Here is a 57671-nt window from a genome sequence, read left to right on the forward strand (position 1 = left end):
ACTGCAATCAAGGCTATTCCGGATGTTGACAAGGAGTTGGTAGATGTAACTGTTTCTGCTGCTAAGTGTTGTGCAGCCGATTATATTGAAGTGGCTATCCTGGACGGAGGAAAACAGATTGCAACAGCTAAGGGCGTTGCCGGTAAGGCATTGCGCCTGGCAGTGAAGAGTCCGAAGTTATGGAGTCCCGAAAATCCGGTTCTTTACGATATGAAGGTTCTTTGTTTCAGCAATGGTAAGAAGATTGACGAAGTTTCATCATATACCGCGATGCGTAAGATTTCAACAAAAAGAGATGCAAACGGCATTATGCGTATGCAATTGAACAACAAAGATTATTTCCAATATGGTCCGCTTGACCAGGGTTGGTGGCCCGATGGTCTGTATACAGCTCCAACAGACGAAGCATTGTTGTATGATATCAAAAAGACTAAGGACTGGGGTTTCAATATGATTCGTAAGCACGTAAAGGTGGAGCCTGCACGTTGGTATTATCATTGTGATAAGGAAGGTATCCTGGTTTGGCAGGATATGCCTAGCGGCGATCACGGAAACCGTTGGGAACCTCATGTATATAATGGCGGAACCGATAAAAACAGAAGCAACGAATCCATCGCTAACTACTATCAGGAATGGAAAGAGATTATGGATCTGTGCATCTCGCATCCTTCGGTTGTAATGTGGGTGCCTTTTAATGAAGCCTGGGGTCAGTTTAAAACTGAAGAGGTGATTGCGTGGACTAAGAAGTATGATCCATCCCGCTTGGTTAATCCGGCCAGTGGAGGAAACCATCGTGCTTGCGGTGATGTATTGGATTTACACAATTATCCGGGACCGAATATGTTCTTGTTTGATGCTGTAAGAGTAAATGTATTGGGCGAGTACGGCGGAATCGGACTTCCATTGGAAGGTCACCTGTGGCAACAAGGCAAAAACTGGGGATATGTTCAGTTCAAGAACAGCGATGAGGTGACAGCCGAATACGTGAAGTTTGCCAATGAGTTGAAAGACATGGTTAAACGAGGATTTTCTGCTGCAGTTTATACCCAGACTACCGATGTAGAGGGCGAAGTGAACGGGTTGATGACCTACGATCGTAAAGTAATAAAAATTAACGAAAAGGCCGTTAAGGAGGCAAATCAGAGCGTGATTCGCATGCTTGAATAAACTATACTGATTGTTTGATATTTAAGTCGGATTTCAAAGATGTTGCAGAAATGTTAAATCTTTGAATTCCGACTTTTTTATGTCAAAAAATGTAATATGAATGTAATGATATGTTAAACATTAACTGCTATATTTGCAATGTATAATATGGCAATTTAACACATTTATCCTCAAACCATTTATGAAAAAGTATTGTTTTGTTCTATTAATGATGTTGTTCTTTACAACCCTATCGTATGCACAGGTTACAACATCTGCAATCTCAGGTAAAATTGTGGATGTACAAAAGCAGGCACTACCAGGTGCAACGGTAGTTGCCATTCACCTTCCTTCGGGAACTTATTACAGCGGTGTTTCAAACGTAGATGGCTATTATGCAATTATGGGTATGAAGCCCGGAGGCCCCTATCGGATTGAAACTCGTTACATCGGGTATGAAAAGTCGGATTTAGTAGGAATCAACCTCCCTTTGGGCGAGACTTTCATCTATAATCCGGTTATGAATGAATCTTCAATTGCACTTAATGAATTGGTAGTAGTAGCTGCGCCTGGTTTTAATACGCAACGAACAGGAGCTTCGGCCAACATCTCTTCGCAGCAATTGCAGCTGATGCCTTCAATTTCAAGAAGCGTAAGCGACTTTACAAGATTGGTCCCTCAGGCAGCCTCATCCAATGGAGGTACCTCTTTTTCCGGAACAAACAATCGTTACAATAGTTTTCAGGTAGACGGAGTGGTGAACAACGACGTGTTTGGTCTGGCAGGTACCGGAACCAACGGCGGACAGGCTGGTATTCAGCCCATATCTCTGGATGCTATTGAACAGATTCAGGTGGTTATTGCCCCGTACGACGTTCGCCAGAGTGGTTTTACCGGCGGAGGAATCAATGCGATCACCAAATCGGGAAGTAACGATTTCAAGGGAAGTGCTTATTTCTATGGTAATAACCAGGATTTTGTGGGTACCACTGCCGGAAAGAATGTGGAAAACAGGAAGAAGCTGGACAAGCAGACAGATATGCAGTTTGGTGTAAGTCTTGGTGGAGCACTTATCAAGAATAAACTATTCTTCTTTGTGAACGGCGAAATAACCGACAAAAGTTATCCTACCTCCTACAATGTAGGTGAAGGATCGAATGTTACCAAAGAGGAGGCCGATCAGGTGATGAACCACCTGATGTCAATCTCGGGCGGTTACAACGGAGGCGGATATGGTCCGATGGATGTTACCACTAAATCGTATAAGATACTCGAGCGTATCGACTGGAACATAAACGATAACAATAAGTTTACGCTCCGCCATAGTTATGTAAGCGGAAAACAGCTTAACTACTCGCTTTCGGCCAACGGATTACGCTTTAATGACAATGGTTATTATATGAACAGCAAGACACACACATTTGCTGCCGAATTGAATACGAAGCTTAACAACACGATGAATAACGAGTTGCGCGTAGGATATACACGTGTTCGTGATAACCGCGATTTCGGTTCTACTCCTTTCCCATATGTTAAGGTGAAACTTGATAATTTACGGTATATTGAAATGGGTACGGAGCGTTACTCAACAGCCAACCGCCTGGATCAGGATATTGTTACTTTAACCGATAACTTTAACCTGAGCTTTGGTTCGCATCAGCTTACCTTCGGAACACACAACGAACTGTTCATGTTGGAAAATCTTTTCATCCGCGAGAACTTTGGTTCCTATGTGTATAGTTCTTTAGCCGACTTCCTGTCTATCGGTTCCGCCAAAGAGGCAAAGCCGGAGGAATATAATTATTCATTTTCAAATGAAACAATTACCGGAAGTAAGAATTGGGCTCCCTCCTTCGGAGCCATGCAGCTGGGGTTATATGTGCAGGATAAATGGAATCTGACCGATAACTTTAACTTTACCTATGGTTTACGGGTTGATATACCGCTCTATTTGGATAAGCCCAGTATAAATGAAAAGTTTAATGCCTCCGAGATTGCAAAATCGCGTGATCTGGCTACAAACAAAATGCCGTCATCTACACCGTTATTTTCTCCCCGTGTAGGTTTCAGATGGGATATCAACAGAGATAATTCATTTCTGCTTCGAGGCGGGGCAGGTATCTTTACGGGAAGAATCCCGTTCGTATGGATTTCAAACTCTTTCGGAAATACCGGCGTAGAGTATATACGTACACGTTTGCAGACTGCCGATCTGAAAAATATTAATTTCAAATTTAGTCCGGATCCCTATAACCAGCCGTTGGGCAAGGCGATGACCAGTACTGAGGTAGACGTGGTGTCGAAAGATTTTAAATATCCGCAGTCATTCCGTGTAAACCTGGCTGTCGAAAAAATGCTTCCGTTTGATATCCGTGGAACCCTGGAAGGTATCTATACCAAGAAGATGAACGACATCTATTATCAGAATATCAATATCGAAGAGTCGGGCAAAATGTTGAATAATTTTAAGGATAAACGTCCCTTATACGGACCTTCTATTTCTGCCGATTATACATCTGTTATCCTGTTAAGCAATACCAACGAAGGTTATTCTTACAACGTAACAGGAAAGTTGGAGAAATCGTTCGACTTCGGATTAGACCTGATGGCTGCCTATACCTACGGTGTATCGAAAGGGGTGAACGACGGTACATCCAGTCAGGCCTACTCCAACTGGTCATACAATGAAAACTGGCGCGGATCCAATAACCCGGAGGTTTCTTATACCGATTTCGATCAGCCTCACCGTATTATCGCTTCGGCATCTTACAAGGTGGCCTACGGAAAGAACCTGGCCACTTCCATCGCTTTGTTTTACAGCGGAAACAGCGGCAGCCGCTATTCGTTGTGCTATAATGGCGATTTAAACAAGGATGGTGTAAAGGGAAATGATCTGATTTACGTTCCTACCAACTCGGAAATAGATGCCATGCTAATCAAACCTCTGACAAATCTGCCTGCCGATAAGCAACGGACCGACCTGAAGGCCTATATCAACAGCGAAGAAAGTGGCTTGAAAGATTTACAGGGTAAGTATGCCGAAAGAAACGGACTGATTACGCCATTCGAACATCATTTCGATTTACGCATCATGCAGGACTTCTATCTGATGGTAGGAGGTAGAAAGCATACTTTGCAAGTAAACCTGGATGTGTTGAATATCGGTAATTTGTTTAACAGAGCCTGGGGTACCGTAAATTCGCCGGGTTATTCCTATACGCCGATAAAGGTTGAAAGCATCGCTTCGGATGGTACACCTACCTTCTCGTTTACCAAACCAGCCAGCAATGCTTTGTACAACCAGAGCGATTATAATTCACGCTGGAGAGCTCAGCTGGGTGTAAGGTATATTTTCTAATTCACTCAGACCAAATAGGGTGTTAAACTGTTATATCTTGAAAAAGGCTGCTGCTCCATGTGGCGCCTTTTTCTTTTACCTGCTTTTATATTTAAAATTATGAGCCGATGAATAAGAATATGTTTGTTTTATTTCTGGCCCTATTCCTTACATGGAGTTTTTCTGCCTGTAAGACGACACGCCAGGAAAGATACGTTGTGGTTTTATCTATGGACGGCTTTCGGGACGATTATCCCGGAAGGGGACATACGCCTACGCTCGATTCGTTGGCCAAGGTTGGAGTCAGGGCCTCCTTTGTTCCCTGTTTCCCCAGTGTGACCTTTCCAAACCATTATAGTATGGCTACGGGTTTGCATCCCAATAACCATGGGTTGGTCAACAATTCGTTTTACGACAGTACCATGCAGAAAATGTACCGCATCAAGGATCGGGAGGCTGTATCCAATCCGGCTTTCTATGGCGGTGAGCCGGTATGGAACACTGCCGAGCGTCAGGGCGTGAAGGCAGCTACCTATTTTTGGGTTGGATCTGAAGCTCCTGTAGGAGGAAAGCACAATTCGATCTGGAAAGTGTTTGATAGTTCGGTGCCTTATAATGATAGAGCCGACTCTGTGGTTGCCTGGCTTTCGTTGCCCCAAGAGCAACGGCCTCATTTGGTGATGTGGTATATCGAAGAGCCCGATGCCATCGGTCATGATGCCACCCCCGATTCATCTGCGGTAATTGACAAAGTGGAAGAGCTTGATGCCGTTCTGGCCCGTTTCTTCTCCAAGGTTAATAAACTGGATATCGCACCTAAAATTGATTTTATCGTGACGTCCGATCACGGGATGGCAACCTTTGTTCCCGATAAATATGTAAATCTGGGAGATTATCTTCCCAGGGATAGTTTCAAATTTGTTTTCGACGGAGTGCCTACCGTTCTTTATCCAAAACCCGGATACACGGATACAGCTTACGAAATTTTGAAAAAGGTTCCGAACATCACTGTGTGGAAGAAAGAAGAGGTTCCGGCCCGTTATCAGTATGGCTCGAATGCCCGCATCGGAGATTTGATTGTATTACCGGATGTGGGATGTATGGTCCAGTTCCGTGACAAGGGTAACCCTTGGTTAGGAGGGGCACATGGATATGACAATTTTGATCCTACCATGCAGGCTATCTTTTATGCATCCGGGCCTTCCTTTAAAAAGAATGTAACACACCCGTCGCTTCCCAATATAAGTCTCTATCCGCTCATCTGCCGGCTGTTGAAAATTAAACCGGCTCCCAATGATGCGGATAGTGTGGACCTGGATGGATTGTTGAAGAAATAAAGCGGTTTCCCGGGTTATTGTTTGTCGCATTCAAGCAATAACCGGGTTACCTCCTCTTTTCCCCAGGATGGGTAGAAGGGTTTATCCTTTCGGGATTCGTACAACTCCTTCGCTTTTAGCAGCTCTTTGCAGAATTCGGGCGAAGTTTGTCCCATAAACTTTGCCATATCCCGGTTGAAGCGGGCCAGCAGGTAAACGGGTCTCGGATTGGACGGATCGATGGCGATGGCGGCTTTGTATGCTCCGATAAGTTCGCCGAAAAGAGCCGGACCGTTGTTCTCCGGATCGGCAGCGACCTGAGCATTAAGCGCAAACCCGGCAAGCGTCGAGACTTCCGACTTATCAGCATCCGGATAGTTGTTCAGCTTTTTTGCCAGCTCTTTTGCTTCCGTGATATAAGTCAGCTTTGTCTCTTTGTTTTCGTTTACAAAGGAAAGAATGATATCCACATAGCTTGTGTAATATACAGGCAGCCATTGATCCGTGAATTTCATGGAAATCCGCTCCATGGTATTTCGTGCGTTAACAAGGTCCTGGGGACTTTCGGCATCTTGCAGCGACGTGTATGCCCGGGTCATGATATCCGAAAACTCCGGTTGCGCATTCTGAGCGTTGATAAATCCGAAGCCGGACAGAGACAGAATCAGTAAAAACAATTTCATTTTTTTCATTTTTGTGGTGTATTAAAAGTTTGAAACATCGTATGCTGTATTACCGCTGAGGGTGATAAAAATACCGATCATAAAGAAACTGTTGCGCGAAGCGTTCACCGGGCTGCTTGCGAAGGCTCCGTCTTCTCCCCGCGAGCTGGAATACGTATAATTGTATACATTGTTTCTTCCCAGGATGTTGGAGGCAGAAGCATGAATAATCACCTTTTTGTTTAACAGAAAACTGATACTCAAATCCAGACTATTATAGGGTGAGGTTGTATGCTGCATGAATCCCTCTTCGTTGGGATTATGGTACGGTCGGCCGCTGGCGTAGCGGTCGGTTATGCCGATAGTGGACCGGATGGGCTGAACCCAGTATTTGAGTGCCAGCGACAGATTGTGCCTGGTGGCATATTGAGGCATAGCCTCTGCGGGATAGTCCCCGTATTTTCGTTTGGAATCATTATAGGAATAAGCCAGCATATACTCCAGGTTCTTAACCACCTCGCGGTCATTCAGGAAAAGATCAATTCCCCTGGCATAACCGTAGCCGTCGGATGTGTAGATGCTATTCAGGTTGGTTGCCAGGTTATGATATTTCTTATTATAGACCTCGAGGCGGAAGGTTTTTCCATTCGCTTCGTGATAGGCCCCGAGAATATACTGCCAGCAACGTTCGGCCGACAGGTGTTGATTCCGGAGCAGGAAACTGTTTTCGGGAAGCTGCTGATACAATCCGGCGATGGCCGACAGATAGAAGTCCTTCATCTTATACGTAAGCGACGCGCGGGGGAGAATCTGCCAGTGGTCGTTCAGGGATGTCTGTTCCACCCGTGCCGAAACATTTCCTTGCAAGCTGGTCGACAGGTTGAAGTCGTTTATTAGAAACAGCGAGTTGATGCTATGGCTAATCTCGCCCCCTGTCAGGATTGCCGGAGGATACATGTAAGACAACGAATCTCGCCGAAGCATGCTTTCGGCACCGGCGGTCAGCTTATATAGATTGCTGTAACGTTTTTCTGCTTTTATTTTCAGATGAATTTCGCTTTCCGTCTCCTTTAATGCATCGGAGGCAAGCCTGGCTCCATCCATTCGTTTCTTGTTGGACGAAATGGCAACGCCCGAAAAGAATTTGTAACCTTTTCCCAATGTCTTTCTAAAAGTACTGTTCAGGTACAGATTATCCTCCTCAAAATCCATTCGGCGATTGATCGGATTAAAGGCTTCGCTGGTATGCTGGGCAAACGAGGTGCGGTCGTACGCCAGATATGTTTTCCAGATCCCTTTATTTGCCAATGTTTTTCGGAACTGGCTCTCGCCTGAGATTCGTTGGTAGGGGTTGATCCAGTCATAGCTGTCCGGAAACAACTTGTTGTATGGTCCGATGTTCTGGTAATCGCCGTTGAAGGAGAGCGAAGAGTTTGCCCATGCTTTGGTGCCCCCTCCACCCATACCTACGGATAACAGGCTGACGCCGATTTTGGTAACCGGACTTTCGTCTTTTGTAGTTAGAGGGAGTACGCTGGACAAACTTTGGGAATAATCGGAAGAGAAGCCTCCCGACGAGAAGTTAATCCCTTCAAATAAGAATGGAGAGTACCTGCCCCGTGCGGCCGAGTTTTCGGGCGTATAGGTGTAGGGCGATAGTACGTGCATCTCGTCAATAAAGGTCTGCGCCTCACGACTGTCGCCGCCACGCACCATCAACTTACCGCTTTCGCCTGCGGCCTGCACTCCCGGCAATAAGGCAATGCCGTTGTAAATATCGCCCACAGCTCCGGCGGTTGTCGCGATGCTTACCGGCGACATCTCTTTCCATTTGGAACTTCCCTGTAACCGATAATTCCCTGCAGTAACAAATACCTCCTGTAATGCAACGTTTTGAGGATGCAACACCAGATGTACCCGGCCCATCCCGGATGCTTCACCCTTCATATACGCAGGGGTGTATCCTAACATCTGGGCGCACAGGGTGATTTCGCCCTTGGCTGTGGTTTTGAAATCAAACGAACCGTCCTCTCTGCTGCTTGTTCCCTCCAGCGTTTCCCGGATGTAAATATTCACGCTCATCATCGGCGCACCTTTATCGTCTACAACGATTCCGGCAACGGTGTACGTCTGCGCATACGAAATAGCTGTCTGAAGTAAGAAGACAGAAAGAAAAAAGAGCAATCGGCAATGTGTTTTCATTATCGCAATCCTATTTGATTTGGGAGCAAAGAAAAACTATGTTTGCTTCTAAATCAAATAGTTGGGATAAACAACTAGCTTTTGATCTGTTCGTCTAATTTATAGTACGATTGAACGTTCGACCCATTATTTTTATGCTGAATCAACTCATATCCTTGAATAAAGAGGTAGGATGTTAATGTAAAACTTTGTCTTTGATAAGCTTGTCAAATACGAGTAAAACGCCAGGTACCTGTGCAGGCTCTGATTGATACATCTTGATATCGAAAAATCTGACTTCGCCTATTTCATTCTTAGGTTCAATTTTTTCGTTCAATTGATAAATAAAGCAATCCTGCTCCATTATAATAGGGGGTTCTTCTCCATAAGCCGGAGCGGTAATATGACAATAATATTTCAATCGCTCAGCATTCAGCACAATATTCAGTTCTTCAAAGATTTCTCTTTGTAGAGTTTCTAAAGAGCTTTCTCCATCGTCAATTTTCCCACCAGGCAGATACCAGGCTTTTTTGTTTTTACTATAGGCTAAAAGGAGTTTGTCTCCTTTCACAACCACCAGTCCTGCTGTCGGCAATGCTTTATTTCCCATTAAAGTTAGATTTCGCTTTTATTAATCCACTTCCCAAAAGCAGGAGCTTTGTAGTTTTTCATTTTATCGATTAAATCATCAATGTCGTCACTTAAGATTAGCATTTCCTGATTAGCTTGTTTTAAAAAACCATTGTCTACCATTTTCTGTATAAGCGATAACAGTTCGTCGTAAAATCCATTGGTGTTAAGAATTGCAACCGGTTTTTATGCAATCCGAGCTGAGCCCATGTAAGCATTTCAAAAAATTCTTCGAGTGTTCCAAAACCTCCCGGAAGTGTAATGATTCCGTCCGAAAGCTCATCCATTTTTGTTTTCCGTTGATGCATTGTTTCAACTAAAATCAGTTCGGTTAAATTGTCGTGACCAATTTCAACTTTTTGCAGAAAGGTGGGCAACACTCCGATAGCTTTACCGTTATTGTCTAACACCCCGTTTGCAACAGCCCCCATTAAACCAACATTTGCACCACCATAAACGAGTTCAATATTTTGTTCTGCCAATGTTTTACCTAGGTTGTAGGCTTCTTGTTCATATATTTTTTCTGTTCCAAAACTGGAACCGCAGAATACACTAATTCTTTTCATTGTTTTAATTTATTATCAATTATGAGTTACATTCGTATTGTAAAAAGAATACGTCAGGATGCATTTCGTAAACAGGCAGCTTTTTACTTTTTAATGAGCAAAATTATTAAAATAAAACTTCGGTTCAAATAACATGAACTCAAAATCCAACTTCACTCCGCCTGCCCGCATTAAAAAAGTGAATGCAGATTTAGGCTCTATAGGTTGAAGATCAATCTAATGCAGGTAAACTTTATTAATCTGCTTTTATATTGTATTTTTGTAACGTATAACGTTATCTGTGTTATAAATGAATACTCAAATTTCGACTCGTCTGGGCAGATTAAAGGAAGTTGTAGATAAACCATACCCTTTTGTGTATGGTGGCTGGAAGTCGGCTGTCATAGTAGGACTCGCTGTTTTTTTGTTCTTATTCACCTTTGAACCTCTGGGCCTTAATCGATTTCCCGGGAATACGTTTTTTTATACGCTGGGCTTTGGACTTATAACCATTGCATGTCTGCTTTTTGATTATTGGTTGATTAACCAGTTCATGAAAAGAGTGAAGATCCTTTGGACTGTCTGGTGCGAGATTCTTTGGAATATCTTTTTCCTTTCTACGATTGCTATAGGAAACGGAATCTATAATGCTGTTGTGGGATTCTTCTTTTTCCACCAGGATATTTGGGGGGCTCTCCAATTATCCAATGCTTTTATCGTAACCTTTCCTGTCGGAATCTTGTTTGCTATAATATTTGCATTAAGTAGGAATGCCGGCATAAAAGTGATGCAGAGAGACAACAATACGGTGGATGCCGTGACCGGATCTCAAGCAAGAGAAAGCATGGATTTTATCTGTATCTCATCTGTAAATAAGAAAGATCCGGATGTGGTACTTACGGCAGATCGTATACTGTATATCGAATCCATGGGGAATTTGCTTAAAATCCATTACTTATCGGACGAAGCGAAAGTGACAACAAGAGTGGTGCGTAATACGTTGAAAAATCTGGCTGTACTGGAGCATCCGGATCTGTATCGTTGTCACCGGTCCTTTGTTTTGAATCGTAGGATGATAAATCAGATAAACGGCAACTCCAACGGTTATATGGTAAAACTTATGCATGTTGAGGATGAGATTCCGGTATCCAGAAAATACGCGGCCGACTTTATCCAGATGCAGAACGCTGACCGGACCAGTTATACCAGACAAGAAACTTGAAGTAGAAATAACAATGTAATAAATAGAAATTGAAATGATAAAGAATATTGTTTTTGATTTAGGAGGAGTTATAATGGACCTGGATACAGATCGGGCGGTAAGCCGGTTTGTTGAAATAGGGGTGAAAAACGCACCGGAATTGGTAAATGCCTATCAACAGAAAGGGGTTTTCCTGGAACTGGAGGAGGGATTGGCCGACCGGGAAACGTTTTGTAAAAAGTTAAGTGAGTATGCGGGTAAGGAAATATCCGATGAGGAGGCCCTGAATGCCTGGAGAGGTTTTATTACGGACATTCCCCAATATAAATTAGATTATATACTGGATTTGAGAAGCAAATATAAGTTGTACCTGCTAAGTAATACGAATCCTTTTATTTTAGAATGGGCCCGAACCTCGTCTTTTACGGAGGCTGGTCGACCCATTACTGCCTATTTTGATAAGATTTATGCCTCCTACGAGGTGGGAATTACAAAACCCAACAAAGAAATATTCGAATTCATGCTTAAAGATAGCGGAATGATTCCGTCGGAGACGTTGTTTATCGATGATGGCATTCGTAATGTGGAAATGGCTTCCAGTATGGGGATTGTTACATACTGTCCAGAGAATAAAGAGGATTGGCGTGCCGCAGTCGACTCTTTCTTAGTATAAGTATCCGGATAAAGGACCATATAAACCGATTGCTACGGAGAAGTATATCTTTCCCTTAAGCCTTTTATATTTTTCAATACGAGGACTTATTCGTTTGTCAGCTGTCTGCTTTGCGTTTGACAATTGTTGAATGCAAAGTAGACAGCTGTATAACTTGCATTCAACATATGACAAACGAATAGTTGTTCGTTATGAAACAAATAGTTGCTCGTATGCTAAGGGATAGTTGACTTAACAGATCGGGATAAAAGATAAAAGTTTTAGGGAGAAAGGATTATACGGTTGTATAAAATGAAAAGAGGGTACCCGTAAGGATACCCTCTTTGTTGTAGATGTAAGATTTTGGTAATGAAACAACATGTGAGGTTTTATGCTCTATTGTTGTTTATATTGCAAATCTAAAGCTATATTTTGGTTATTCCTAATTAAAAGGGAAAATAATAACTATTGTGTTGCAAAACATATGGATTTGTCCGATTCCGGGCATGTATATCCCTTTTATTGGAATGATTCACTCCAAATCATACAAAATGCCAGCGTTAATTTGGCTGGGTATGTCAAGGTAATTGCCGTTTGGAGGCAACACAAATTAAATGTGATTGTTTTTTTCTTCAAGATCGAGAAGAAATCTTTTCATTTCAGGACCATAAGCATAGCCTCCTACATTGCCATCTGCAAGTACCACCCGGTGACAAGGAACAATAATAAAGATCTGGTTCTTGCCATTGGCAGACCCTGCAGCCCGGTAGGCCTTGGTATTACCGGCTCTTTTTGCAAGTTCCTGATACGAGATCTGTTTGCCGTAAGGGATTAGTTGCAACTCTTCCCAAACACGCTGCTGAAAGGGAGTCCCCTCCTGTAGTAAAGGCAGATCAAAAGAGGTCCGTTTCCCTTCAAAATACTCTTCAAGTTGCCAGATGGTCTCTTGCAGAATCGGATTTACCGACTCTTCTCTTTCGGCGGATGGTTCGGCAACCCAGCGTGCCATGATCAAATGAGTCTCGGTGGCTCGTAACTCGATCCACCCGATGGGTGATTTTATGTAAGTAGCATAGACTTTCATTTTATATATCTTTTAGTAGTTTTGTAAGAATACCAACACCTTCGGATGCTCCGGCCCTGATTATATGCAGGTCACGACGGGACGTGTAAACATCCATCGGGTCAATTAAGAATACAGGCTGTCTTCTGCGTACATAATTCAGCAGACCGGCAGCCGGATAAACATTGAGAGAGGTCCCGATAATTACAAAGATGTCCGACTGTTCTGTCAGCTCAATAGCCGGTTCAATCATCGGAACAGCCTCTCCAAACCACACAATGTGGGGGCGCAGCTGATCTCCATACGGATCTTTGTCTCCTAAATGAATATCGCAATTGCTTTCGGATAATTCGTAAATCCGCTCAGGGTGATTAACGGAGCGGACTTTCATCAATTCGCCGTGCAGATGAAGTACATGACTGCTTCCTGCCTGTTCGTGCAGATTATCAATGTTTTGGGTGATAATACGCACATCGAACTCCTTTTCCAGTCTCGCCAGACCGATATGTCCTTCATTAGGCTTCGCAGCAAGCAGTTCCCTCCGCCGGTGGTTATAAAAATTGAACACCAGCTCCGGATTGGCTGCAAATCCTTCCGGAGATGCCACATCCTCAATGCGATGCTTTTCCCATAACCCATCCGATCCCCTAAAGGTGGAAAGTCCGCTTTCCGCACTCATCCCCGCACCGGTAAGAACTACAAGTTTCTTCATTCGGATTTCTTTTTTTACAAAATATTCATCCACGAAGTTACAAAAACTTGTTTATAATAGATCATTGGGAGCTGTTTTTTTGTCAAAATGACATAAAAACTTGTACTGATACTTATTCCGTTTGTGTATCTGCGTGCATTTGGAATTGAATTCTTGAGGAATGCATGCAAGGTATGTTTAATAAATCCATAATCTTGCTGAAAAAAGAATAGGTCACTTTTTTTGATAGCTCTTTAAAAAGTTTAGCGGATTTAATATAATTACCATTAAATGTGTTACTTTTGTGGCTCTTAATAAGTTGAATTAGACAAAGAATGGATAAAGTTAGTTACGCTTTGGGTTTAAGTATTGGAAATAATTTCCAGAACTCAGGTATCAATAATCTTCAGATTGAAGATTTTGTAAAGGGATTAAAGGATGTGCTTGGAGATGCGAAGCCGGAAATCAGCTATGATGAGGCTAAACAAGTTATCAATGACTTCTTTATGAAGTTGCAAAATGAAAAGCTGGAAGTTAACCTGAAGGCTGGCGAGGAATTCCTGAAAATAAACAAACATAAGGCAGGTGTTGTGGAATTGCCCAGCGGCTTGCAGTATGAAATCCTTAAAAGCGGTTCGGGAGCCAAACCGACAGCTGCAGATACAGTAAAATGTCATTACCATGGTACGTTGATTAATGGAACTGTTTTTGATAGTTCTGTTGAAAGAGGTGTGCCTGCAGAATTTGGCGTTTCACAGGTGATTCCTGGTTGGGTGGAAGCCCTTCAGCTGATGGAGGTGGGTGCTAAATGGAGATTGTTTATCCCTTCGGCTCTTGCATACGGAGCTCATGGTGCCGGCGAAGTGATTGAGCCGAACAGCACATTGGTTTTTGATGTTGAATTATTGGATATTGTAAAGTAATAAATACTAAAAGGATTAAAATGAAAAAAGCAAGTGTTTTAGTTGCAGCAATGGCTGTGGCTGTTGGCGTTTCCGCTACTTCTTGTGACTCTAAAAAGAGTGCAAATTTAAAGAGTGCTATCGATAGCGCCAGTTATGCAATTGGTGTAAGCACAGGTGCCGGTTACAAAGAAAATTTGAAAACATTACCAGATAGCGCTAATGTTGATGCATTGATCGCTGGTTTTACTGCTGCTCTTAAAGGTAAGGAAACAAGCATGACTCCGGAAGCTGCTCAAGCTTACCTGCAAACTTACTTTATGGAAGCTTCAACAAAACAAGCTACCAAAACAAAGGAAGAAGGCGATAAATTCCTGGCAGAAAATAAAACCAAAGAAGGTGTAATTACTACCGAAAGCGGTTTGCAATATAAGGTTATCACCGAAGGTACAGGTGCAAAACCAACTGCTACAGACAATGTAAAAGTACACTACAAAGGAACGTTGCTGGATGGAACTGTATTTGACAGCTCAATCGAGAGAGGTGAACCTGCTCAGTTTGGTGTTGGTCAGGTAATCAAAGGCTGGACAGAAGGTTTGCAGCTGATGCCTGTAGGATCAAAATATATTTTCTGGATTCCGGGAGACCTTGCTTATGGCGAAAGAGGTGCAGGACAGGATATTAAACCTAATTCAACACTTGTATTTGAAGTGGAATTGCTGGAAATTGTAAAATAATTTCATTATTTATATCTTAATGGCGGGTAATATATGCTTTTTAGCATTAATTACCCGCCATTATTATTTATTTTGCACTTTTTTCTTTCAGATTGCTATGTGAATCAAAAAATATATATACTTTTGATACTTTAATTGAAATGTGTATATTAATTTAAAGCAAATATGGAGAAGATCGACAAACTGGACCGGCAAATTCTGAACATTATTTCAAAGAATGCCAGGATTCCTTTCAAGGATGTTGCAGAAGAATGTGGCGTTTCTCGTGCAGCCATTCACCAACGCGTACAACGCATGATTGATATGAATGTAATTGTTGGATCAGGTTATCACATCAATCCGAAGATATTAGGATATAATACATGCACTTATATCGGAGTGAAACTGGAAAAAGGTTCAATGTACAAGGATGTGGTGCCCGAATTTGAAAAAATACCCGAAGTGGTGGAATGTCATTTTACTACTGGTCCGTATACAATGCTTATCAAATTGTATGCTAGAGATAACGAACACCTGATGGAATTGTTGAATTCACAGATTCAGGAAATCGAAGGTGTTACGGCTACGGAAACTCTTATTTCTCTGAGACAAAGTGTTAAACGTGAAATTCCTATTTGTAACGTACTGTAAGATGGTTTACAAATAAAAAAGCCCTGTGTCTTTGGATGCAGGGCTTTTTTATTGTCCGTCAGCCTGTTTTCTTTTTTATTTAAAGAAGGATTACTACCTTTGCTTACTAAAAATAGAATCATGCTTAAAACCATACAAAAAATATTTTTTTTAGGAGCATTTGGATTGTTGATCTCTGCTACCGTTAGTGGAAGCCACTCGTATCGCTTTCGTGTGTATCTGAAGGATAAAGGTAATACAGGTTATAGTATTGACCGTCCGGAAGAATTTCTCTCCAAAGAGGCCCTGGAAAGACGTGCTCAGCGTAAAGTGGCTGTAACAAGTTCGGATATTCCAATTTCAGAATCATACATAGACAGTCTTTCTTCTACCGGAGCCGAACCTGTGGCTCAAAGCAAATGGATGTCTACGGTGGTTATGAATTCTCCTGATAGTTTGGTGGTGGACAAATTGAAAGCACTCTCTTTCGTTGATTCTGTAAAATGGGTTTGGAAAGGCGAAGCAGATTATCCTAAGAATTTGGAACCTGATACCTCGAAATTCTACCCCTCAGATCTGCCCGTGGCTAATTATTATGGTCAGGCTGATTCCCAGATAAGCATGTTGAATGGAGTAAAACTGCATCAGGCAGGATTTAGGGGACAGGGGATGCATATAGCTGTTATTGATGCGGGATTTCAAAATGTAAACCGTATTTCTGTTTTTGATTCCCTGAGGTTGCTGGGTACAAAGAATATTGTTTCGCCCGGTCAGAGTGTGTATGAAAGTGATGACCACGGAACAAAAGTGCTTTCTTGTATGGCGGCCAACAGCCCGGGTGTGATGGTAGGTACAGCACCTGATGCTTCTTACTGGCTTATTAAAAGTGAAGATAACCGTTCTGAATTTCCTGTAGAGGAGGATTATTGGGTAGCTGCGGTAGAATTTGCCGATAGTGTTGGCGTAGACGTTATTACCTCATCTTTGGGATACTTCATGTTTGATACCGAAGATTCCGTTTACAGTCAGTGTTCTCTGGACGGTAAAACGGCTTTAATAAGTAAAGCTGCTTCAATGGCGGCAGATAAAGGCATTTTATTGTTCAGCAGTGCCGGAAATGAAGGTGCCAGCTCCTGGGGTAAGATTACTTTCCCGGGCGATGCCGACGAGATAGTGACGGTTGGAGCAGTTACGGATGATAAAAAGAAAAGTACTTTCAGCTCGATCGGATTTACAGCCGATTACCGTGTAAAACCAGATGTTGTAGCCTTAGGAAGCGGATGCAGCGTTGTGGATGCCTCGGGCAATATCACCTATGCAAACGGAACCTCTTTTGCCACGCCTATTCTGGCCGGATTGTCAGTGTGCCTGTGGCAGGCAGTACCGGAACTTACACCTAAGGAGATGATTGATACCCTTCAACGGGCCGGACATATCAGTAGTCATCCGGATGCAGAATTGGGATATGGTTTGCCCGATTTGTATAAAGCCTATAAATCACAGTGTAAACATGTATCGGAACGATGAGAATTTGGGCGAATCAAGGCAGGAGTTTACGCTGCTGGAACTAAATAACCGTATCAAAGGGGTAATACAACAGAGTTTCCCCGATACGTATTGGGTGCGTGCGGAGATGAGCGATGTAAGACAGCATGCCGCCTCCGGTCATTGTTACCTCGAATTTGTTGAAAAACATCCGGTAAACGGACAATTGCTGGCAAAAGCCAGAGGGTCTATCTGGGCTAAAACCTTCCGGATGATAAAGCCTTATTTCGAGATGGAGACGGGGCAATCTTTTGCTTCCGGTATTAAAGTGCTGGTAAAGGTTACCGTAGAATTCCATGAATTGTATGGATATAGTCTCACGGTGGTCGACATTGATCCTACCTATACGTTGGGCGACATGGTGCGCAGACGCATGGAGATAATTAAGCAACTTCAGGAAGAGGGAGTCTTTTCCTTAAACAAGGAGCTGGATTGTCCACTGCTCCCGCAACGAATAGCGGTTATCACATCTCCTTCTGCAGCTGGATACGAAGACTTTATGAAGCAGCTTGTTCAGAATAAATCCGGTTATATTTTTTATACACATCTTTTTCCGGCGATTATGCAAGGCGAAAAAACGGAAGAGTCTGTAATTGGAGCATTGGATAAAGTGTACCGGCATCTGGATTGCTTCGATGTGGTTGTTATAATAAGAGGAGGTGGGGCTACCTCAGATCTGCATAGTTTCGACTCTTACCTGCTGGCAGCCAATTGTGCACAGTTTCCGTTGCCGATCATTACCGGTATTGGTCACGAACGGGATGATACCGTTGTTGATATGGTTGCCAACACTCGCATGAAAACACCTACAGCTGTAGCCGAATTTCTTATAAACCGGATGGATGATGCAGCTGATCGGCTAAATACTTTACAGGAGAAATGCAGTTCCAAAGCAATCGAAATCTTAACTGAGCGTAAGAACAGCCTCGATTTACTTGCAACCATGCTTCCTTCAATGGTGACGAGCCGATTGACATCCAATCATTCTTCGTTACAACTATTGGGTATGAAGTTGCCATCTTTGGCAAATAATCTGTTGGAGCAGAATCGGTTCGCATTGCAGCGGTTGGTCGTTACTTTGCCTGCTACTGCTAAGCAGAATATGGAACGTAAAAATTCCGTGTTTGAGAAAATTGATTCTATGTTCCGGAAATCGGTGGATGATTTCCTTTTGAAAAGGAAACATGCCTTAGAACTTTCCGAGCAATATGTTTCCCTGGCATCGCCCGAAAATATCCTGCGAAAGGGATATAGTTTAATTTATAAGAATGGGCGCCTGGTGAAAAGATCCGTCGATCTGCATGAAGGAGACGAGCTCTCCATTCACTTTATTGATGGGGATAAGAAGAGTAGAATTATTGAATGATAAAACTGGATTAGGTTATGGATATAAAAGAAGAATCATATAACGAGGCAATCGAAAAGCTTCGGTTGATTGTTGAAGCAATAGAGAAGGGTGATCTGGAGGTTGATCTTCTTTCGGAGAAGGTTAAAGAGGCAAGCCGGTTGATTAAACTCTGTAAAGACAAACTCTATAAGGCCGATCTTGAGGTTAAAAAAGTACTGGAAGAGTTGGAATAATTGCCGGTATCACTTCTAAAACATATCTTTTTATGAACGAATTACCCAAATATGTGCTGATTGTGGCCGGAGGTAGGGGGTTGCGGATGGGAGAACAGCTTCCTAAGCAATTTATTCCGATAGCAGGGAAGCCCGTACTAATGCATACGTTGGATGCCTTTGTCCGTTACGATGCATCGGTGCGCCTTATTGTTGTGCTTCCCGAATCGCATCAACAATATTGGCAGGACTTATGCAGAGAATATAATTTTTCTGTTCCGCATCAAATAGCTACCGGGGGTGAAACCCGTTTCCACTCGGTGAGAAATGGATTGAAATTGGTAAATTCATCCGGGTTGGTCGCTATTCACGACGGGGTGCGTCCTTTGGTGACGACCGACGTTATTGATGCCTGCTTCAGGGCTGCGGCATCCGATAAAGCGGCTATTCCGGTGTTGCCGATGATAGATTCTCTGCGCGAATATAATGCAACGGGGAGTATGCCGGTGGACCGGACTCGTTATTGCTCTGTGCAGACTCCGCAGGTATTTGATTCAGCAACAGTCTTGTCGGCTTACGATGTCCCATTTGATGAGTGCTTCACCGATGATGCTTCCGTTGTTGAATCTAGCGGACATCCGGTTACGTTGGTAGCTGGCAACCGTGAGAATATTAAAATTACAACACCCTTTGATCTGCTGATTGCCGAGGCTGTATTGAAGGGGCGTACTAACATTTAGCTGATTGATATATGATTGACCTGGAAAGAAGATCGATTGTTTATTTACCGGGGGTAGGTCCAAAGAAAGCCGAACTTCTTGAAAAAGAGATCGGTGTACGTTCCTATGCCGATTTATTAAGCTTTTATCCTTATAAATACATTGATCGTTCCAGATTTTATAAGATTAGCGAAATAGAGGGTAATATGCCCTATATTCAGCTAAAAGGACGTTTTCAATATTTTGAGACAGTAGGCGAAGGCAAGAGCAAACGATTGATAGGTAAATTTACCGATGGTACCGGGGTGATTGATCTGGTTTGGTTCAAAGGGGTTCATTATATTCTGGAGAAATATAAACCGGGCGTGGATTTTATTGTTTTCGGTAAACCGGTTGCTTTTGGAAGGGTATTTAGTATTCCGCATCCGGATATTGATCCCATTAGTAGTTTGGAGCAGGTGGCCTCTGGGTTGACTCCTTACTATTCAACTACAGAAAAGATGAAAAAAGCTTTTTTGAATTCCCGGGCGATTCAGAATCTGGTGTATAATGTATTGTATTCATCGCTGGATGAATTGACCGATTTATTGCCGGAATATCTTTTAAAGCGTGTTGGCATGATTTCTTTTGAAGAAGCCATGTGTCAGATTCATTTCCCGGATTCGGCCGAAAAGTTACGTGAAGCACAGACTCGTTTGAAGTTTGAAGAGCTATTTTATATCCAGTTAAATATGCTGCAGACTTCCAGTCAGCGTAAGATGCGCATCAAGGGGCTGGTCTTTTCGCGTGTTGGGTCCTACTTTAATACCTTCTATTCTGAATATCTGCCGTTTGAACTTACAGGGGCTCAAAAGAGGGTGGTGCGCGAGATACGTACCGATATGGGAAGCGGCAGACAAATGAACCGCTTGCTGCAGGGGGATGTCGGTAGTGGGAAAACCTTGGTTGCCTTGTTGTCGATGCTTTTGGCTTTGGATAATGGGTATCAGGCCTGTATGATGGCTCCAACCGAAATTCTGGCAACCCAGCATTTTGCAACAGTCGAAGGTTTCTTGAAAGATATGGATGTGAAGGTGGCTCTCCTTACCGGTTCAACGCGAAAGAAGGAACGGGAACGTTTGCTGGCACAGATAGCCGAAGGAGAGATTCAGATTTTAATTGGAACACATGCCCTGATAGAAGATACCGTTGTGTTTTCATCCCTTGGATTGGCTATCATCGACGAGCAACATCGCTTTGGTGTTGAGCAGCGTTCCAGGTTATGGAAAAAAAACAAGCAGATCCCGCATGTGTTGGTTATGACTGCCACACCCATCCCGCGTACCCTGGCTATGACGCTTTATGGGGACCTGGATGTGTCTGTAATAGACGAATTGCCTCCCGGCAGGAAACCGATTAAGACAGTCCATCGATACGATACCAATAAGAAGCTGCTATACGAATTTTTAAGAAAGGAAATCAACCTGGGCAGGCAGGTTTATGTGGTTTTTCCACTTATTGAAGGAAGTGAGAAGCTGGACTACAAGGACTTGGAAGAGGGATATGAGATTTTTAAGGATGTTTTCCCCGAATTTACGGTGAGTATGGTGCACGGACGGATGAAGGCGGCCGATAAAGAGGCCGAAATGAAACGATTCATCTCAGGTGAAGCTCATATATTATTGGCTACTACTGTTATAGAGGTGGGTGTCAATGTCCCTAATGCTTCAGTGATGGTTATTGAAAGCGCCGAAAGATTCGGATTGTCGCAATTGCATCAGCTGAGAGGCAGGGTGGGAAGGGGTGCCGAGCAGTCATACTGTGTACTTGTGTCTTCCTACAAGCTCAGCAATGATACCCGTAAGCGCCTTGAAATTATGGTTAACAGTAATGATGGCTTTGAAATTGCGGAAGCCGACCTTCGCCTTCGTGGTCACGGAGATCTGGAAGGCACCCGGCAGAGCGGCGAGGGGATAGATCTCAAAATTGCCGATCTCGCAGCAGACGGTCAGCTGCTTCAATATGCCCGTGATATGGCTCAAATGATATTAGCCGAAGATCCGGACCTTACGGAAGATAGAAATCGAATGCTGAACTATAAGCTTAAGAAGCTTTTTTCCAACAAAATAAACTGGGGAATGATTAGTTAATGTGTTGTAAAACATGCTTTGATCTAATTTGCTTTAATTCAATAATTTAAAGTTGTATTTTAAATCTTGTTTAGACTTATTGCCGAAATTTTTCTTCAATTAGTTTGGCTGGTATACTCTAAAATACGAACTTTGACATGTTGGCTATGTAACCCGATATGTCTATCGGTTGGTCACCCCCCTATTTAAGTTAATTATACAACAAATGAGCATAAGAACATTATTATTCCTCTGCGGTTTCTTTTTTGTGGCATCAGCGGCAACTCCGCTGACTCCCGTAAAAAAGAAAGTTGCAAACCGTATGCGTCAAATGGACACAAAGGTTACGGAACTTATGGCCGATCGCGTTGGCTTTAAAAAAGAAATGGCAGCTAAAGAGCTGTCGGATTTAAATTCCAAAATGTTGGAGGCAGAATTGGCTGAAGAAGACAAAATGTTTCCTGCCGATGAGTTATACGGTTCAATTTGGGACAACCGCTGGGTGAATCCCTATAAGAAAGAGGATCTTACTTTACCTGATTCTTTTCGTATTGACTGTTCAACTTTTGTTCTGCCTGTAACCAGCGAAGTAAACGTAACTTCAAAGTATGGTCCGCGAAGACGCAGAATGCACCGCGGAATAGACTTGAAGGTGCAGATAGGTGATACAATCCGTGCCGCATTTGACGGTAAAATCCGTATCAAGAATTACGAGAGAAGAGGATACGGTTACTACGTGGTGGTTCGCCATCCCAACGGTCTTGAAACTATTTACGGACACCTTTCTCATTTTCTGGTTGATGTGAACGACCAAGTTAAGGCTGGTGATCCGATTGCTTTAGGAGGAAATACCGGCCGTTCAACGGGCTCACATCTTCATTTTGAAACACGCTTCCTGGGTAAAGATATAGACCCTGCTGATATTATTGATTTTGAAAATGGAGTTCCTCACGAGGATTTGTATGTTTTCCATAATGTAAAGATCAATGGCAGAAACAGTAATGTATATACCTCTTCAGGAGATCAGATGGTTTATCACCGGGTGAAATCAGGAGATACATTGGGCGCAATTGCCCGCCGGTATGGAACGTCCGTAAGTCAGCTGTGTAAATTGAATGGATTGAAGAGCACTTCCGTTTTACGTTTAGGTCAGGCAATCCGTTGCAGTGCAGGTTCAACAACACGTACGGCTTCTGTTAAGAATGAGTCGGGCAACGATGAAAAATCAACGGTATCAAGCAGTAAGAAAAAGAATATTACTGTCGAAACATCATCAGACAATAATGCAACCTATCATCGTATCAAATCTGGCGACACTTTAGGTGCTATCGCACGTAAGTACGGTACTTCTGTAGGTAAGATTTGCGAATTGAATGGCATTTCCAAGACAACAACTTTACGACTCGGACGTTCATTGCGTTGTTCGTAACGTCACATTTATAGAACAAAAGGCACAGTTGCTTAGTAGCTTCTGTGCCTTTTGTCGTTTTTTATTATCTTTGTACCATAATTTTATCTTCATATGGCAGATACAATAGCACAATTTGAAAAGGTTATAGCCCTTTGTCGGGATTTATTCCAGAAAAAACTGGTTGATTATGGTCCTTCCTGGAGGATAATGCGTCCACAGTCAATTACTGATCAAATATTCATCAAGGCAAATAGAATACGGAGTCTTGAGTTGAAGGGTGTCAGTATGGTGGATGAAGGCATAAAGCCCGAATTTATAGGCATTGTCAACTATGGGGTGATAGGGTTGATACAACTTGCGAAAGGTTTTGCCGATACTACCGATATGACAGCCGAAGAGGCGATGACTCTGTATGATAAATATATTACTGAAACAAAAGAGTTGATGTATGCTAAAAATCATGATTATGACGAAGCCTGGCGAAGTATGCGTATCAGCTCCTATACAGATTTAATTCTGATGAAGATTTATCGTACAAAACAAATCGAATCGCATAATGGCAAGACCATCGTTTCGGAAGGAATAGATGCGAATTATATGGATATGATTAACTATGCAATCTTTGGACTGATAAAATTAGAATTCGGAGAGGAGTGATATGGTTAGGACAGAGCTGGTAAAAAAAGTAGTTGCGGAAATTAGCCGTTTGCTGATTGGCGTTGTTTTTATTTTTTCGGGAATAGTTAAGGCTATTGATCCGGTTGGTGGAGCAATAAAGATCGGCGACTATCTTATGGCTTTTGGTTTTACCTGGCTGTCTTCTTTTGAATTGCTGCTGACTTTCTGTCTTTCGGCTGCCGAATTCACCTTGGGCGTTTGTATGCTGCTAGGGGTGTATCGCAGGTATTCATCCTTTTTTGTTCTGGTATTTATGTTGTTTATGACTCCTCTCACCCTCTATCTGGCACTATTTAATCCGGTGTCGGATTGTGGATGTTTCGGTGATGCAATAGTTCTGACAAACTGGGAAACTTTTTTAAAAAATATAGTTCTGCTAGCCGCAGCAGTAGTCGCTTTTATCTATAATCGGTATATATGTAATTTCTATACCTTTAAGGCCTATTGGTTTGTTACGCTATTTGCCTATTTATTCTGTATAGGCTTTAACTACAGTAATTACAGTCATCTCCCCATTATTGATTTCAGACCGTTCAAAGTAGGGGCCGATATTCCGGTATTGGTGTCGATACCCGACAATGCGCCTGCCGATGAGTATGCATATTATTTTACCTACGAAAAGGACGGAGTAAAGAAAGAATTCTCATTGGAAAATTATCCTGCGGATGATTCTACCTGGACATACGTTAGCTCGCGTTCCGATTTGATTAAGAAGGGGTATGTACCCCCGGTTCCCGGATTTGTACTGTATGACAGTGCATCAGTTGATATTACGGATGAAGTTCTTCGTAACAAAGGGCCAATGTTCTGGCTTGTTATTCCTTCAATAGAAAAGGCGGACGATAAAAATATCGATGCAATAAATAATGTATTTGACTTTGCCCAGGAACAGGGGTATCCGTTTTATTGTTTAACAGGGTCTTCCCGTGAATCAATGACCGACTGGGAAAATAATACGGGTTCGGAATATACATTTATTACAACGGATGATGTTTTACTTAAGACTATGATTCGTGCTAATCCGGGATTGATTCTTATTAATGACGGGGTAATTCGGGCAAAATGGAATCCCAACGATTTGCCTGACGAGGATTACATTAAAGAAACAATGCAGAACCATCTGGACGGGAAGTCTGTTAATCCAAAAGAAGATGACGGTATATTATTCATGTTATTGAGTTTTACCGTACCTTTGCTGCTTGTTTGGATATATGATTATTTTAGAAATCGGAGGAAACGTTCTGATAAGCAAATTGAGAGTTGATATTTTATATTATATATTTAATTAATTAAGACATGAGAAAAAATATTGTTGCAGGTAACTGGAAAATGAACACCACGCTGCAAGAAGGTCTTGAACTGGCAAAAGGTTTGGATGCTGCCCTGAAAGGCAAGGCAATCAACTGTGATGTAGTAATCGGTACTCCATTTACTCATTTGGCAAGTATTGCTGCTGCAATCGACACAAACAAAATTGGTGTAGCTGCAGAGAATTGCGCCGACAAAAACAGTGGTGCATATACAGGAGAGGTATCGGCTGCTATGGTTGCATCTACAGGTGCAAAGTATGTGATACTTGGCCATTCAGAAAGACGCGCTTATTATAACGAAACAGCCGAAATTCTGAAAGAAAAAGTTTTATTGGCATTGGCAAACGGACTTACACCTATTTTCTGTATCGGTGAAGTTCTGGAAGAAAGAGAAGCCGGAACGCATTTTGAAGTTGTTGATGCTCAGATTGCTGGCTCTTTGTTTGATCTTTCTGCCGAAGATTTTGGTAAATTGGTATTGGCTTACGAACCGGTTTGGGCAATTGGAACAGGTAAAACTGCTACAGCTGATCAAGCTCAGGAAATTCATGCACATATCCGTCAGACAATTGCTGGCAAGTATGGACAGACTGTTGCCGACGATTGCTCAATTCTTTACGGAGGTAGCTGTAATGCTTCAAATGCAAAAGAATTGTTTGCTAATCCGGATGTAGACGGTGGTCTGATTGGTGGTGCTTCTTTGGCTGTGGATAAATTCATGCCGATTATCGAAGCATTTTGATATTAAATGATTCAAAGGGGACGCTTCGTAACCCGAAGTGTCCCTATTCTTTTATTCATAAAATAAGCCTATGAGAAAATTTTCATATGTAGCTTTAATCACAGCTGCTTTTCTGACGTCTCACTCTGCCTTTGCTCAGGAGGTAAACTCTGACTTAACTGCCACAACCACTATTTTTGATGCATTTCAGGAGCCTTCGCTTTCGAAAGGAAAGGTGGTGGTTAATCAAGATCCTTCCATTAAGAAGATGGTAGGTGTACGATTGGCCGGAGATAAAGTACAGCGAACCGGTAATGATGCTTTTATAAAAGTACAGGGATTTCGGGCTCAGGTATTTACCGGAAATCAACGGCTTTCTAAAGATGAAGCATTCAAAAGGGAAAAAGAAATTAAGGAAATATTCCCTGAGCTGACTACCTATGTGACTTATACAGCTCCTTTCTGGAAGTTGCGAGTGGGTGATTTCCGTAGTCATGAGGAGGCTTATGACCTAAAAAGAAAGCTGGTGGAAGCTTTTCCTACCTATGGTAAGGAAATATATATTGTTAAAGAAGAAGTTAATATTCCTCTCTAAATTTGCATAATCAAAGATGAAAGAAGTTAAAGAAGAAACTTTACTTAAAAGAGAAGAGCTGGCATTGCATTATTCACGCATTCTGGATCTGCTAGGTGAAAATGTGGAGCGTGAGGGGCTTATCAAAACTCCTGAAAGGGTTGCCAAAGCGATGCAATTTCTTACGAAAGGATATGACGAAGACCCACAGAAGGTGTTGTCGGCGGCTATGTTCGAGGAAGAGGGATACAAACAGATGGTTATTGTAAAGGATATTGATTTCTTTTCTCTCTGTGAGCATCATATGTTGCCTTTTTTTGGGAAGGCGCATGTTGCTTATATACCGAATAAATATATCACCGGATTAAGTAAAATACCCCGGGTTGTTGATATTTTTGCCCGCAGATTACAGATTCAGGAGCGCATGACGCTGCAAATCAAAGAGTGTATCCAGAATACGTTAAATCCGCTGGGTGTTATGGTCGTTATTGAAGCTCAGCATATGTGTATGCAGATGCGGGGTGTAGAGAAGCAGAATTCGCTTACTACAACATCTGATTTTACCGGTTTTTTTCAGCAAGCCAAAACCAGGGAAGAATTTATCAATCTGATCAAGAACAAGTAGCAGAGGCCATTATATAAGCAATATAATGGCTGTTTTCTGTAACCGGACAAAGTGGTAAGTAACCAGAACGTAACTTATTTTCTTCAAAAAACAGTGGATTTTTCTCCTGAAGCATACGGTGTGTCTTTTGTGCTTCTCCTGCTTTCTTATGAAAATCGATGATAAATCTACCGGCTGAATTTGCCGCCATATAGCGTTCGTATAAATGAACAGCGAGCATTCCCATGGTGTACCTCATATTTACCTCAATACAAGGGTGTATCTTGTACTTGTCCTGCTTGTCTTTATATACAAGCATATCTACACCAAGGTAACCCGTGTATTGCGTGCCATAGACTGTCTCCAGCACCTCTTTGACAGCATCTCGTACGGCGTCAATAAGTTCTTCACCTAAATAAGAAGAGAGCCTCTCCTTCAGTCTCTGCTGACTTTCCAGTATATTCCCGGAATATGCCCCCCTTCTTTCCGTAGAAAAAAGAGAAAGTCCCTTATATTCTATTGTTCCCTGCCCGTTGGAATAGAACTCCATTGCAAAATCCTGCACTTTATTCAGAGCGGCTTCTATGCTTATAGTCCCTTGTTTGTTTAATGCCCCTTTTATCCAATTACTTTCAGAGGTAACCAGTTCTGATGAATCCAGCCAAAGGAGTCCCCTTCCCGATGAAGAATAAGGCATCTTGCAGATTACCGGAAAAGAAGCGGTTTTCAGCTCTTTGTACACCTCTTCCAGCGAGTTGCAAAATACAGGAATTACGATTTCTCCAACGGATGGCTCGATTTCAATTATTCTCTTTAAACATAGGGCCGCGGTTTGTCGTCCACAGAGCTTGGTGTAGGCAGGGTTCCATTGGGGAATAACCAGCGGCCAGCCGCTTAGCTTCTTCAAATTGGAAAACATATGCAGACTATGAAACGATACTCCCCAAGGATTAATGGTTGCAGGAGGTAGAGTCGACCCTTTTTTTAGGATGAACTCAGTAGATACCGGAGAAGCCATAGGCCCAAATTCGTTAGGCCGATTCAATTCTTTAATTTTTTCGGGATTATCGACTAACACGAAATCCTGGCTGTCTGCATACCATAGCGGTAATAACTCAAGCTCCTTCATCATCTTGTGGACATTGGAAGGCGCTGTATAGGAAGGCTGTCCCTGAAGTACGGCCATCTCGTGACCTGGATTAAAATAGTGAATATAACGCATGTTTATATGAAAAAAGAAGCCGTCTCTGTAGGAAACGGCTTCTTCATTTTTTTTCTATTCCAGATTCTCATCAATGGCATCTATCTTTTTCACTGTAAGTGCCATCTCTTCTTTCAGGTTTTCAATCTTACGTTCCATCTCTTTTACCAAACCGCTTCCGCCTTTGGAAGAAACGCTTAAGAATCCAATATTGTTTTCGTAAGTCTGAACTTCGGTTTTTAGTCGTTCGTAGTAACGCATCAATCGTTCACGTTCGCCGTAAAGCTTGTTTTTCCCCTTTTCACCACTATTCATGTCGGTGATGCTGCTGCGGAAGCTCTGCATTTTGCGCTCAGCCTGACCTACTTTAAGACGGTCGAACTGTTTGTCTACTGCGTCATGGAATTCTTTATATACCTTGTCTTTTTCTTTGAAAGGTACATGACCGATTGTGTTCCATTCTGCAATCAGACCTTTTAATACGGATACTGCCTGATCTGCCTTAAGAGATTCATCCAAAGAGTTTACTTTCTCAATCAATTGTTTTTTAGCAGCCAGGTTATCTTGTTCAACCGATTTCTGAGAAGATACATTCTTGTTCTTCTGTTCGAAGAAATAGTCGCATGCCGAAATGAAGCGCTTCCAGATTGTATCAGAGTGTTTGCGGGCTACAGAACCGATTGTTTTCCATTCTTTCTGTAACGCAATCAGTTTATCAGTACTATCTTTCCAGTCCGTACTGTCTTTTAATGCTTCCGCCTTTTCACACAATGCCTTTTTCAATTCAAGGTTGCGTTCCATATCATTTTTGATAGCCTTGTAAAAATCGTTCTTCCTATTGAAATAGGCATCACAGGCGGCACGGAAACGTTCAAATATCTTTACATTTGCTTTTTTAGGGGCAAAGCCGATTGTCTTCCATTTTTCCTGGAGAGCAATAACCTGCTTGTTCATCTCTTCCCAGTCTTTGAAGGTTTTAAGGGCATCCATATCGATGGCCTCAATCTCTTCACAGATAGCGGTTTTAGCATCCAGGTTTTCTTGTTCGCGGGATTTCAATCCTTCGAAATGAGCCTGATGTTTCTTATTTATTGCTGTTGATGCATTTTTGAAACGAGTCCAAAGCTCTTCACGTAATTCTTTCGAAACAGGACCGATCTCTTTCCATTGCTGATGAAGTTTTTGAAGTTGGTGAAATGCCGAGATAATATCGGGTTCTTCCTCCAGCTTCTCAACAGTTTCACACAGCGCTGTCTTTAATTCCAGGTTTTTCTTAAAGTCGTAATCCCGGAACTGGTTGTTTATTTTTATTATGTCGTAGAACTTCTCTGAATAAATCTGGTAATTTTTCCAAAGTTCATTGGCAAACTCCTGAGGAACTGCTTTAACCTCTTTCCAGCGATTCTGGATGTCTTTAAAGTCGTTGTATAGTTTGTTAAAGTCTTCCTGACTTTCAGTAAGCTGTTTCAGCTGTTCGATCAACTGCAGTTTCAAGGCATAGTTAGCCTCTTTAACGCGTTCTTCTTCAGCTACAAGGGCAGCTCTTTTTTCTTTATATACATTGAGCAGATTCTTTATTTGAGTCTCGATCTCGTCTACAGGAGCAGAAAAGTCTTTTTCGTCCCCTCCATTTTCAAGAAACGTTTTTTTGAGCTCTTCCACTTCGTTCCTTCGAATTTTGTAATAGGCTTGCTTGAGTGATTCAATTTCACTCCGCGACTCCTCCACGGATACTTCAACCAGATCGGATAACTTGCTAAGAATTTCTTCTTTTGATAATTTACCTACAGCTCCGGATGCAACAGTGTCTGTCGAATCTTCTGTTTCCATATCCGATACTGTAATTTCCGGTGTTACCTCCGGAACGTTAGCTTCTTCCAATTTGCCTGCGTTTTCTTCTGCCGGCAAATTAGTCTCAAGAATGTCGCTCATAATTCAGTCATATTTAAAAAAGGATGATTATTCCTATATCTGTCACAAATTAAACTAATTATTTTTTTATAGCCACATTTTATTTCAATTATTTCTTATAAATTAATCAATAATCCTTAAAAAGAACAAAAAAAAAGGAGTTTAGAGGATTAATCCTTCAAACTCCTTTTTTTAGCTTGTCGTCTAACTTATTAAGATAAGAATGATATAAGTACCCCGGCAGCGACAGCAGATCCTATTACTCCCGAAATATTGCTGGACATGCAATACTGAAGGACATGATTTTTAGGATCATATTTTAGGGCGATCTCATTGGCTACACGTGAAGCCATCGGTACCGCACTTAATCCGGTAGCGCCGATTAATGGGTTTATTTTCTTCTTACTGAATAAATTAAATAGTTTTACCATCAGAATTCCACCGGATATAGACAAGGCAAAAGCTAAGAATCCTCCAATCACAATTCCGATTGTCTGTAGATTTAAAAAAGCGGTCGTAGTCATGGTTGCACCTACCGAAAGTCCCAGAAATATGGTGGCGGCATTCATGATACTGTTGGATGCCGCATCGAACAACCGGAATGTATTTGTTCCGATTTCCTTTACCAGATTACCGAACATCAGCATACCAACCAAAGGAACAGCCGACGGCACAAATAGGGCAACAACTGTGGTTACGGCGATGGGAAAAACAATCTTAAGAACCTGCATATTTTTAAACTCCGTATCACTCGGATATAGTTTTTCCTGCTCTTTCATATTGATCTTAAGCTCGTTTTTCGTACACAGAAGCTTAACAACCATGGGTATGATAACTGGAACCAGTGCCATGTAAGAATAGGCTGCAATTGCAATTGGTCCCAGCAGATGCGGAGCCAGCTTGATGGTCGTAAAGATGGCTGTGGGGCCATCGGCACCGCCTATAATTCCTAAAGCTGCAGCCTCTTTAGGGGTGAAGCCCATCAAAATGGCTACCAGCAAAACCGAAAAAATACCCAATTGAGCCGCAGCTCCAAAAATAGACAAACGCAGGTTACGCAGCATAGGTCCGAAATCTGTCAATGCACCAACCCCCATGAAAATGATGGGAGGTAAAAAGCCGGTCTTAATAAGCATATAGTAGATGAAATTCATCAGACCCAGCTCGTGAGCTATGTCGTGTAAAGGCATCTCCCATATATTCTTCATCACCCCTTTTACAGCTATCATGCCGTTTTCATCGGCCTGTATCACCCCCATATCGCCTCCGGGGAAGTTCGCAAGCAGAACTCCGAATGCAATGGGAACCAATAAAAGAGGTTCGTATTGTTTCTTTATGCCAAGGTAGAGTAAGATAAATGCGATGGCATACATTATCAGGAACTGCGGTTCAGCAATGATATTGCTGAACGCAGTCATTTCATATAAGTTCTGAAAAATATCTTCCATTATTGTATGGTCATTAAAACATCATCTTCAACAACTGAATCTCCATTTCCATAAGCGATGGACGTGATAGTTCCGCTCACTTCCGAACGAACTGCATTGTAGGTTTTCATCGCTTCAATGTAGCAGAGAAGTTGTCCCTCCTTCACTACGTCTCCAACCTTGACGGGAATGTCTGATGCGCTTTTCACCAGGAAGAATTTCCCTTCAAGGGGCGATAGCAGCTCCATTCCGCTTCCGGTAGCCGGTGCTGCTGCAGGAGCGGCAGATGGTGCGCCGGACTGAACCGGTGTATTTGTTGTATCTCCGTAGGATACGGTTACTTTGTATGCCTGTCCGTTCACATCTACAGTCATTGTTTGAGGAGAAGATGGCAGTGCCGGGTGTACCTGTACGGCTGCAGGAGCTTGCGCTTCATGTAATGCCGCTTTTCTGCTGGCAACATCTGCCAGGAATTCAACCTGAGCTTTGCCCGAACGATAAGCCTCGTATTGGGCCGGATGCATAGCGTACTCAAACAGCTCTTCATCGTCTTCGCCCACACTCCATTGCTTCTCATTCATCAGCTTACGATATTTGTCTAGCGCGTCCGGGTAATTCTTCTGCGGGTCTCCTTCAAAGAACTGCCGGCCTTCTTCTTTAGCCTTTTCAACAATTTCAGGCGCAAGCGTTCCGGGCAGCTTTCCGGCTTTACCCAATATCATATCCCATATGTCGTCTGCAATCATACCCCAACGCTCTTTGCCTTTTTCCATCTGCATAACATTCATCATGGCAAGATTCTTAACGTATTGGCTAAACGGAGTAACCAAAGGAGGATATCCGATGCGGGGCCATACATAGGCCACCTCGTCAAACAGTTTTATCAACAGTTGATCCTGTGTCATTACCGGCTGTTTGTTCTTTACTTTATTCTTGTTGATTGTTTCGAGGTTGGTTTCCAAATCCGCCATCAGACTTCCCATCATACCTCCCGGAAGTCCCGGTCCGATCAACAGTGAGTTCATTAAGCGGTTCTTCGGACTGATGTATAATCCAAGAAAATCATCCATAAACTCCTGGATCATACTGCGTACCTTCATATAAGCTTCCATGTTGATCTCGGGAACGATAAAGCCCGCATCCTTCAGCATGGCCTGAACAGAGATCAGGTCGGCATGCCCAGTACCCCATGACAGAGGTTCCATACCTACATCAATGTAATCGCATCCAGCTTTGCAGACTTCAAGGATGGAGGCCATATTGAATCCGGGACCAGCATGGCTGTGATACTGTATAGGTATTTCCGGATGTCTGGCTTTTATATTACCAACAATCTGACCAAGAGAATAAGGACGTCCGATACCGGCCATATCCTTGATACAGATCTCGTCGGCTCCAAGTTCAATCAGCTCGAAAGCCATATTGGTATAATATTCTACCGTATGAATGGGCGAATGAGTGATACTTAGTGCACATTGAGAGATCATTCCTGCCTCTTTGGCATATTGGATAGAAGGAGCGATATTTCTTACATCGTTCAGTCCGCAAAAGGTACGTGTAATGTCTGTTCCTTGTGCCTTTTTCACCTTATAGAACAGCTGGCGTACGTCCGAAGGAACCGGACTCATACGCAATCCGTTCAGGGCACGGTCCAGCATGTGTGTCTGAATACCCGCTTCCTTAAAAGGTTTGGTCCATTCTCTTACCGCTTTATTTGGATTTTCGCCGAATAGTAAATTTACCTGTTCAAAGCCCCCGCCATTGGTTTCAACACGGGCAAAACATCCCATTTCGATGATGGCTGGAGCAACCCTTACAAGCTGGTCTACGCGGGGCACATATTTTCCGGCAGATTGCCACATGTCTCTGAAGACCAGACTGAATTTAATTTCTCTTTTCATAATATAACTATTAAACGTATTAAATATTCAAGGAATCACTACGAAAAAAAATGAAAGTGGGGGAGTTTAGGCCTTCTCCACTTTTATAACCTTGCCCTTTCCTTCCGTAGTAACACCAACAGCGGCAACAATTGCGGCTAACGTGGCATCGGGAAGAGACGGATTTGAACCGGATGAATGGGTAGGGGGCTGCTTTTTTGCAATAACCTCTTCCGGGGCATACTTATTAACTAGAATTATCAATCCTTTTCCAAGGTAGATCACGATCAGTAAGATGACAAATACAGTAATCATACCAACCGACATTAACAAAATTCCTACTTCAAAGTTTTCCATAAAATTAGTTTAGAAGGCGCTTTTTCCGGAGAATGGATAAAAGTCTGCCTGGTTACAAATGCTTGCAAAGGTAACCAAATGTGTGAAGGAGCCATACCCTTTTTTGTGAAAAAATTGAAAAACGAAATCTTTAAGGTGTCAAAACTTCTAAATAATAGAAAAAAAGGCATTAAAAATTATATATTGTAAAATTGTTATGGGCGGTTTAAATTAGTTTGAAAGTAAATAACGAATCTTGTTGTTATTAAACAGTATGGCATTCTAAATGATTTTATATATTTGCATGTATAAAATAATCACTCATGGGAAATTTCTTTACATCACTGTTTTCCGGTAGTTCCGAATCGCCAGAAGAGAGCAAGGCAAAAGAAGATAAGAAAAACTTCGATATCTTTAAGTACGACGGTGTGCGTGCACAAAAAATAGGTCAGGTTACCTATGCGATCAAATGTTTTCTTGAAGCATTGAAAATTCAGTCAGATTTTGAAACGATGGGATATCTGGCAGTAGCCTATACTTCCGTAAATCAGCTGGAAGAAGCCTCTCAGGTGTACGATCAGATGGTGGAGGCGGAGCCAGATCATTTGTCAACCTGGATCACCCGCGCCAATCTGGCCTATATGATGGAGCGTTACGAATCTGTAATTGAAGGCACCACCTATGTGATAGAAAAAGACAATACGCTAGCCAACGCCTTTTATCTCAGAGGCAAAGCATACCAAGGACTGAGCGATCTTCTGAATGCCCTGGCCGATCTTACCCGAACCATTGCACTCAAAGACGATTATACAGAAGCATACCTGTCCAGGGCGGAAGTCCTGCAGGGAATGAGACAGGCAGACGAAGCCCTGACGGATGTAGAGAAAGCCCTTGAACTTTCGCCGGAGGAAGAGGCATTGTATCTGCTACGCGGACAGATTCATGAATCACAGGATAATCTGGATGCTGCACACGAGGATTACCAGTATGTGCTCGACTTGAATCCGTTTAATGAAGATGCTTACGTGATGAAAGGTAAATTGCTTATAAAACAAGGGAAACCTGCCGAAGCCGCCGACCTGTTCACAGATGCCATCGAGCTTAAACCCGATTTTGCCAAGGCCTTTGCCGAAAGAGGACGGGCCTACACGCTGCTGGGAAAATCGAAAGAGGCGCTTGAAGATCTGAAGCAGGCCATAGAACTTGACCCTCAGGGTGAAGAGGCTAAAAAGATTGAAGGGCAACATACCAATTTCGACGATATGTATAAAGGAGGCATCTTCTGATCAGTGATGAACAGAAGATGATTCCCTGTGCGCTAACAAATTTACGGATTAAGACAGAGCGGCCGTAATAAACATATAGATCATCATACCGATGATGTCGTTTGTAATGGAGATAAATGGCCCGGTAGCCAAAGCCGGGTCAATCTTAAACCGATCCAGAGTCATCGGAACCAGGGTGCCGAATATACTGGCAAACATCACTACAGCAAAAAGACTAAGTGAAACCGAGGCCGTAATCGCCCGGTTGTTCAGCATGAAGAAGTTATAGATGAAAACAACCAGACTGATGATGCTGGCATTGATTAATGAAACCGCCGATTCCTTAACGATTTGTTTCCATACATTGCCTTGTTTCAAAGAATTATTGGCCAGGCCCTGAACGACGATTGCCGACGACTGGATTCCAACGTTCCCTCCGGTTCCTCCGATGAGCGGAATAAACAATGCCATTTTGGGATTCGCTGCAAAGCTCGATTCAAAACCTCCCAGTAAGACCGAATTACCCAACCCCCCTATCATGCCGATAAGCAACCAGGGAAGACGGGCGGCAGTCTGTAAGATCACATTATCCGAAGTTTCCACGTCCTGCGAGATACCTGAAGCCAACTGATAGTCGCGTTCATGCTGTTCTCGAACTTCGTCCATTACGTCGTCGATGGTGATTCTTCCTACCAACCGGCCGATACTATCAATAACGGGCAGAGCCACAAGGTCATACTTCTCAATAGTCTGAGCCACTTCCTCGATGCTGTCGCTATCCTTTACCGCAATCGGATCCTTTTTCATCACGTGCTTGATTTTGGATACAGACGGACTCGTGATCATCTTTTTTAGAGGAAGAACCCCCCTGAGCCGTTCGTCATCGTCAACCACATACACATAATAAATCTCATCCATCTCCTCGGCCTGCGACCTCATCTCTTCCAGACACTTGGGCATACTCCAATTCTCGTTCACCACGATCATTTCGGTACCCATAAGTCCCCCGGCCGTATCTTCGTCGTATTTCAACAGGTCTACGATATCTCCGGCCTGTTCAACGTCTTCAATATGCGAAAGAATTTCTTCCTGCGTATCTTCGTCAAGCTCACGCATCAGGTCAACCGCATCGTCGGTCTCCATGAAGTCGATAAAGCGCTTGGCAATCAGCTCGCTGGGCAGCTCCTTCAGAAGTTTACGCCGGTCCTCTTCGTCCAGCTCCATCAAAACATCGGCCGCCTTCTCTCCATCCATAAGCATGTAGAGATAGATAGCTTCTTCCAGGTCAAGTTCCTGAAATAGCTCGGCAATGTCTGCAGGATAAAGTTCCTGCAACATATTCACTGCCGCGGTTTCATCTTTGAGTTCGATAACTTCCCTAAGATGCTCTATATATTCTTTCGTAAGTTCAATCATACCTTTATTCTATTTCAGAAAGGTCAGATACTACCGGCACCTGTCCGCCTGTTTTTTTCAGATAGGCATCCGTGATATGAGTTAATTCTATAAATTGCTCGACAGAAAGCTGCTCCGGCCGTTTATCAAAAATAGGCAAGGCATAATCCGGAAAGTCTTTTCCAAGCAGAGGTTTCATTGAATTACGTAACGTCTTCCTGCGTTGGTTGAAAGAGGTCTTGATCACCGACTTGAAAAGCTTCTCGTCGCAGCCCAACGACTCCCGTTTGTTACGAACCATACGGATTACAGCACTCTGTACTTTGGGCGGCGGATTAAATACCGAGGCATCCACCGTAAAAAGATATTCGATGTCGTACCAGGCCTGCAGCAGCACACTTAAGATACCGTAAGCTTTCTTTCCCGGTCCCGAAGCAAGCCGTTCGGCCACCTCCTTCTGTATCATCCCCGAGCAACAAGGCACCTTTTCCTTGTAATCAAGAACTTTGAAAAAGATCTGGCTTGAAATATTGTAGGGGTAATTACCTATTACGCAGAAGGGACCTTCAAACAAAGTCTCCAAATCAAGTTTCAGAAAATCTTCGGCCAGGATTCTTCCGGCTAATGCAGGGAAATTCTCATTTAAGTAAGCAACAGATTCCCTGTCTAGTTCAACCACCGAAAGGTCGTGTCCCTCTTCAAGTAAAAATGTAGTAAGTACTCCCATTCCCGGGCCTATCTCAAGAACGGGTAGGTGTTTGTAATCAGACAACGTTTCGGCAATTCTGCGCGCAATGCTCAGATCCTTAAGGAAATGCTGTCCTAATGATTTTTTTGGTTTTACCAATCTCATCCACTTCTTTGGTGTAAAATGTTTGTATTTGAATATTATGCTTATCTTTGCAGATGGACAAAAGTACAACAAATAATTTAAAGTACCCTATGCGTAATGGAATTTAAGAGTATGCTCCGTACGATTCTTAAGATATGTCTTCCTCTTGCCTTTGGAGTATTATTGCTCTGGTTTCTTTATAGAAAAATGGATATTTCCGTAATTATGAAAGTAATTAAGGAAGGCGTTCGTTATGATATTATATTGTTTTCATTGTTGTTTGGAGCGGGAGCCAATGTAATCCGCGCACTTCGCTGGGAATTGCTTATCAATTCTTCGGGCGACCATCCGAAACGAAGTAATGTAATCTGGGCGGTTTTAGGCAATTATGCCGTAAATCTGGTGCTTCCCCGTGTTGGCGAAGTATGGAGATGTGGCGTAGTATCCCGTTACGACAAGATTTCGTTTTCAAAACTGTTTGGTACACTACTGGTAGATCGTGTTATGGATACAATCATGGTTGGGTTGATAACCGCCTTCATATTCGTATTCCATTTTGGATTTTTCCTGAGCTTCTTCTCCAAGAATCCCGAGTTACTGCAAGGATTCCAAACAACCTTTACCTCCTTGTGGATTTATGTGGTTCTTGTAATTATAGCAGCGGTTGTATGGTTTGTTTTTACCTATATGAAACATTTCAGTCTGGTAAAGAAAATCAAAGCAACGTTGTCTAATGTGTGGGATGGAATCCGTTCGGTCTGGTTTATGAAAGAAAAGACGAAGTTTGTTCTGTATACCCTATTGATCTGGGTAGGCTATTTCCTTTTCTTCTATATAACGTTCTATGCTTTTGACTTTACAAAAGAACTCGGTATTTCAGTGGGATTGATCGCCTTTACAATGAGTAGTATCGGCGTGGCTGTACCGGTTCAGGGAGCTATCGGCCCCTGGCATTTCATGGTAATCGCCACCCTGGTTTGCTTTAATGTAAACGGAAACGATGCCGCCGCTTTTGCATTGGTGGTTCATACCTTGCAGACAGTCTGGACCGGATTGGTTGGCGTGGCAGGAATAATAGCACTCTCGGTTACGAATCGTAAAGACAAACCGGCGGTTGCAAATAAGTAAGTGTTTTTTTATTTTATCTGTTCAAAGTAAATTTTTAACTCCTATGGCAGCAGAAATCAGAAATCTTTCTCCTCAGCATGTTTGGGGCTATTTCCATGACCTCACGCAGATTCCACGTCCAACAGGACATATGGATGCGGTAACCCGTTATATCCTTGCTTTTGGAAAAGAATCGGGTCTTGAAACCCTGCAGGACAAAACCGGTAACATTGTGATCAGAAAACCGGCCACTCCTGGAATGGAACATTGCAAGACTGTAATCATTCAGGGCCATCTGGATATGGTTCCTCAGAAAAATACTGCGACTGTACATAATTTTGAAACCGATCCGATCGATGCTTACATCGATGGCGATTGGGTAACCGCAAGAGATACCACGCTGGGAGCCGACAATGGAATCGGTGTGGCACTTGCTTTGGCTGTGCTTTCGGACAATACGCTGAAGCACGGACCGGTTGAAGCCCTGTTTACTGTGGACGAAGAGGTTGGTATGGACGGCGCTTTCGGTTTGAAGCCCGGGTTCCTTAAAGGAGAAATCCTGATCAACGCCGACTCAGAAGAAGAGGGTGAACTTTTTGTTGGTTGTGCCGGCGGAGCCGATTTAAATATATCTTTCCAGTTTAAAGAGGATATTGCCATCCCCGAAGGAGATGTAGCGGTAAAATTATCTCTTACTGGCTTAAAAGGCGGACACTCGGGAGTGGATATCCATTTGGGAAGAGCCAATGCCAATAAGCTGATGTTCCGCTTTTTGAAAGAGGCGGTACGGGATTATGGAGCACGGTTGTCAAGTATCGATGGTGGATCGCTTCGTAACGCCATCCCCCGCGAAGCCGTTGCTATCATCACCATTCCCGGCGACAATGTAGAAGCGCTTTGGGAACTGGTAGCCGATTATCAGGATATGTTCCGTACAGAATATCAGGGAATAGAAGAGTCGGTTTTGTTTGTTGCAGAGCCTGCCGAATTGCCCGCTTCCCTTATTCCGGAAGAGATTCAGGACGACCTTATCAATGCCATTGAAGGTTGCCAGAACGGGGTGATCAGCATGTTGGCCGACTTCCCCGGAACTGTAGAAACTTCTACCAATCTGGCTTCTGTCAAGAAAAGCGACCAATTGATCGAGATTAAGATACTTACCCGTAGTTCATCCGAAAGTCGTAAAGAGCAGATCTGTTCAAGTCTGGAAAGCGTCTTTGCCCTTGCCGGAGCCAAAGTAGAGTATGGTAGCTCGTATGGAGGTTGGCAACCCAATATCAAATCGGAGATCCTGGGTGTCATGCAAAGAGTGTACGAACAGAAATTTGGCAGAACACCGAATGTAAAAGTAATGCATGCCGGTCTGGAATGTGGTATCATTCAAACGGTTTATCCGGATATGGATATGATCTCTTTTGGTCCGGATCTGCAATATCCGCACTCGCCCGACGAAAGAGTAGGTATCTCTTCCGTTCAAAAAGTATGGACATTCCTTACCGAAACGCTGGCAGCCATGTAATTTTAAAATTAAATATAATGAATAGGGTGTGTCTGATACAGATGCACCCTGTTTGTTTTGATACCAACGTCAATACTATGTACTTCATTTGTTTATAGTTTGTAAAAAAAATTGTAATTTTGTCCCTCACAAAAAATAAATAATCTAACGGCAAATGGCTAACGATGAATTAAAACAGACCTGGAAAGTACCAGAGCCAACCCTAAGAAGGCTTCCGTGGTATTTAGCCTTTGTGAAGTTGTTAAAACAAAGAGGAGAAACGTCGATTTCGTCTACACAGATAGCCAAAGAGATCAACGTGGATGCCAGTCAGGTTGCCAAAGACTTATCTTATGTAAACATCTCCGGAAAAACCAGGGTAGGGTACGAAATAGACACGCTGATTGATGTGCTGGAAGATTTTCTGGGATTCAACTCAACTCATAAAGCCTTCCTGTTCGGGGTTGGTAGCCTGGGGGCTGCCTTGTTGCAGGATACCGGACTTGGTCAGTACGGACTCGAGATCGTAGCCGGTTTCGATATCCGCGAAGAACTTTCCGGAACTTCGATAAACGGAATTCCGGTTTATCACATGAGCGAGCTCAGCACCATGCAAAAGAGGTATGGAGCCACTATCGGGATTATCACGGTTCCGGTTGATAAAGCCCAGGAGGTAACCAATCACATTATAACCGAAGGCATCAAGGCCCTTTGGAACTTTACCCCCTTCCGTATCCGTGTGCCGGAGCATATTGTTGTACAGAACACCTCCTTATACGCCCATCTGGCATTAATGTTCAACCGAATGAATTCAACAAACTAAAAAATGAAGGTTATTGCAGTTGGAATGAATTATGCGGCTCACAATAAAGAGCTGGATCATACGTTAGAATTAGCGGAGCCAACAATCTTTATGAAATCGGATTCATCTCTGCTTAAGGATGGTAAGCCATTCTTTATACCGGATTTTTCGGAAGAGATTCATTACGAAACGGAGATTGTAGTCAGAATAGACCGTCTGGGAAAGAATATAGCAGAACGTTTTGCCCACCGTTACTACAACGAGGTAACCGTAGGCATCGATTTTACCGCCCGTGACCTGCAACGGAAGCTCCGTTCGCAGGGATTACCGTGGGAAATCAGCAAGGCGTTTGATAATTCGGCCGTAACAGGAACTTTTATGCCGCTGGAACAGCTGGGAAAGGTGGACAACCTCTCTTTTCATCTGGATATCAACGGACAGAAGGTACAAGAAGGCAATACCGGCGACATGCTTTTTTCGGTGGATAAGATTGTGGCTTATGTAAGCCGCTTCTTTACATTGAAGATTGGCGATCTGATTTATACAGGTACTCCGGTGGGCGTGGGCCCGGTACATATTGATGATCACCTGCAAGGATATATTGGCCAACATAAATTGCTCGATTTCTTTGTTAGGTAAGATAACAAAGTCATGAGAAAGCCTTTTTTGTCACTACTTATAACTCTATGCTTCCTATGCGCTTCACTCGGAGCGTCTGCAGTGGAATATGCCCCCTCTTCGGTGCTATCGCAAGGCCGGTGGGTAAAGATACGGGTGGCTCAAACAGGAATATATAAATTTACCTTTGACGAACTGCGGAAGATGGGCTTTGCCAATCCGGCGGCGGTATCGGTGTATGGGTATGGCGGATGGCCTTTGGACGAGGATTTCAGACAGCCTTATGCAGACGATCTTCCGCAATCAGCCGTATATAAAGGGGATAACTACCTGCTTTTTTATGGTAGAGGTCCGGTTAAATGGAGCTATAGTCCCTCTTTAGCCACGTTTGTACACGAGAATAATCCCTATTCGAGCTATGGCTATTATTTCCTTTCAGACACATCGCCTGTAAAGACCCTTGCCAAAGAGACTTCGGTAACCGGGGCCTCGTTGCAGGTTAATACGTACGACGACTATTTTGTACACGAAAAAGACCAGGTGTCGGTCAACAAGTCGGGCCGCGAACTTTTCGGAGAATCGTTCTCCCTTAACACCGGTCAGACATTCCCCTTTGCCGTGCCGGGTATTACGGACGATCCCGCCAAGATATCCTTCCGGTTTATTGCCAAACCTACCACCGGACAGGCTTTGGTAATCCTCACCGCCGGTACTCAGCCTTTGTTAAATGCATCAATTCCCAGAAGCAGCATAGACGATTCCTATACCAAAGCGCTGGAACTTTCGCGCACGGTAAGCTGGAACGGAGCCAAAACCCCGTACGTACAGGTAGGAATAACCTACAGCCGTAACACCAACGACCTGGCGCATCTGGATTACATCCGGCTGCATGCCGTACGTACACTCAAGATGTACGGACCTTATACCTTTTTTCGCAGCATCGCATCTGTGGGCAATGTGACCCGCTTCGTGCTTCAGGAGGCCTCTGCCGATGTTAAGATATGGGATGTTACCAACCCGGTGCTACCGGTCGAGATGGAGACTACCCTGAACGGAACGGAATGTTCCTTTACGATTCCGGCATCCAACACCCTTAGGGAGTTTGTAGCCGTAGATATCTCAAAAACACTTCCGGCTCCCGAAACCGTGGGTGTGGTTTCCAATCAGAACCTGCACGCATTGGAACAGACAGATATGGTAATCCTTACACATCCGGCTTTTATGGAACAGGCCGAGCGTCTGGCTGCACTACATCGATCGGAATCCGGACTTAAGGTTACCGTTGTAACCCCCGAGCCCGTATACAACGAGTTTTCGAGCGGTACACCCGATGCCACAGCCTACAGGCGGTTGATGAAGATGTTTTACGACCGGGGCAAACAAGCCGGAACCGCCCCCCGGTATCTGTTGCTGTTTGGCGACGGAACTTTCGACAACCGCATGATTACCAGCGAATGGAAGAACCTTACCAACCTCAACCTGCTGCTTACCTACCAATCAAAGGAGTCACTTAATATGTATACCTACGTGACCGACGATTATTTCGGCTTTCTGGACGATTCGGAAGGAGCCAACCTGTCGGGCGACAAGCTGGATATCGGTATCGGTCGGTTTCCGGTACGAACCCTCGAGGAGGCAAAGATTGCCGTAAACAAAAGCATTGCATACATTGAAAATAAAACAGCCGGAGCCTGGAAAAACAACATAAGCTTTGTGGCGGACGACGGCGACAATAACCTGCACATGTCGCAGGCCAATCTGCTTGCTGATTATCTGGAAACAAATCACCCCGAGTTTCTGATCAATAAGATTTATTTCGATGCCTACAAAAAGCAATCTTCCGGAGGGAAGGTGGGATATCCGGATGTAAACGCCCGTATCCTGAAAGAGCTTAAGAGCGGGCAGATGATTCTAAATTATACCGGTCACGGTAGCACCGCCTACTGGGGAGCCGAAGGGGTGCTATCCCAATCCGAAATAAAGCAGTTCAACTATCCCTATCTTCCCTTGTGGATAACGGCTACCTGCGATTTTGCCCGTTTCGATGCTGTAAATACCTCGGCCGGCGAAGATGTATTCCTTAATCCCACCAGCGGAGGGATAGCTTTGTTCACCACCACCCGGGTGGTGGATGCCAACCCTAATTTTCAGATAAACAAACAGCTGATAAACAATCTTTTTGTAAAGAACGGCGGTAAAAGGCTTAGTCTGGGAGATATCATGCGTACCACCAAGGTGAGCCTGGGGAACGACCTCAACAAACTAAACTTTACATTGATAGGAGATCCGGCCCTTACCCTATCGTATCCCGGTAAGGAGATGCGCATAACGGAGGTAAACGGTCAGCCGGTGGGAAGCGAGCCTATTCAGCTAAAAGCATTGGACAAGGTTACTGTAAAAGGAGAGGTGCTTACGCCGGATGGAAAGCGGGATACCGATTTTTCGGGTGTCTTGTCGCCCACCATGCTGGACAGCAAGCAGACGCTTACCACCCTCGACAACGATAAAACAGGCAACCCCTTTTCCTATACCACCTATCCCAATGTAATGTATACGGGTAAAGATTCAGTGCGTCAGGGGGAGTTCAGCTTTTCCTTTACCGTACCGAAAGACATCTCGTATTCCAATAACAACGGAAAATTAAGCCTGTATGCCGGAAATACCCAAACAAGGGATGAGGCACAAGGAGCCTTCCTGCAGTTTAAGGTAGGAGGAACCTCCGACTCGGCACAGAAAGATACCGTTGGTCCGGAGATTCTGTATGCGTACCTCAACGATTCCACCTTCAGGGATGGGGGCAGAGTGAATACCACCCCGCTGTTTGTAGCCTATTTGCGTGACGAAAGCGGAGTAAACATCAGCGGAAGCAGCATCGGTCACGATGTGATGCTGGTGATAGACGGACTTATTTCCCAAAGCTACAACCTGAACAGCTACTACGAATCGGTTGCAGGTTCCGAGGGCGAAGGCCGCATCGTGTTTCCCATACCCGCCCTCGAGCCCGGAATGCATACGGCCGAATTTGTAGTATGGGATGTACAGAACAATTCGTCGCTTCACACCTTTACCTTCGAAGTCGTTGAAGGTTTAAAGCCCGTATTGTATAAACTCACCGCTGGTCCGGTTCCGGCCCGGAGCGATGTAACCTTCTTTATATCACACAACCGTCCCGAAGCCGTACTGGATGTTCAGCTATATGTATACAATATGATCGGTCAGCTTGTATGGTCGTATAAAGAAAACGGCTCGTCGGCTCTGTTCAGCGATTATACGATCCGATGGAATCTCACCGGTACAAACGGAGTCCGCCTCAAGCCGGGTATCTATCTGTACCGGGCAGCCATACGCACCGATCAGTCGCGCGAGGCAACCGAAACAAAAAAATTAATCATATTGGCACAATAAAAGCGCCTTTATAAGTGTTTAAGCTTCTAACAAGTATTCAATAAGTATGACTCATCTAAGAAAAAGCGTTCTTGCAACACTCGCCGCAGCCTGTTTGTGGACCCTTCCGGTAAACGGTAATCCGCCCGGGGATATTAAGAACACATTCAATCCCATATATACGGCAGTACCGGCCTTGTCCATCGCACCCGATGCCCGGGGCGGAGGTATGGGAGATATTGGAGCCGCAACCACCCCCGATGTGCATTCGCAGTACTGGAACCCGGCAAAATATGCATTTCATTACAGTAAGGCAGGCGTATCGCTTTCGTATACCCCCTGGTTACGTAAAATTGTGAACGATGTGGCGATGGCCTATGTGTCGGGCTTTTATAAGCTGGGCGACAACGATCAGCAGGCAATCGGAACTTCGCTTCGCTATTTTTCGCTGGGAGAGATTGCGATGACCGAATACGGAGGAGCCGTATACAACCAGGTTTCACCCTATGAAATGGCTTTCGATGTGAGTTATTCGCGTAAGTTGTCCGAATCCTACTCCATGGCTGTAGCCTTACGCTACATCCGTTCGGATATGGGAGCCGGAGTAGACGATGATATCCAGGCCGGCAATGCCTTCTCGGCGGATGTGGCAGGATATCTAAATAAGTATGTGGTATTGGGTAGCAGTGAATGTCTGTGGGCGCTCGGATTCAATATCTCCAACATCGGTACAAAGATTTCGTACGACGGGGGTACTACCAACCAGTTTCTACCCACCAACCTGAAGATCGGTACCTCGTTGCTTTATCCGTTGGACGACTACAATACGATCTCCTTCAACCTCGATTTAAACAAATACCTGGTGCCTACGGTACCTGTATATACCGGATCCACCCCCGAAGATCAGGCTGCCCACCAAAAGAAGCTTGACGACTTTAATTCGCTTTCGCCCATATCGGGTATATTTAAATCCTTTGGCGATGCTCCGGGCGGATTAAGTGAAGAATTGAAAGAGGTGATGGTTTCTGTGGGTACAGAATATAGTTACAATGAACAGTTCTTTGTTCGCGGCGGTTATTACTATGAAAATGTTAATAAGGGGAACCGCCAGTATTTTTCATTGGGTGCCGGTTTCCGTATGAGCGTGTTCCAGCTGGATGCAGCTTATCTGATCAGTACGATACAAAGTAATCCGCTGGACCAGACGCTTCGTTTCTCTCTCTCCTTCGATATGGACGGATTGAGAAGTTTGGTACAATAATAATAAGTTGATGATGAAAATTCGAGTTGGTTTCGGGTATGATGTACATGCCCTGGTTCCTGACCGCGCCTTGTGGTTGGGAGGTATTAAAATTGAACATACGTTGGGTTTGCAGGGACATTCGGATGCCGATGTCTTGATTCATGCCATTTGCGATGCTTTGCTTGGGGCAGCCAATATGCGGGATATCGGGTATCATTTTCCGGATACTGCCGGAGCATATAAAGACATTGATAGTAAAATCCTGCTGAGGGATACACTGAAGCTTTTGCGGGAGAAAGGGTACGAACTCGGCAATATTGATGCCACGGTTTGCGCCGAACAGCCCAAGCTGAAGAATCATATTCCAACTATGCAGCAAACGTTGGCTGAGGTGATGGCTGTTGATCCGGATGACATCTCCATCAAAGCCACAACATCCGAAAAGCTTGGCTTTACCGGTCGCCAGGAGGGCATTTCAGCCTATGCAACCGTTTTAATTACAAAAAACTAAAATCTATCTGTCATCTATCATTTTTCCAATCTAAATGGCACACCGTCAGCGGGTTGAGAAATGATAGATTGCTTTTTTATCTGTCACCGATCTGTCATCTGTCATTTTCCCGTAATCGTCTCCTCGGGGCCAAAACAGTCGCTTAAAGAAATGTCTTTCAATAGGTTACATTTCAATATTTAAAAAATACTTAAATTCAGATAGTATTATAGGAGTAAATGGAGTAGATGGGCTGAATTTAATTTCGCCTGAAAACAAAAACATATCTCCTCTGACAGGCATATCTTTAGGTAGTTTTGTTGGGTATAATATTAATTGCTGTATACTCCCATTAACCCTAACCTTTGGAAATACAATAAAAAGAGAATCGGTTTCCCGGTATTTTTCTAAGTCAAACTCCCCCTTAGCCTCATTAATTGTGGCTAAATTGGGAAGATCGGCAAACCGCAGGTCTTCCATGTTCAATTTAATTACCTCAAAGGTCGAGTCTTTTATCTCTTCGTCGTCCTTATCACATGCGGTAAACAGAAATAATAATACAGAAAGAAGTAAACTGCTGGTAAACAATAGTGTTTTCATACAATTGAATTTTGATTTAAAGAACAGGTATACGCTTATTATTTTAGTGAGAGAAACAGAAAAGGGTTTTATTTTCTGCGGGCCAAATTAAAAGGTCAGAATCAGCAGCCGTTTTGTTCATCAGATGTTTGTACGGAAACAAAGTTATAGATTATTTATTTACAATAAAGTTATTTCATATGTTGTATAACACAAAAGAAAATAACTGATATCACTCCATGTATTTTCAAGCGACCCTTTAGTATCTACTCCGTTGTTAATAAGGAAGAAAGCTACGAAGATTACTATTTTTTATAACGAAGAGCTAATCGTTGGACCATGGTCCAACGATATCTCAACCATGGTCCAACGATATCTCAACCATGGTCCAACGATATGTTGACCTAGGTCCAACGAAAAGTAGACCATGGTTCAACGATTAGCTTCTCGTATTGAAAAGAGTAGAAGTAAACGATGAAAAGACTTAATCTCAGTACAGCTTACGCTTAGAGATATCTATTGCATTTCAGTTTGTTGCTTCTATTGTATGCTGAACCAATTGATTTGAAAAAAGAAAAATAAGCATTATCTATTGTTATGCATAATAATCCTATTATATTTGCTCTTTCAATTAATAATAGTGTAGAATGGAGCCAATGACATCCTTTAAAGTCAGCTTAAAACTTCTCTCATTTGTCTTGCTATGCACCCTGATCTTGCCTGCCTGTGCGTACGACAGCGACGACGATAATTATGTTGACGTGCCAAAACCAAGCGAACAGTTCCAGATTGGCATCGACCTTGCCGGAGTTGATCCCGATCAGGTTATTTATCTATATTCATCCGGATACTTCTATTATTCGCTGGATACCCGGGGAAAGGAAATCTTAGATCAGAAGTTTTTTCTGGACGGGAGAGATATTTCATCCGGAATAAATAATGGAAGTGTATATATTAACGGCGGACCCCTTGATGGAAAGGAGCATGAACTTAAAATGATTGTAGGTTTCAAGACCGGAACCGGTAGTCTGGCCGAACTGGCAGGGTACGAAATGTATGTGGGAGAATATACGTTTAAGCTGAAGTTTATAGATTCTTCCAACAACAGCGCTGTGCTGAATGTGCGGCAGACTGTAGATGCCAACAATAACCTGAAGTTGGTTTGGGACAGGCCCCAAGGATTTGATGTGGTATCCTACGAAATATACAGCAACGAATATACGCCACATCTGCTTGCAACGATTACCGACCCGGATCAGACCTGGTTTGTGGATCAGAGTTATGTTTACGGATATAAATCGTATCAGATTGCCGCCCGGTTGAGGAATAGTCAGCAAGTCAAAATCACAACTTATTATACGGTGTCTTATTCTTCCATTGAGGCCGGACATATTCAGGGAGATCGCATCAACCGGAACAGTCTGCGTACTCAGATTACTAATACGAATCCCTATCCCTGTAAGTATGTGGTGGAATATGGCTATGAAAATAAGATTGTGGAGGCGGACCGGTCCGGAGAGATTATTTTACCCGGAGGCGACTTTCCAAGCTGGATCTCTTTTCATCTGTATCTATTACCTTTAACGGCGGATGTATCCGAGTATAAATCATATCCCTATGTATATGGTTCTCTTTCCGACAGAATGCTGGAAGCGCATATTTCACTGGCGGCAGACCTGCATGGAAACCGGCTGGTAGGGATGGACTTCAGAAATTATTATCAGTACGATGTATCCACGGCCTTGCCCACCTTTTCAAAGGCTCACAACCTTACGCTGCACACGGGTTGTATAATGAAGGCATCCAATACAGGGTATGTAGCGGTATCGGATAGCAGAAACATCCTTTATATCTACAAAGACAATACATTTAATAATTTGCTGTTTCAGATTCAGACTCAAGGCTTGTTTTTCTGCCTCACGGACAACAACCTTCTATTTGTTCAAACCAACGATGGTTTTGATGTGTACAACATCTTAACCGGAAACCAGGTTGGAAGTCAGCAGTTAATCAGCTCGCCGGACGAGGTCTATAACCAAGGACTGGTTGTCCGGATTTCGTCGGATGCCCGCTATCTGTATGTACTCCGTAAAAATTACTATACAAGCGAAAAGCAACTGGAACTGTATGAGGTGAACCCGGATTATTCGCTGAAGCTGCTCCGTACAGAATCCGATGCAAAGATCAGTGCCATCAGCTTTCATCCCGTTAATCCCCGTAAGGCGGTTATCGAATACAGCGATATCCGCTTCTCGCTGGTGGACGTGGAAACCGGCGCACGTACAACCGTGGCGGGATATTTCCAGAATATTGATCCTTTTACCGGCGCCGTATTATATAAAGCAGCCGATTATATATCCGGAAATTACGAGGTGAAAGTGCTGGACAACAGCGGTACAAAAGAAATCTGGAGAATGAAGTTGGCCAATATCAACCCCTTTGCCGATACCAGGCTGTACAATAACCTGCTGATGTTTAACGGCTATGTAATGAATCTGACTAAATAAACAGTGCCATGTACAAAATAAGTATATATAGTATTCTTTTTCTAGTAACCACGTTGGGCGCCAATGCCCAGTTTAGTGTAAGTTATACGGCCGGATACGGAAGTTATAAGATGGGAGATATGAAAAAACTGCTCGAATCTGCCTTTCAGATGGAGCAAGGAACTATGCCTGCGGGTTTGCGGATTGTTGATAACTTTCCGGCCTATGTAACGCAGTCGGTCGATTTTACCTATAAGAGAGACCGCATGGAATGGGGGGTGACGGGTACGTTTATGACCACCGGAGGTAAGATTGCCTATTCCGATTATTCAGGTAAATACGTCGAAAAACTTACGCTTACCGGCTATCGGATTGGAGCTACCTATCGTTACTACTTGTCCGAAGGAAAACTGGGGAAGTTTCCGTTGCTGTTTTACGGCGAAGTTTCTCCCGCTGTTACCTTCACGAATCTGAAGTACAGGGCTACGGTTGATATTTACGAAGGCAATATTCACGAAGAGGCCAACGACAATGTTAGTACGAAAGCAAAAGGATGGTCCGTGCTGCCGGCGCTGGGAAGCAAGCTGTTCTTAACCCGTAAGCTTGCGCTGACTGCCAATATCGGGTACGATATCGAATTTGGATCGAAGCTCTCCACCACCAGCAACACCCTCCGCGTGGACTGGTCCGGACTACGGTTGAACGGTGGTGCAACTATTATGTTCTGAAAACAATTTGTATATACTATTGTTGGGGATTCTTATTTTTTTCCTTATTTTGTAGCTCCAATACAGAATAAGACAACGATATGAAAGATAACAACTGGAAAGACAGGTTGGGGGTGATGTATTCTACCAATCCTGATTTTAAATACGATACGGATGAGACGGAAGAGGTGGATACCCTTCCAAAAGATAAGCAGCTGCTGCGTATTTTGCTGGACAAAAAGAACCGGGGTGGCAAGGCTGTTACACTGATTACCGGATTCAGGGGAACCAACGACGATCTGGTAGCTTTGGGAAAGTTCCTGAAGGTGAAATGCGGGGTAGGCGGATCTGCCAAGGATGGCGAGATTATCGTACAGGGAGATCTGCGTCCCAAAGTGCTTGAAATTCTGCAAAAAGAAGGCTACACCAAGAGCCGCATCATTTAACAGCCATGCTTACGGTATACAGAGCTTCTGCCGGAGCCGGAAAAACCCATAAACTTACGGGAGAGTATCTTAAATTACTCTTTGCATCGCCCGGTGCCTACCGGCGAATCCTGGCGGTTACCTTTACAAACAAGGCTACCGACGAGATGAAGGGGCGCATCGTTCAGGAACTTTATACCCTTTCCTCCGGACAGAAATCGGATTATGTGCCGGTGCTTTCCAGCCGGTTCGGACTGGATGAGGCACAGGTACGTGCCCAGGCGCGGAAGGTGTTGATTGCTATCCTGCACGATTATTCGGCTTTCAATATCAGTACGATCGACCGCTTCTTTCAGCAGACCATGCGGGCATTTACCCGCGAAATAGGTTTGCAGGGAGGATACGCCATCGAGATGGACCAGGAATTGGTACTTACCGAGGCGATTGACAACCTGTTGGCAGGACTCGAAAAGCCCGAAAATAAAGAATTATTGGGCTGGTTGCTTCGCTTTGCCTCTGATAAGGTGGAAGAGGGCGGCGGCTGGAACCTGCGGAAAGACATTGCGGCTCTTTCGCGCGAGGTGTTTAAGGAGAGTTACAAGGCTTTCAGTGCCGATGTGGCTAAAGATATCGAAGATAAAGCGGCGCTGGAATCCTACAAGAATCATCTGTTCGCCATTATCCGGTCCGTCGAGGCCGAAGCCCGCGATCTGGGCAGACAGGGACAGGCAGTGCTGGATCAATACGGATTGCAACCGTCCGATTTTAAAGGCGGCAGCCGGTCGCCGCTGCATTATTTTGCCAAACTGGTTGCCGGCGAAATGAAGCCCCCCAGCGATACGTTTGCTAATCTGGCCGATAATCTGGAGGCCTGCTTTACGGCGAAGACGGAGTCGGGGATGAGGCAGATCATCGGGTGTGCATTCGACGACGGACTGAATGACTGCATCAAAAAGATCAATACCCTTTTCGGGAATCTTACCAATTACTATACGGCAAAGGAGATTGTACGTTACTATTATGCATTGGGTATTCTCAATGATATCGCAGTGCAGATTGCCGAGTACCGCGAGGAGAAGAACGTGATGCTGATTGCCGATACCACCGAACTGCTATCCAAGGTGGTGGGGGGTAGCGAGGCTCCCTTTATTTATGAGAAAACCGGCACCCAGGTGGATCATTATATGATTGACGAGTTTCAGGATACATCGGGCATGCAGTGGGGAAACTTTCTGCCGTTATTACAGGAAAGCCTTTCGCACAACCGAGATAACTTGATTGTGGGGGATGTAAAACAAAGTATCTACCGGTTCCGTAATTCCGACTGGAAACTGCTGGATGAACAGATCCGCTACGATTTTTCTCCGGAACAACTTCGCGAAGAGACCCTCAAAGACAACTGGCGCAGCTGCCGTTGCATCGTGGATTTCAATAATTCCTTGTTTACAATTGCTCCGGCTTTGCTGCAGAATCTGTTTAATGAGGCCCTGGATGGCTCTTCGCTTTCGGATGTGCAGAAAAGGCGCTATTGCACCAAGATTATGACGGCTTACGATCAGTCTTTCCAGCGGGTGCCTCTTCCTTTTCAGAATAAAGAGGGACATATCCGGGTGGAGTTTATTTCGCAGGAGGATCAGGACTGGAAAGAGGAGGCGGTGGACCGTCTGCCCGGTGTGCTGGAGCGTTTGCAGGATAACGGGTATTCGCTTAAGGATATTGCGGTTCTGGTACGAACCAACCGCGAAGGGGCCATGGTGGCCGATTCGTTGCTGGCTTACAAGGAGGAGAATCCTTCGGATACATATAAATATGATATTATTTCGGACGAGGCCTTGTTTATCAGCAGCTCGCCGGCTGTGCGTTTCTTGATCGCACTGCTGCGTTACCTGCGCAACCCGGGCGACAGGACCAATTACAGGCTGGCGCTTTTTGCCTATACATTGGCTGTGCCCGAAGCTGACAATGCTTCCGATGGTGCACGTGATTTTATTCCTTTGGATGAATTTCCGGAGGAGCTGAACCGTGCGTTGCATGGGTTGAGCAATCATTCGCTCTATGAAATGACGGAAGGATTGTTCCGCTTGTTTAACGACCGCTTCCCCGATAACGAACAGGTTTTTGTACAGGCCCTGATGGACATGGTTTCCGAGTTCACTCAACGGGAGAGTGTAGATATTTCGCGCTTTCTGCAATGGTGGGACGATACGGGCAGCCGCAAGACCATTGCAACGCCCGATGCCCAGAATGCGATCCGGATTTTAACGATACATAAGTCGAAAGGACTGGGATTCAAAGTGGTGATTGTTCCCTTCGGCGACTGGGAGATAGATCATAAGCCCAGCAAGCAGCCTGTTTTGTGGTGCCATCCGGATAAGACTCCCTTTAATCAGCTGCATCTGGTGCCGGTACGTTACGGATCGGTGCTGGGGAATACGATATTTGCCGACGATTATTTCAACGAGAAGCTTCATGCGTTTATCGATAACCTGAATACGTTGTACGTGGCATTTACCCGGTCGAAGGAAGAACTTATCGTGTTTTCGCCAAAGCCTAAAAAGCCCGAAAAGATAAGTTCGATGTCGGATCTGTTGTGGAACGGGTTGTCCACCGACGGATACGACTCCACCCGCGAAGGGGAATCTTTGTTGCCTCTTGCTTCTCATTTCGACTCCGAATCGGCTATATTTGAATTGGGTTCGTGGTGGCATCCGGAAAAGAAAAAGAATGATGATAGACCGGTGACCGAAATACCGATGCAACGGATTCATTCGGTTTCGCCGGACGAACGGCTGCAGCTGCGTTTGCACGGAAAGGGTTTTTTCTTCGACAATAAGGAGCGCAAACACGGTACGCTGATGCACGAGGTGCTGAGCCGGATTCATACCAAGGCGGATATACGCCAGGCGGTGGAAGGATACCGGGTTTCGGGCGTGATAAACCGGGAAGAGGCCGATGTGCTTTGCGGACGTTTAGATGCGTTACTCGACAAGCAGCTGGTTGCCGGTTGGTACGACGGTACGGCCCGGATACTGAACGAAGTTGATATCCTGTATGGCAAAGGGTTGGCCAAGCGTCCGGACCGGGTGATGATATACGATGATCAGGTGGTGGTGGTGGATTATAAGTTTGGTCAGAAAGAAAGTAAAACGTATATTTCGCAGATGAAAGAGTATGTTGGGCTGATCCGTCAGATGGACTATAAACAGGTGACAGGATATATTTGGTATGTGGAATTGGATAAAATAGAGGCGGTGTAGTGCTGATATTTTTTTTATTTCGTAAAATTGCATACTTTTGCAAATATTATAACGTAACAGATTAAAATTTGGAATGAAAGTACACAGAGAAGGAACAGGGTTATTGCTAACATTATTTACGATTTTCTTCGTCTTGAACGTATCATTGTATTATACATCAGGCAAAAGCACACTTTTCTATACGGTAAGTGCCTTGTCTGCCATCTTTTTTCTGCTCGTCTTAAACTTTTTCAGAAGTCCTTTCCGTCGTTTTCCCTACGACTCGGAGGGTCTTGTAATCGCTCCTGCCGACGGTACGATTGTAGCCATCGAGGAGGTGATGGAAAACGAGATCCTTCACGAGAAGAGATTGCAGATTTCAATCTTCATGTCTGTATTTAATGTGCATGCCAACTGGTTCCCGGTAAATGGAACGGTAAAGCATGTATCTCATAACAATGGCCGTTTTATGGCGGCTTACCTACCCAAGAGCAGTACCGAGAACGAACGTTCTGCCGTGGTGGTGACAACCAAAAACGGGGTGGATATCCTGGCCCGCCAGATTGCCGGAGCCATGGCCCGACGCATTGTAACTTATGCCAAGGTGGGCGAGAAGTGCCATGTGGACGAACAGATGGGTTTCATCAAGTTTGGCTCGCGTGTGGATGTTTACCTTCCCCTGGATTCCGAAGTATTAATTGAGATGGACCAAAAGGTTACCGGAAATCAGACTCCGATTGCCCGTTTACATACTAGAAAATGAATATAGCTAAGTACGTTCCGAATACAATTACCTGTTTTAATCTTGTTTCCGGTTGTGCAGCCTGTGTGGCAGCCCTGGAAGGTAATCTGTTTTTAGCAGCGATGTTTGTTATCCTTGCTGCCGTGTTCGACTTTCTGGATGGTTTTGCCGCACGACTGATGCATGCCTATTCTCCTATCGGTAAAGAATTGGATTCGCTGGCCGATGTGGTGAGCTTCGGAGTTGCCCCCGGGATGGTGGTGTTCTGGTTGCTCAGTGAAGTGGCTCCTCTGCTGCCTTTTGGCTCAGCTGCTGCCGTAGTTCCATACTGGGCGTTTGTTATTCCGGCATTCTCGGCCCTGCGCCTTGCCAAATTTAATATTGACGATCGTCAGACTACCTCCTTTATTGGTCTGCCGGTTCCGGCTCATGCTCTTTTCTGGGTGGGTGCAGCCTATTCGGTACTTCCGGTCCTGTATACCAATCCTCTTTTATTTACGGTACTGATCTGTGTACTTGCTCTGGTTACCTCGTTGTTGCTGGTGTCCGAAATTCCCATGTTCGCACTGAAAATCACATCTCTTAAATGGAAAGGGAACGAATTGCGTTACATGCTGGTGGTGTGTGCCGTAGTGTTTGTGGCAGCCTTCGGATTCCTGGGATTATCCGGAACAATTCTTTTATATATAGTATTGTCTATTTTTAACAAAAAGAAGTAATTATACATTGTATCTTTGTTGCTGCAATCAATACGTATTGAATTATGTTCAAATTTCTATTTTTACTTTTTGGTTTTTTCCTTTTGTTGGTCTTATTGCTGGGATTTTCTGTAATCAGAACATTTAAGCGTATCCTGTTCGGCGCACCTAAAACTGAAACCGGTCGCAGACACACCAACCCTACTGCCGGTCAGCAACAGTCACGTGCGGAAGAATATGCCGCAGCCAAGAAAAAGCTTTTTACCAAGGATGATGGTGAATATGTAGATTACGAAGAGGTTAAAGAATAAACTGCTTCACCTTTTCTTTTTAAAAAAAGAGATCATTTCTGCCGCGCATTCCATCTCCAGAATTCCTTTCTTCACTACAGCCTTGGGATGCATTGCCTTCGGAGCAAAAAGCGAAAACCCCCGTTTCTCGTCGGATGCCCCATACACGATGGTGCTTACCTGCGCCCAACCTATGGCTCCGGCACACATAATACAAGGTTCAACTGTAACATACAGGGTACATTCGGGAAGGTATTTGGCTCCAAGTACCCCGGTTGCTGCCGTTAGCGCAAGCATTTCGGCATGTGCCGTTGGATCGTTAAGCCGTTCGGTCTGATTGTGTGCCCGTGCAATTATCTTGTTGTTGCATACCACAACCGCGCCTACCGGTACTTCGCCCTCCAGAGCAGCCTGCCTGGCCTCGACCAGCGCCTGTTTCATAAAATATTCGTCTGTAAATGGATTCATCTGCGCATTTCGTTTTCGCGGAACAGGGTGGGGTAATCTTCTTCCAGCGTTTTAAGTATGTGTGAAATGATGGTTTCGCGGTACCACCTCGATTTGTTTTCAATCTTGTATTTGGACAGGTAGCGTTTTACCGCCTTATGCTCGTCGTCGTTAAGCATAAAGGTGACTTTATGTACCCGCGGCTGACCAGGGGTGGTGGATGCGTATTTCCTGTCTTTCTTCATATGTTGCAAATGTAATGCCTAATGGGTAAATAAAAAAGAAAATGATTACATTTGTACAAATTATTCATATGGCAACACATAATATAACAGGTAAAGAGGGTGAGGCATTCGCCCGGCAGTACCTCGAAGATAAAGGTTACCGTATTTTGCACTGCAACTGGAGGTACAGGCATAAGGAGCTGGATATTGTTGCCTCCGACGGGAAAGAGCTGGTGGTGGTAGAGGTGAAGACCCGCTCTGATAATTACCTGGTTTCGCCGCTGGAATCGGTGGATGCCGCCAAAATAAAATGTATTGTAAGCGCCGCGGATGTGTATGCCCGTAAATTTAACGTGGATCTGTCCATCCGTTTTGATATCATTGCCGTTGTTAAATATGCCGACGGTTACAGGGCAGAGCATATTGAAGATGCTTTTTACGCCCCGCTTCGTAAATAATTAAGCCTTTGTTTTATGAATATTGAAGATGTAAGAAGCTATTGTCTGTCGTTGAGAGGCACCACGGAGTGTTTCCCTTTCGATGATGTGTCGCTGGTTTTTAAAGTGGAGAACAAGATGTATCTGTTGCTTCCGCTGGATGCCGACGAGCCGCATGTTTCCCTGAAGTGTTCCACCGATTACACGGAGGAGCTGAGGGATCGCTACCAGGCTGTCACTCCTGCATTCCATTTCAAAAAGAAATACTGGAATTCCATTTATCTGGAGAGGGACATGGAGGAGACCGAAATCAAACGCTGGATTCATCATTCGTACCGCGAAGTAATTGCCAAATTACCTAAGTCGCTTAGGGAAGAATATAAAGAAAATCCTTGATATGTCGCAAATAACGTATTTGGAAGAAACAGAGTCGACCTCCAAAGCCTTGCGTGAGCTGATGGCCCGGGGCCGCGTAGAAGAGGGAGCGGTTGTGATGGCCGGCTTTCAGACTGCCGGTCGGGGACAGGTAGGCAATGTGTGGGAGTCGGAAGCCGGTAAGAACCTAACCTTCAGTGTGGTTATTTATCCGGAAACAGTTCCGGCGAACCGTCAGTTTGTCTTATCGCAGCTCACCGCGCTGAGTGTGAAGGAGACGCTGGATGCTTATACCGACGGTATCACGGTTAAATGGCCGAATGATATCTACTGGCGGGATCAGAAGATCTGTGGTATGCTGATTGAGAACGATCTGTGCGGTAAAACCATCTATGCAACCATTGCCGGAATCGGCATCAACTTAAATCAGACTGTGTTTCGGGGAGACGCGCCAAATCCGGTTTCGCTGTGCACTATTACGGGGCTGACTTACGATCCGGGTGAGGTATTGGACCGCTTCCTTTCCATATTTTATAAATGGTACCTTCGGTTGCTTAAAGGCGAGGAGTCGCTGATACGGCAATCCTACGAAAAGGTGTTATACCGGAAGGAGGGCTTTTATCCGTATGCCGACGAGCAGGGTGCTTTTGAAGCCCGGATCAAAGCGATTGAGCCTACCGGACATCTGGTTCTGGAATTAAGGGATGGCAGCGAGCGGACGTATGCTTTCAAGG

Annotated in this window: 51 protein-coding genes and 3 pseudogenes (1 of these 54 running past the window's edge); 37 read left to right on the top strand and 17 right to left on the bottom strand. The window is 44.0% G+C overall.

The annotated features are described in order from the left end of the window. The 3 genes from F5613_RS12745 to F5613_RS12755 form a co-directional block, all read left to right on the top strand. A partial coding sequence (locus F5613_RS12745; RefSeq protein ID WP_317171250.1) for a glycoside hydrolase family 2 protein occupies positions 1–1167 on the top strand: 1167 nt, incomplete at its 5' end. A 181-nt stretch (positions 1168–1348) separates the two neighbouring features. After that, a complete protein-coding gene (locus F5613_RS12750) occupies positions 1349–4504 on the top strand; it encodes a TonB-dependent receptor (RefSeq protein ID WP_179400049.1) in 3156 nt (1051 codons plus the stop codon). A gap of 107 nt (positions 4505–4611) precedes the next feature. After that, a complete protein-coding gene (locus tag F5613_RS12755; protein WP_179400050.1) occupies positions 4612–5820 on the top strand; it encodes an alkaline phosphatase family protein in 1209 nt (402 codons plus the stop codon). 14 nt (positions 5821–5834) lie between these two features. Here the strand turns inward: F5613_RS12755 and F5613_RS12760 are convergent, their stop codons facing one another. The 4 genes and pseudogenes from F5613_RS12760 to F5613_RS12775 all read right to left on the bottom strand — a co-directional run bounded on the left by F5613_RS12760 (position 5835) and on the right by F5613_RS12775 (position 9838). Next, entirely contained in the window at positions 5835–6491 is a 657-nt protein-coding gene (locus tag F5613_RS12760; protein ID WP_179400051.1) for a hypothetical protein, read from the bottom strand. Positions 6492–6503: 12 nt separating this feature from the next. Further along, positions 6504–8663, bottom strand: coding sequence for a TonB-dependent receptor (locus F5613_RS12765; protein ID WP_179400052.1), 2160 nt, complete (start codon positions 8661–8663; stop codon positions 6504–6506). A 175-nt stretch (positions 8664–8838) separates the two neighbouring features. Then, on the bottom strand, positions 8839–9252 hold the full coding sequence (locus F5613_RS12770) for an NUDIX hydrolase (protein ID WP_179400053.1): 414 nt from the start codon (positions 9250–9252) through the stop codon (positions 8839–8841). A gap of 5 nt (positions 9253–9257) precedes the next feature. Continuing rightward, positions 9258–9838: pseudogene (locus F5613_RS12775) on the bottom strand (LOG family protein). 289 nt (positions 9839–10127) lie between these two features. On the opposite strand from F5613_RS12775, the gene F5613_RS12780 reads away from it, so the two are divergent. Both F5613_RS12780 and F5613_RS12785 read left to right on the top strand, forming a co-directional pair. Further along, a complete protein-coding gene (locus F5613_RS12780; protein ID WP_179400054.1) occupies positions 10128–11039 on the top strand; it encodes a LytR/AlgR family response regulator transcription factor in 912 nt (303 codons plus the stop codon). 28 nt (positions 11040–11067) lie between these two features. Then, positions 11068–11691, top strand: a complete 624-nt coding sequence (locus tag F5613_RS12785) for an HAD family hydrolase (RefSeq protein ID WP_179400274.1) — start codon at positions 11068–11070, stop codon at positions 11689–11691. Positions 11692–12280: 589 nt separating this feature from the next. Here F5613_RS12785 and F5613_RS12790 read toward each other — a convergent pair. Both F5613_RS12790 and F5613_RS12795 read right to left on the bottom strand, forming a co-directional pair. Next, positions 12281–12754: a methylated-DNA--[protein]-cysteine S-methyltransferase gene (locus tag F5613_RS12790; protein ID WP_179400055.1), complete on the bottom strand. Its 474-nt coding sequence runs from the start codon at positions 12752–12754 to the stop codon at positions 12281–12283. Between the two features lies 1 nt (position 12755). After that, positions 12756–13445 carry an SIR2 family NAD-dependent protein deacylase gene (locus F5613_RS12795; protein ID WP_079682257.1) on the bottom strand — a complete coding sequence of 230 codons (690 nt, stop codon included), beginning with the start codon at positions 13443–13445 and terminating at the stop codon, positions 12756–12758. 314 nt (positions 13446–13759) lie between these two features. Between F5613_RS12795 and F5613_RS12800 the strand changes: the two genes are divergently transcribed. The 14 genes from F5613_RS12800 (at position 13760) to folE (ending at position 26923) form a co-directional block, all read left to right on the top strand. Beyond that, positions 13760–14347, top strand: a complete 588-nt coding sequence (locus F5613_RS12800) for an FKBP-type peptidyl-prolyl cis-trans isomerase (RefSeq protein ID WP_079682098.1) — start codon at positions 13760–13762, stop codon at positions 14345–14347. A 20-nt stretch (positions 14348–14367) separates the two neighbouring features. After that, entirely contained in the window at positions 14368–15063 is a 696-nt protein-coding gene (locus F5613_RS12805) for an FKBP-type peptidyl-prolyl cis-trans isomerase (protein WP_179400056.1), read from the top strand. 165 nt (positions 15064–15228) lie between these two features. Next, the gene (locus tag F5613_RS12810) at positions 15229–15693 is read left to right on the top strand and encodes an Lrp/AsnC family transcriptional regulator (protein WP_079682096.1); all 465 of its coding nucleotides are present in this window, start codon (positions 15229–15231) and stop codon (positions 15691–15693) included. A 120-nt stretch (positions 15694–15813) separates the two neighbouring features. Then, the gene (locus tag F5613_RS12815) at positions 15814–17199 is read left to right on the top strand and encodes a S8 family peptidase (protein WP_079682095.1); all 1386 of its coding nucleotides are present in this window, start codon (positions 15814–15816) and stop codon (positions 17197–17199) included. Next, positions 17183–18583, top strand: a complete 1401-nt coding sequence (gene xseA, locus F5613_RS12820) for an exodeoxyribonuclease VII large subunit (protein ID WP_179400057.1) — start codon at positions 17183–17185, stop codon at positions 18581–18583. The genes F5613_RS12815 and xseA overlap by 17 nt, the downstream gene beginning before the upstream one ends. Positions 18584–18600: 17 nt before the next feature. Continuing rightward, on the top strand, positions 18601–18798 hold the full coding sequence (gene xseB, locus F5613_RS12825) for an exodeoxyribonuclease VII small subunit (RefSeq protein ID WP_068186397.1): 198 nt from the start codon (positions 18601–18603) through the stop codon (positions 18796–18798). Positions 18799–18830: 32 nt separating this feature from the next. Beyond that, entirely contained in the window at positions 18831–19517 is a 687-nt protein-coding gene (locus tag F5613_RS12830) for a 2-C-methyl-D-erythritol 4-phosphate cytidylyltransferase (protein ID WP_179400058.1), read from the top strand. Between the two features lie 11 nt (positions 19518–19528). After that, positions 19529–21625 carry an ATP-dependent DNA helicase RecG gene (gene recG, locus F5613_RS12835; RefSeq protein WP_179400059.1) on the top strand — a complete coding sequence of 699 codons (2097 nt, stop codon included), beginning with the start codon at positions 19529–19531 and terminating at the stop codon, positions 21623–21625. 205 nt (positions 21626–21830) lie between these two features. Then, positions 21831–23033 carry a M23 family metallopeptidase gene (locus F5613_RS12840; RefSeq protein ID WP_179400060.1) on the top strand — a complete coding sequence of 401 codons (1203 nt, stop codon included), beginning with the start codon at positions 21831–21833 and terminating at the stop codon, positions 23031–23033. Positions 23034–23126: 93 nt separating this feature from the next. Further along, positions 23127–23672: a DUF1599 domain-containing protein gene (locus F5613_RS12845; RefSeq protein WP_179400061.1), complete on the top strand. Its 546-nt coding sequence runs from the start codon at positions 23127–23129 to the stop codon at positions 23670–23672. A 1-nt stretch (position 23673) separates the two neighbouring features. Next, the gene (locus tag F5613_RS12850) at positions 23674–24957 is read left to right on the top strand and encodes a BT_3928 family protein (RefSeq protein ID WP_179400062.1); all 1284 of its coding nucleotides are present in this window, start codon (positions 23674–23676) and stop codon (positions 24955–24957) included. 32 nt (positions 24958–24989) lie between these two features. After that, a complete protein-coding gene (gene tpiA, locus F5613_RS12855) occupies positions 24990–25745 on the top strand; it encodes a triose-phosphate isomerase (protein ID WP_179400063.1) in 756 nt (251 codons plus the stop codon). A 70-nt stretch (positions 25746–25815) separates the two neighbouring features. Then, entirely contained in the window at positions 25816–26319 is a 504-nt protein-coding gene (locus F5613_RS12860) for a cell division protein (RefSeq protein ID WP_079682086.1), read from the top strand. A gap of 16 nt (positions 26320–26335) precedes the next feature. After that, the gene (folE, locus tag F5613_RS12865) at positions 26336–26923 is read left to right on the top strand and encodes a GTP cyclohydrolase I FolE (RefSeq protein ID WP_179400064.1); all 588 of its coding nucleotides are present in this window, start codon (positions 26336–26338) and stop codon (positions 26921–26923) included. Here the strand turns inward: folE and F5613_RS12870 are convergent. From F5613_RS12870 to F5613_RS12890, 6 genes and pseudogenes are all read right to left on the bottom strand, one after another. Continuing rightward, a complete protein-coding gene (locus F5613_RS12870; RefSeq protein ID WP_179400065.1) occupies positions 26910–28088 on the bottom strand; it encodes a hypothetical protein in 1179 nt (392 codons plus the stop codon). The two genes, folE and F5613_RS12870, sit on opposite strands and share 14 nt — an antisense overlap. Positions 28089–28178: 90 nt before the next feature. Then, positions 28179–30035 carry a DUF349 domain-containing protein gene (locus F5613_RS12875; RefSeq protein ID WP_079682084.1) on the bottom strand — a complete coding sequence of 619 codons (1857 nt, stop codon included), beginning with the start codon at positions 30033–30035 and terminating at the stop codon, positions 28179–28181. Positions 30036–30226: 191 nt separating this feature from the next. Further along, complete coding sequence (locus tag F5613_RS12880) at positions 30227–31462, bottom strand: sodium ion-translocating decarboxylase subunit beta (RefSeq protein ID WP_179400066.1); 1236 nt, start codon at positions 31460–31462, stop codon at positions 30227–30229. Beyond that, a pseudogene (locus F5613_RS16710) lies at positions 31462–31824 on the bottom strand (acetyl-CoA carboxylase biotin carboxyl carrier protein); the annotation flags it as partial. The gene F5613_RS12880 and the pseudogene F5613_RS16710, both read right to left, overlap by 1 nt. An 18-nt stretch (positions 31825–31842) precedes the next feature. Next, a pseudogene (locus tag F5613_RS12885) lies at positions 31843–33342 on the bottom strand (oxaloacetate decarboxylase); the annotation flags it as partial. 66 nt (positions 33343–33408) lie between these two features. Next, positions 33409–33678, bottom strand: a complete 270-nt coding sequence (locus tag F5613_RS12890) for an OadG family protein (protein ID WP_068186361.1) — start codon at positions 33676–33678, stop codon at positions 33409–33411. A gap of 302 nt (positions 33679–33980) precedes the next feature. On the opposite strand from F5613_RS12890, the gene F5613_RS12895 reads away from it, so the two are divergent. Next, entirely contained in the window at positions 33981–34943 is a 963-nt protein-coding gene (locus tag F5613_RS12895) for a tetratricopeptide repeat protein (protein ID WP_179400068.1), read from the top strand. Between the two features lie 48 nt (positions 34944–34991). Here the strand turns inward: F5613_RS12895 and mgtE are convergent, their stop codons facing one another. Further along, positions 34992–36338: a magnesium transporter gene (gene mgtE / locus F5613_RS12900; protein WP_068186351.1), complete on the bottom strand. Its 1347-nt coding sequence runs from the start codon at positions 36336–36338 to the stop codon at positions 34992–34994. A gap of 4 nt (positions 36339–36342) precedes the next feature. Then, the gene (gene rsmA / locus F5613_RS12905; RefSeq protein ID WP_179400069.1) at positions 36343–37170 is read right to left on the bottom strand and encodes a 16S rRNA (adenine(1518)-N(6)/adenine(1519)-N(6))-dimethyltransferase RsmA; all 828 of its coding nucleotides are present in this window, start codon (positions 37168–37170) and stop codon (positions 36343–36345) included. A 96-nt stretch (positions 37171–37266) separates the two neighbouring features. Here rsmA and F5613_RS12910 point away from each other — a divergent pair, with 96 nt between their 5' ends. The 7 genes from F5613_RS12910 to ispF all read left to right on the top strand — a co-directional run bounded on the left by F5613_RS12910 (position 37267) and on the right by ispF (position 46312). Beyond that, complete coding sequence (locus tag F5613_RS12910) at positions 37267–38277, top strand: lysylphosphatidylglycerol synthase transmembrane domain-containing protein (RefSeq protein ID WP_179400070.1); 1011 nt, start codon at positions 37267–37269, stop codon at positions 38275–38277. 43 nt (positions 38278–38320) lie between these two features. Further along, entirely contained in the window at positions 38321–39775 is a 1455-nt protein-coding gene (locus F5613_RS12915) for an aminoacyl-histidine dipeptidase (protein ID WP_179400071.1), read from the top strand. A gap of 154 nt (positions 39776–39929) precedes the next feature. Then, entirely contained in the window at positions 39930–40577 is a 648-nt protein-coding gene (locus tag F5613_RS12920; RefSeq protein ID WP_179400072.1) for a redox-sensing transcriptional repressor Rex, read from the top strand. 3 nt (positions 40578–40580) lie between these two features. Further along, the gene (locus F5613_RS12925; protein WP_068186340.1) at positions 40581–41195 is read left to right on the top strand and encodes a fumarylacetoacetate hydrolase family protein; all 615 of its coding nucleotides are present in this window, start codon (positions 40581–40583) and stop codon (positions 41193–41195) included. Between the two features lie 12 nt (positions 41196–41207). Beyond that, the gene (gene porU / locus F5613_RS12930; RefSeq protein WP_179400073.1) at positions 41208–44579 is read left to right on the top strand and encodes a type IX secretion system sortase PorU; all 3372 of its coding nucleotides are present in this window, start codon (positions 41208–41210) and stop codon (positions 44577–44579) included. Between the two features lie 46 nt (positions 44580–44625). Continuing rightward, a complete protein-coding gene (gene porV / locus F5613_RS12935) occupies positions 44626–45819 on the top strand; it encodes a type IX secretion system outer membrane channel protein PorV (protein ID WP_179400074.1) in 1194 nt (397 codons plus the stop codon). 13 nt (positions 45820–45832) lie between these two features. Further along, on the top strand, positions 45833–46312 hold the full coding sequence (ispF, locus tag F5613_RS12940) for a 2-C-methyl-D-erythritol 2,4-cyclodiphosphate synthase (protein WP_068186440.1): 480 nt from the start codon (positions 45833–45835) through the stop codon (positions 46310–46312). Between the two features lie 165 nt (positions 46313–46477). On the opposite strand, the gene F5613_RS12945 is transcribed toward ispF, so the two are convergent. Beyond that, positions 46478–46891, bottom strand: coding sequence for a hypothetical protein (locus tag F5613_RS12945; RefSeq protein ID WP_179400075.1), 414 nt, complete (start codon positions 46889–46891; stop codon positions 46478–46480). Between the two features lie 626 nt (positions 46892–47517). Here F5613_RS12945 and F5613_RS12950 point away from each other — a divergent pair. From F5613_RS12950 to F5613_RS12980, 7 genes are all read left to right on the top strand, one after another. Further along, complete coding sequence (locus F5613_RS12950; protein ID WP_179400076.1) at positions 47518–49377, top strand: hypothetical protein; 1860 nt, start codon at positions 47518–47520, stop codon at positions 49375–49377. 8 nt (positions 49378–49385) lie between these two features. Then, positions 49386–50084: a hypothetical protein gene (locus F5613_RS12955; RefSeq protein ID WP_179400077.1), complete on the top strand. Its 699-nt coding sequence runs from the start codon at positions 49386–49388 to the stop codon at positions 50082–50084. Positions 50085–50164: 80 nt separating this feature from the next. After that, complete coding sequence (locus F5613_RS12960) at positions 50165–50509, top strand: translation initiation factor (protein ID WP_068184863.1); 345 nt, start codon at positions 50165–50167, stop codon at positions 50507–50509. A 5-nt stretch (positions 50510–50514) separates the two neighbouring features. Next, complete coding sequence (locus F5613_RS12965; protein ID WP_179400078.1) at positions 50515–53745, top strand: UvrD-helicase domain-containing protein; 3231 nt, start codon at positions 50515–50517, stop codon at positions 53743–53745. 73 nt (positions 53746–53818) lie between these two features. Further along, positions 53819–54487: a phosphatidylserine decarboxylase family protein gene (locus tag F5613_RS12970; protein WP_179400079.1), complete on the top strand. Its 669-nt coding sequence runs from the start codon at positions 53819–53821 to the stop codon at positions 54485–54487. After that, positions 54484–55185: a CDP-diacylglycerol--serine O-phosphatidyltransferase gene (pssA, locus tag F5613_RS12975; RefSeq protein WP_068184853.1), complete on the top strand. Its 702-nt coding sequence runs from the start codon at positions 54484–54486 to the stop codon at positions 55183–55185. Before F5613_RS12970 ends, pssA begins: the two co-directional genes overlap by 4 nt. 44 nt (positions 55186–55229) lie before the next feature. Then, the gene (locus F5613_RS12980; RefSeq protein WP_179400080.1) at positions 55230–55475 is read left to right on the top strand and encodes a DUF4834 family protein; all 246 of its coding nucleotides are present in this window, start codon (positions 55230–55232) and stop codon (positions 55473–55475) included. 6 nt (positions 55476–55481) lie between these two features. Here F5613_RS12980 and F5613_RS12985 read toward each other — a convergent pair whose 3' ends face one another. Together F5613_RS12985 and F5613_RS12990 are read right to left on the bottom strand one after the other, a co-directional pair. Continuing rightward, a complete protein-coding gene (locus F5613_RS12985) occupies positions 55482–55922 on the bottom strand; it encodes a nucleoside deaminase (RefSeq protein ID WP_179400081.1) in 441 nt (146 codons plus the stop codon). Next, complete coding sequence (locus F5613_RS12990) at positions 55919–56146, bottom strand: hypothetical protein (RefSeq protein WP_068184844.1); 228 nt, start codon at positions 56144–56146, stop codon at positions 55919–55921. Before F5613_RS12990 ends, F5613_RS12985 begins: the two co-directional genes overlap by 4 nt. 68 nt (positions 56147–56214) lie before the next feature. On the opposite strand from F5613_RS12990, the gene F5613_RS12995 reads away from it, so the two are divergent. The 3 genes in view from F5613_RS12995 to F5613_RS13005 are tightly spaced (at most 15 nt apart) and all read left to right on the top strand, a layout consistent with a single transcriptional unit that may run on beyond the window. Beyond that, a complete protein-coding gene (locus tag F5613_RS12995; protein WP_068184880.1) occupies positions 56215–56583 on the top strand; it encodes a YraN family protein in 369 nt (122 codons plus the stop codon). Positions 56584–56598: 15 nt separating this feature from the next. Beyond that, positions 56599–56958, top strand: coding sequence for an MmcQ/YjbR family DNA-binding protein (locus F5613_RS13000; RefSeq protein ID WP_179400082.1), 360 nt, complete (start codon positions 56599–56601; stop codon positions 56956–56958). A 1-nt stretch (position 56959) separates the two neighbouring features. After that, positions 56960–57671, top strand: the 5' portion of a protein-coding gene (locus tag F5613_RS13005; RefSeq protein WP_179400083.1) for a biotin--[acetyl-CoA-carboxylase] ligase. It continues 20 nt past the right edge of the window; 712 of the gene's 732 nt are visible here — the first part of the coding sequence; it begins with the start codon at positions 56960–56962; its stop codon lies beyond the right edge, outside the window.

The sequence above is a fragment of the Macellibacteroides fermentans genome (genome assembly GCF_013409575.1).
Classification (GTDB): domain Bacteria; phylum Bacteroidota; class Bacteroidia; order Bacteroidales; family Tannerellaceae; genus Macellibacteroides; species Macellibacteroides fermentans.

Coding starts and splice junctions, on each gene's coding strand:
- F5613_RS12750 (WP_179400049.1), top strand. CDS start 1,349: ATGAAAAAGTATTGTTTTGTTCTATTAATGATGTTGTTCTTTACAACC.
- F5613_RS12755 (WP_179400050.1), top strand. CDS start 4,612: ATGAATAAGAATATGTTTGTTTTATTTCTGGCCCTATTCCTTACATGG.
- F5613_RS12760 (WP_179400051.1), bottom strand. CDS start 6,491: ATGAAAAAAATGAAATTGTTTTTACTGATTCTGTCTCTGTCCGGCTTC.
- F5613_RS12765 (WP_179400052.1), bottom strand. CDS start 8,663: ATGAAAACACATTGCCGATTGCTCTTTTTTCTTTCTGTCTTCTTACTT.
- F5613_RS12770 (WP_179400053.1), bottom strand. CDS start 9,252: ATGGGAAATAAAGCATTGCCGACAGCAGGACTGGTGGTTGTGAAAGGA.
- F5613_RS12780 (WP_179400054.1), top strand. CDS start 10,128: ATGAATACTCAAATTTCGACTCGTCTGGGCAGATTAAAGGAAGTTGTA.
- F5613_RS12790 (WP_179400055.1), bottom strand. CDS start 12,754: ATGAAAGTCTATGCTACTTACATAAAATCACCCATCGGGTGGATCGAG.
- F5613_RS12795 (WP_079682257.1), bottom strand. CDS start 13,445: ATGAAGAAACTTGTAGTTCTTACCGGTGCGGGGATGAGTGCGGAAAGC.
- F5613_RS12800 (WP_079682098.1), top strand. CDS start 13,760: ATGGATAAAGTTAGTTACGCTTTGGGTTTAAGTATTGGAAATAATTTC.
- F5613_RS12805 (WP_179400056.1), top strand. CDS start 14,368: ATGAAAAAAGCAAGTGTTTTAGTTGCAGCAATGGCTGTGGCTGTTGGC.
- F5613_RS12810 (WP_079682096.1), top strand. CDS start 15,229: ATGGAGAAGATCGACAAACTGGACCGGCAAATTCTGAACATTATTTCA.
- F5613_RS12815 (WP_079682095.1), top strand. CDS start 15,814: ATGCTTAAAACCATACAAAAAATATTTTTTTTAGGAGCATTTGGATTG.
- xseA (WP_179400057.1), top strand. CDS start 17,183: ATGTATCGGAACGATGAGAATTTGGGCGAATCAAGGCAGGAGTTTACG.
- xseB (WP_068186397.1), top strand. CDS start 18,601: ATGGATATAAAAGAAGAATCATATAACGAGGCAATCGAAAAGCTTCGG.
- F5613_RS12830 (WP_179400058.1), top strand. CDS start 18,831: ATGAACGAATTACCCAAATATGTGCTGATTGTGGCCGGAGGTAGGGGG.
- recG (WP_179400059.1), top strand. CDS start 19,529: ATGATTGACCTGGAAAGAAGATCGATTGTTTATTTACCGGGGGTAGGT.
- F5613_RS12840 (WP_179400060.1), top strand. CDS start 21,831: ATGAGCATAAGAACATTATTATTCCTCTGCGGTTTCTTTTTTGTGGCA.
- F5613_RS12845 (WP_179400061.1), top strand. CDS start 23,127: ATGGCAGATACAATAGCACAATTTGAAAAGGTTATAGCCCTTTGTCGG.
- F5613_RS12850 (WP_179400062.1), top strand. CDS start 23,674: ATGGTTAGGACAGAGCTGGTAAAAAAAGTAGTTGCGGAAATTAGCCGT.
- tpiA (WP_179400063.1), top strand. CDS start 24,990: ATGAGAAAAAATATTGTTGCAGGTAACTGGAAAATGAACACCACGCTG.
- F5613_RS12860 (WP_079682086.1), top strand. CDS start 25,816: ATGAGAAAATTTTCATATGTAGCTTTAATCACAGCTGCTTTTCTGACG.
- folE (WP_179400064.1), top strand. CDS start 26,336: ATGAAAGAAGTTAAAGAAGAAACTTTACTTAAAAGAGAAGAGCTGGCA.
- F5613_RS12870 (WP_179400065.1), bottom strand. CDS start 28,088: ATGGCCGTACTTCAGGGACAGCCTTCCTATACAGCGCCTTCCAATGTC.
- F5613_RS12875 (WP_079682084.1), bottom strand. CDS start 30,035: ATGAGCGACATTCTTGAGACTAATTTGCCGGCAGAAGAAAACGCAGGC.
- F5613_RS12880 (WP_179400066.1), bottom strand. CDS start 31,462: ATGGAAGATATTTTTCAGAACTTATATGAAATGACTGCGTTCAGCAAT.
- F5613_RS12890 (WP_068186361.1), bottom strand. CDS start 33,678: ATGGAAAACTTTGAAGTAGGAATTTTGTTAATGTCGGTTGGTATGATT.
- F5613_RS12895 (WP_179400068.1), top strand. CDS start 33,981: ATGGGAAATTTCTTTACATCACTGTTTTCCGGTAGTTCCGAATCGCCA.
- mgtE (WP_068186351.1), bottom strand. CDS start 36,338: ATGATTGAACTTACGAAAGAATATATAGAGCATCTTAGGGAAGTTATC.
- rsmA (WP_179400069.1), bottom strand. CDS start 37,170: ATGAGATTGGTAAAACCAAAAAAATCATTAGGACAGCATTTCCTTAAG.
- F5613_RS12910 (WP_179400070.1), top strand. CDS start 37,267: ATGGAATTTAAGAGTATGCTCCGTACGATTCTTAAGATATGTCTTCCT.
- F5613_RS12915 (WP_179400071.1), top strand. CDS start 38,321: ATGGCAGCAGAAATCAGAAATCTTTCTCCTCAGCATGTTTGGGGCTAT.
- F5613_RS12920 (WP_179400072.1), top strand. CDS start 39,930: ATGGCTAACGATGAATTAAAACAGACCTGGAAAGTACCAGAGCCAACC.
- F5613_RS12925 (WP_068186340.1), top strand. CDS start 40,581: ATGAAGGTTATTGCAGTTGGAATGAATTATGCGGCTCACAATAAAGAG.
- porU (WP_179400073.1), top strand. CDS start 41,208: ATGAGAAAGCCTTTTTTGTCACTACTTATAACTCTATGCTTCCTATGC.
- porV (WP_179400074.1), top strand. CDS start 44,626: ATGACTCATCTAAGAAAAAGCGTTCTTGCAACACTCGCCGCAGCCTGT.
- ispF (WP_068186440.1), top strand. CDS start 45,833: ATGAAAATTCGAGTTGGTTTCGGGTATGATGTACATGCCCTGGTTCCT.
- F5613_RS12945 (WP_179400075.1), bottom strand. CDS start 46,891: ATGAAAACACTATTGTTTACCAGCAGTTTACTTCTTTCTGTATTATTA.
- F5613_RS12950 (WP_179400076.1), top strand. CDS start 47,518: ATGGAGCCAATGACATCCTTTAAAGTCAGCTTAAAACTTCTCTCATTT.
- F5613_RS12955 (WP_179400077.1), top strand. CDS start 49,386: ATGTACAAAATAAGTATATATAGTATTCTTTTTCTAGTAACCACGTTG.
- F5613_RS12960 (WP_068184863.1), top strand. CDS start 50,165: ATGAAAGATAACAACTGGAAAGACAGGTTGGGGGTGATGTATTCTACC.
- F5613_RS12965 (WP_179400078.1), top strand. CDS start 50,515: ATGCTTACGGTATACAGAGCTTCTGCCGGAGCCGGAAAAACCCATAAA.
- F5613_RS12970 (WP_179400079.1), top strand. CDS start 53,819: ATGAAAGTACACAGAGAAGGAACAGGGTTATTGCTAACATTATTTACG.
- pssA (WP_068184853.1), top strand. CDS start 54,484: ATGAATATAGCTAAGTACGTTCCGAATACAATTACCTGTTTTAATCTT.
- F5613_RS12980 (WP_179400080.1), top strand. CDS start 55,230: ATGTTCAAATTTCTATTTTTACTTTTTGGTTTTTTCCTTTTGTTGGTC.
- F5613_RS12985 (WP_179400081.1), bottom strand. CDS start 55,922: ATGAATCCATTTACAGACGAATATTTTATGAAACAGGCGCTGGTCGAG.
- F5613_RS12990 (WP_068184844.1), bottom strand. CDS start 56,146: ATGAAGAAAGACAGGAAATACGCATCCACCACCCCTGGTCAGCCGCGG.
- F5613_RS12995 (WP_068184880.1), top strand. CDS start 56,215: ATGGCAACACATAATATAACAGGTAAAGAGGGTGAGGCATTCGCCCGG.
- F5613_RS13000 (WP_179400082.1), top strand. CDS start 56,599: ATGAATATTGAAGATGTAAGAAGCTATTGTCTGTCGTTGAGAGGCACC.